The 57,671-nt window shown below is 71.6% G+C and carries 50 protein-coding genes and 1 riboswitch (2 of these 51 running past the window's edge); of the genes, 26 read left to right on the plus strand and 24 right to left on the minus strand.

From position 1 onward, the window contains the following. The 6 genes from BLW14_RS23340 to BLW14_RS23365 all read right to left on the minus strand — a co-directional run. Positions 1-798: the 5' portion of a helix-turn-helix transcriptional regulator gene (locus BLW14_RS23340; RefSeq protein ID WP_093709145.1), read on the minus strand. Its footprint begins 183 nt before the window's first position; the window shows 798 of its 981 coding nt (coding positions 1-798); its start codon is at positions 796-798; its stop codon lies off the left edge, out of view. Positions 799-888: 90 nt separating this feature from the next. Next, on the minus strand, positions 889-3,558 hold the full coding sequence (gene aceE, locus BLW14_RS23345; RefSeq protein WP_093709146.1) for a pyruvate dehydrogenase (acetyl-transferring), homodimeric type: 2,670 nt from the start codon (positions 3,556-3,558) through the stop codon (positions 889-891). 267 nt (positions 3,559-3,825) lie between these two features. Further along, positions 3,826-4,449, minus strand: a complete 624-nt coding sequence (locus BLW14_RS23350) for a GntR family transcriptional regulator (protein WP_093709147.1) — start codon at positions 4,447-4,449, stop codon at positions 3,826-3,828. A gap of 147 nt (positions 4,450-4,596) precedes the next feature. Next, complete coding sequence (sucB, locus tag BLW14_RS23355) at positions 4,597-6,396, minus strand: 2-oxoglutarate dehydrogenase, E2 component, dihydrolipoamide succinyltransferase (protein WP_093709148.1); 1,800 nt, start codon at positions 6,394-6,396, stop codon at positions 4,597-4,599. A 59-nt stretch (positions 6,397-6,455) separates the two neighbouring features. After that, positions 6,456-7,844 carry a dihydrolipoyl dehydrogenase gene (gene lpdA / locus BLW14_RS23360; protein WP_177154075.1) on the minus strand — a complete coding sequence of 463 codons (1,389 nt, stop codon included), beginning with the start codon at positions 7,842-7,844 and terminating at the stop codon, positions 6,456-6,458. Positions 7,845-8,162: 318 nt separating this feature from the next. After that, positions 8,163-9,716, minus strand: coding sequence for a leucyl aminopeptidase (locus tag BLW14_RS23365; RefSeq protein ID WP_093709150.1), 1,554 nt, complete (start codon positions 9,714-9,716; stop codon positions 8,163-8,165). Between the two features lie 220 nt (positions 9,717-9,936). Between BLW14_RS23365 and BLW14_RS23370 the strand changes: the two genes are divergently transcribed. Continuing rightward, the gene (locus tag BLW14_RS23370) at positions 9,937-10,785 is read left to right on the plus strand and encodes an endo alpha-1,4 polygalactosaminidase (RefSeq protein ID WP_093709151.1); all 849 of its coding nucleotides are present in this window, start codon (positions 9,937-9,939) and stop codon (positions 10,783-10,785) included. A gap of 13 nt (positions 10,786-10,798) precedes the next feature. Here BLW14_RS23370 and BLW14_RS23375 read toward each other — a convergent pair whose 3' ends face one another. Then, positions 10,799-11,578, minus strand: coding sequence for an adenosylcobinamide-GDP ribazoletransferase (locus BLW14_RS23375; RefSeq protein WP_093709152.1), 780 nt, complete (start codon positions 11,576-11,578; stop codon positions 10,799-10,801). 87 nt (positions 11,579-11,665) lie between these two features. Between BLW14_RS23375 and BLW14_RS23380 the strand changes: the two genes are divergently transcribed. Further along, positions 11,666-12,427 carry a hypothetical protein gene (locus BLW14_RS23380; RefSeq protein ID WP_093709153.1) on the plus strand — a complete coding sequence of 254 codons (762 nt, stop codon included), beginning with the start codon at positions 11,666-11,668 and terminating at the stop codon, positions 12,425-12,427. Here BLW14_RS23380 and BLW14_RS23385 read toward each other — a convergent pair. The 4 genes from BLW14_RS23385 to BLW14_RS23400 form a co-directional block, all read right to left on the minus strand. Beyond that, entirely contained in the window at positions 12,370-13,080 is a 711-nt protein-coding gene (locus tag BLW14_RS23385) for a hypothetical protein (RefSeq protein ID WP_093710828.1), read from the minus strand. The two genes, BLW14_RS23380 and BLW14_RS23385, sit on opposite strands and share 58 nt — an antisense overlap. Next, positions 13,077-14,903 carry a phosphatidylglycerol lysyltransferase domain-containing protein gene (locus BLW14_RS23390; RefSeq protein WP_177154076.1) on the minus strand — a complete coding sequence of 609 codons (1,827 nt, stop codon included), beginning with the start codon at positions 14,901-14,903 and terminating at the stop codon, positions 13,077-13,079. The genes BLW14_RS23385 and BLW14_RS23390 overlap by 4 nt, the downstream gene beginning before the upstream one ends. Positions 14,904-14,985: 82 nt before the next feature. Further along, complete coding sequence (locus BLW14_RS23395) at positions 14,986-16,098, minus strand: nicotinate-nucleotide--dimethylbenzimidazole phosphoribosyltransferase (RefSeq protein ID WP_093709155.1); 1,113 nt, start codon at positions 16,096-16,098, stop codon at positions 14,986-14,988. Between the two features lie 177 nt (positions 16,099-16,275). Further along, the gene (locus BLW14_RS23400) at positions 16,276-17,478 is read right to left on the minus strand and encodes a bifunctional adenosylcobinamide kinase/adenosylcobinamide-phosphate guanylyltransferase (protein WP_093709156.1); all 1,203 of its coding nucleotides are present in this window, start codon (positions 17,476-17,478) and stop codon (positions 16,276-16,278) included. Between the two features lie 106 nt (positions 17,479-17,584). Here BLW14_RS23400 and BLW14_RS23405 point away from each other — a divergent pair, with 106 nt between their 5' ends. Further along, entirely contained in the window at positions 17,585-17,797 is a 213-nt protein-coding gene (locus BLW14_RS23405; RefSeq protein ID WP_093709157.1) for a hypothetical protein, read from the plus strand. A 111-nt stretch (positions 17,798-17,908) separates the two neighbouring features. Here the strand turns inward: BLW14_RS23405 and BLW14_RS23410 are convergent, their stop codons facing one another. The 3 genes from BLW14_RS23410 to BLW14_RS23420 all read right to left on the minus strand — a co-directional run bounded on the left by BLW14_RS23410 (position 17,909) and on the right by BLW14_RS23420 (position 20,601). Next, positions 17,909-19,000 (minus strand): S1C family serine protease, encoded by a 1,092-nt coding sequence (locus BLW14_RS23410; RefSeq protein ID WP_093709158.1) that lies wholly within the window; start codon positions 18,998-19,000, stop codon positions 17,909-17,911. Positions 19,001-19,162: 162 nt separating this feature from the next. After that, positions 19,163-19,885, minus strand: a complete 723-nt coding sequence (locus BLW14_RS23415) for a class I SAM-dependent methyltransferase (RefSeq protein ID WP_093709159.1) — start codon at positions 19,883-19,885, stop codon at positions 19,163-19,165. A gap of 116 nt (positions 19,886-20,001) precedes the next feature. Then, positions 20,002-20,601, minus strand: coding sequence for a DUF3043 domain-containing protein (locus BLW14_RS23420; protein ID WP_093709160.1), 600 nt, complete (start codon positions 20,599-20,601; stop codon positions 20,002-20,004). 274 nt (positions 20,602-20,875) lie between these two features. Here BLW14_RS23420 and BLW14_RS23425 point away from each other — a divergent pair, with 274 nt between their 5' ends. The 5 genes from BLW14_RS23425 to BLW14_RS23445 all read left to right on the plus strand — a co-directional run bounded on the left by BLW14_RS23425 (position 20,876) and on the right by BLW14_RS23445 (position 27,375). After that, on the plus strand, positions 20,876-21,652 hold the full coding sequence (locus BLW14_RS23425) for a PspA/IM30 family protein (protein ID WP_093709161.1): 777 nt from the start codon (positions 20,876-20,878) through the stop codon (positions 21,650-21,652). A gap of 9 nt (positions 21,653-21,661) precedes the next feature. Further along, the gene (locus BLW14_RS23430) at positions 21,662-21,940 is read left to right on the plus strand and encodes a PspA-associated protein PspAA (RefSeq protein WP_093709162.1); all 279 of its coding nucleotides are present in this window, start codon (positions 21,662-21,664) and stop codon (positions 21,938-21,940) included. A gap of 134 nt (positions 21,941-22,074) precedes the next feature. Further along, complete coding sequence (locus BLW14_RS23435) at positions 22,075-23,346, plus strand: sensor histidine kinase (RefSeq protein WP_093709163.1); 1,272 nt, start codon at positions 22,075-22,077, stop codon at positions 23,344-23,346. After that, positions 23,343-24,038, plus strand: a complete 696-nt coding sequence (locus tag BLW14_RS23440) for a response regulator (RefSeq protein WP_093709164.1) — start codon at positions 23,343-23,345, stop codon at positions 24,036-24,038. The genes BLW14_RS23435 and BLW14_RS23440 overlap by 4 nt, the downstream gene beginning before the upstream one ends. A 175-nt stretch (positions 24,039-24,213) precedes the next feature. Then, on the plus strand, positions 24,214-27,375 hold the full coding sequence (locus tag BLW14_RS23445; RefSeq protein ID WP_093709165.1) for an efflux RND transporter permease subunit: 3,162 nt from the start codon (positions 24,214-24,216) through the stop codon (positions 27,373-27,375). A 79-nt stretch (positions 27,376-27,454) separates the two neighbouring features. On the opposite strand, the gene BLW14_RS35255 is transcribed toward BLW14_RS23445, so the two are convergent. Together BLW14_RS35255 and nadA are read right to left on the minus strand one after the other, a co-directional pair. After that, a complete protein-coding gene (locus BLW14_RS35255; RefSeq protein ID WP_256332868.1) occupies positions 27,455-28,114 on the minus strand; it encodes a hypothetical protein in 660 nt (219 codons plus the stop codon). 156 nt (positions 28,115-28,270) lie between these two features. Next, positions 28,271-29,467 carry a quinolinate synthase NadA gene (nadA, locus tag BLW14_RS23455; RefSeq protein WP_371128089.1) on the minus strand — a complete coding sequence of 399 codons (1,197 nt, stop codon included), beginning with the start codon at positions 29,465-29,467 and terminating at the stop codon, positions 28,271-28,273. Positions 29,468-29,699: 232 nt separating this feature from the next. Between nadA and BLW14_RS23460 the strand changes: the two genes are divergently transcribed. After that, positions 29,700-30,056 (plus strand): iron-sulfur cluster assembly accessory protein, encoded by a 357-nt coding sequence (locus BLW14_RS23460; RefSeq protein ID WP_018103583.1) that lies wholly within the window; start codon positions 29,700-29,702, stop codon positions 30,054-30,056. Between the two features lie 88 nt (positions 30,057-30,144). On the opposite strand, the gene BLW14_RS23465 is transcribed toward BLW14_RS23460, so the two are convergent. After that, positions 30,145-31,578, minus strand: coding sequence for a hypothetical protein (locus BLW14_RS23465; protein ID WP_093709166.1), 1,434 nt, complete (start codon positions 31,576-31,578; stop codon positions 30,145-30,147). 113 nt (positions 31,579-31,691) lie between these two features. After that, positions 31,692-31,889: a hypothetical protein gene (locus BLW14_RS23470; protein ID WP_093709167.1), complete on the minus strand. Its 198-nt coding sequence runs from the start codon at positions 31,887-31,889 to the stop codon at positions 31,692-31,694. A 156-nt stretch (positions 31,890-32,045) separates the two neighbouring features. On the opposite strand from BLW14_RS23470, the gene BLW14_RS23475 reads away from it, so the two are divergent. Then, entirely contained in the window at positions 32,046-33,020 is a 975-nt protein-coding gene (locus BLW14_RS23475; protein ID WP_093709168.1) for a carbohydrate kinase family protein, read from the plus strand. A gap of 16 nt (positions 33,021-33,036) precedes the next feature. Here BLW14_RS23475 and BLW14_RS23480 read toward each other — a convergent pair whose 3' ends face one another. After that, on the minus strand, positions 33,037-34,419 hold the full coding sequence (locus tag BLW14_RS23480) for a cysteine desulfurase/sulfurtransferase TusA family protein (protein WP_093709169.1): 1,383 nt from the start codon (positions 34,417-34,419) through the stop codon (positions 33,037-33,039). A gap of 269 nt (positions 34,420-34,688) precedes the next feature. Between BLW14_RS23480 and coxB the strand changes: the two genes are divergently transcribed. The 4 genes from coxB to BLW14_RS23500 all read left to right on the plus strand — a co-directional run bounded on the left by coxB (position 34,689) and on the right by BLW14_RS23500 (position 39,161). Further along, the gene (gene coxB, locus BLW14_RS23485; RefSeq protein WP_018518617.1) at positions 34,689-35,651 is read left to right on the plus strand and encodes an aa3-type cytochrome oxidase subunit II; all 963 of its coding nucleotides are present in this window, start codon (positions 34,689-34,691) and stop codon (positions 35,649-35,651) included. Then, positions 35,648-37,384, plus strand: coding sequence for an aa3-type cytochrome oxidase subunit I (gene ctaD / locus BLW14_RS23490; protein WP_018518618.1), 1,737 nt, complete (start codon positions 35,648-35,650; stop codon positions 37,382-37,384). The genes coxB and ctaD overlap by 4 nt, the downstream gene beginning before the upstream one ends. Beyond that, positions 37,381-37,779, plus strand: coding sequence for a cytochrome c oxidase subunit 4 (locus BLW14_RS23495; protein ID WP_093709170.1), 399 nt, complete (start codon positions 37,381-37,383; stop codon positions 37,777-37,779). The genes ctaD and BLW14_RS23495 overlap by 4 nt, the downstream gene beginning before the upstream one ends. Positions 37,780-37,904: 125 nt before the next feature. Continuing rightward, positions 37,905-39,161, plus strand: coding sequence for a L,D-transpeptidase (locus tag BLW14_RS23500; protein ID WP_093709171.1), 1,257 nt, complete (start codon positions 37,905-37,907; stop codon positions 39,159-39,161). A 45-nt stretch (positions 39,162-39,206) separates the two neighbouring features. Here the strand turns inward: BLW14_RS23500 and BLW14_RS23505 are convergent, their stop codons facing one another. Then, complete coding sequence (locus tag BLW14_RS23505; protein WP_018518621.1) at positions 39,207-39,608, minus strand: DNA-binding transcriptional response regulator; 402 nt, start codon at positions 39,606-39,608, stop codon at positions 39,207-39,209. Positions 39,609-39,810: 202 nt separating this feature from the next. Here BLW14_RS23505 and BLW14_RS23510 point away from each other — a divergent pair, with 202 nt between their 5' ends. The 6 genes from BLW14_RS23510 to BLW14_RS23535 all read left to right on the plus strand — a co-directional run bounded on the left by BLW14_RS23510 (position 39,811) and on the right by BLW14_RS23535 (position 46,947). Further along, the gene (locus tag BLW14_RS23510) at positions 39,811-40,431 is read left to right on the plus strand and encodes an aa3-type cytochrome oxidase subunit III (RefSeq protein WP_026171689.1); all 621 of its coding nucleotides are present in this window, start codon (positions 39,811-39,813) and stop codon (positions 40,429-40,431) included. A gap of 62 nt (positions 40,432-40,493) precedes the next feature. Further along, positions 40,494-41,303 (plus strand): cytochrome bc1 complex diheme cytochrome c subunit, encoded by an 810-nt coding sequence (locus tag BLW14_RS23515; protein WP_026242726.1) that lies wholly within the window; start codon positions 40,494-40,496, stop codon positions 41,301-41,303. Continuing rightward, positions 41,300-42,355 (plus strand): cytochrome bc1 complex Rieske iron-sulfur subunit, encoded by a 1,056-nt coding sequence (locus tag BLW14_RS23520; protein WP_093709172.1) that lies wholly within the window; start codon positions 41,300-41,302, stop codon positions 42,353-42,355. The genes BLW14_RS23515 and BLW14_RS23520 overlap by 4 nt, the downstream gene beginning before the upstream one ends. Beyond that, entirely contained in the window at positions 42,352-43,998 is a 1,647-nt protein-coding gene (locus BLW14_RS23525; RefSeq protein ID WP_093709173.1) for a cytochrome bc1 complex cytochrome b subunit, read from the plus strand. Before BLW14_RS23520 ends, BLW14_RS23525 begins: the two co-directional genes overlap by 4 nt. Before the next feature lie 122 nt (positions 43,999-44,120). Next, the gene (gene trpD, locus BLW14_RS23530; RefSeq protein ID WP_093709174.1) at positions 44,121-45,185 is read left to right on the plus strand and encodes an anthranilate phosphoribosyltransferase; all 1,065 of its coding nucleotides are present in this window, start codon (positions 44,121-44,123) and stop codon (positions 45,183-45,185) included. Between the two features lie 82 nt (positions 45,186-45,267). Beyond that, positions 45,268-45,385, plus strand: a riboswitch (SAM riboswitch). A 182-nt stretch (positions 45,386-45,567) separates the two neighbouring features. Continuing rightward, on the plus strand, positions 45,568-46,947 hold the full coding sequence (locus tag BLW14_RS23535) for an aminotransferase class V-fold PLP-dependent enzyme (RefSeq protein ID WP_093709175.1): 1,380 nt from the start codon (positions 45,568-45,570) through the stop codon (positions 46,945-46,947). Between the two features lie 60 nt (positions 46,948-47,007). On the opposite strand, the gene BLW14_RS23540 is transcribed toward BLW14_RS23535, so the two are convergent. Both BLW14_RS23540 and BLW14_RS23545 read right to left on the minus strand, forming a co-directional pair. Beyond that, positions 47,008-47,289: an Lrp/AsnC family transcriptional regulator gene (locus BLW14_RS23540; protein ID WP_018518627.1), complete on the minus strand. Its 282-nt coding sequence runs from the start codon at positions 47,287-47,289 to the stop codon at positions 47,008-47,010. After that, a complete protein-coding gene (locus BLW14_RS23545) occupies positions 47,286-48,023 on the minus strand; it encodes a rhomboid family intramembrane serine protease (protein WP_177154077.1) in 738 nt (245 codons plus the stop codon). The genes BLW14_RS23540 and BLW14_RS23545 overlap by 4 nt, the downstream gene beginning before the upstream one ends. Positions 48,024-48,183: 160 nt before the next feature. Between BLW14_RS23545 and BLW14_RS23550 the strand changes: the two genes are divergently transcribed. From BLW14_RS23550 to BLW14_RS23570, 5 genes are all read left to right on the plus strand, one after another. Continuing rightward, entirely contained in the window at positions 48,184-48,426 is a 243-nt protein-coding gene (locus tag BLW14_RS23550) for a hypothetical protein (protein ID WP_018104398.1), read from the plus strand. A 37-nt stretch (positions 48,427-48,463) separates the two neighbouring features. Then, entirely contained in the window at positions 48,464-49,825 is a 1,362-nt protein-coding gene (locus tag BLW14_RS23555) for an NYN domain-containing protein (protein ID WP_177154238.1), read from the plus strand. A gap of 287 nt (positions 49,826-50,112) precedes the next feature. Further along, on the plus strand, positions 50,113-51,138 hold the full coding sequence (locus BLW14_RS23560; protein WP_177154078.1) for a C40 family peptidase: 1,026 nt from the start codon (positions 50,113-50,115) through the stop codon (positions 51,136-51,138). Between the two features lie 236 nt (positions 51,139-51,374). After that, positions 51,375-52,406: a C40 family peptidase gene (locus tag BLW14_RS23565; protein WP_093709179.1), complete on the plus strand. Its 1,032-nt coding sequence runs from the start codon at positions 51,375-51,377 to the stop codon at positions 52,404-52,406. Between the two features lie 28 nt (positions 52,407-52,434). Continuing rightward, a complete protein-coding gene (locus BLW14_RS23570) occupies positions 52,435-53,676 on the plus strand; it encodes a hypothetical protein (RefSeq protein WP_093709180.1) in 1,242 nt (413 codons plus the stop codon). On the opposite strand, the gene BLW14_RS23575 is transcribed toward BLW14_RS23570, so the two are convergent. Further along, positions 53,633-54,904 (minus strand): glycosyltransferase family 87 protein, encoded by a 1,272-nt coding sequence (locus BLW14_RS23575; RefSeq protein WP_093709181.1) that lies wholly within the window; start codon positions 54,902-54,904, stop codon positions 53,633-53,635. The genes BLW14_RS23570 and BLW14_RS23575 overlap by 44 nt on opposite strands. A 108-nt stretch (positions 54,905-55,012) precedes the next feature. Here BLW14_RS23575 and BLW14_RS23580 point away from each other — a divergent pair, with 108 nt between their 5' ends. Further along, complete coding sequence (locus BLW14_RS23580) at positions 55,013-56,155, plus strand: glycosyltransferase family 4 protein (protein WP_093709182.1); 1,143 nt, start codon at positions 55,013-55,015, stop codon at positions 56,153-56,155. A gap of 57 nt (positions 56,156-56,212) precedes the next feature. On the opposite strand, the gene BLW14_RS23585 is transcribed toward BLW14_RS23580, so the two are convergent. After that, positions 56,213-57,671 carry the 3' portion of an AMP-dependent synthetase/ligase gene (locus BLW14_RS23585; RefSeq protein ID WP_093709183.1) on the minus strand. 338 nt of this gene lie beyond the right edge of the window, so the window shows 1,459 of its 1,797 coding nt (coding positions 339-1,797); its start codon lies beyond the right edge, outside the window — the gene reads right to left on this strand; its stop codon occupies positions 56,213-56,215.

Below are 57,671 nucleotides of genomic sequence, written 5' to 3' on the forward strand. Positions count from 1 at the left end.
CGCCTCCAGCGCCTCCCGGGCGGCGGCCCGGTCCACGATGTGCGGCAGCCGCCGCACGGCCGCCTCCGAGAGCCGCAGCGTCACCTCCGTACGCAGCAGGGAGCGGGCGAACGCGGCCGAGCGCTCTTCCCAGAAGGCGGGCAGGTCGAAACCCTCGTCCCGGACGAACGGCGTACCCGAGACGGTCACGGCGGTGAACCGGTCGATGCGGTAGACCCGGAACTCGTCGTCCGCACGGGCGCACAGGTACCAGACGCCCGCCTTCAGGACGAGCCCGTACGGGGCCAGCTCCCGTTCGGCGTCGGTGTCCCGGCCGGCCCGGCGGTAGCGGGCGAGCAGCAGCCGGTCGCGCCACACGGCGTCGGCCACGGCGGGCAGCAGGTCGGGGGTGACCGGCTCCTGGTACCAGCCGGGCGCGTCCAGGTGGAAGCGCCGGCCGGCCCCCGCCGGGGCGTCCCGCAGCGCGGGGGTCAGGGCCGCCGACACCTTGAGCCGGGCGGCCGACGCGGCGTCCGCGAGCCCCATCTCGCGCAGGGCGGAGGGCAGGCCGGACAGGAAGAGCGCCTCGGCCTCGTCGCGGGCGAGACCGGTCAGCCCGGTGCGGTAGCCGCCGACGAGCCGGTAGCCGCCGGCCCGGCCCCGCTCCGCGTACACCGGGACACCGGCCTCGGAGAGGGCCTGGGCGTCCCGCGTGACGGTCCGCTCGGACACCTCCAGCTCCCGGGACAGCTCGGCGGCGGTCATGCCGGGGCGGGCCTGGAGGAGCAGCACCATACGGATCAGCCGGGCAGCACGCATGCGGCCATTGTGGCTGGACTGTGGCGCGGCAGAATCAGGCCCGTCCGGCGATTGAGGACAAAGCCTCACCCCGGACGGGCCTGATCACGCTCAGAGACCGTAGCGGTCCCGGGCCTCCTTGACGGCGGTCGCCGGCACCTCGCCGCGCCGGGCCAGCTGGGCCAGCGTGGCGACGACGACGGACTGGGCGTCGACGCCGAAGTGGCGGCGGGCCGCGTCACGGGTGTCGGAGAGACCGAAGCCGTCCGTGCCGAGCGAGGACCAGTCCTGCTCGACCCACTGGCTGATCTGGTCCGGCACCGCGCGCATCCAGTCGCTGACCGCGACGACGGGACCCGGAGCGCCCTCCAGCGCCTGCGTCACGTACGGCACCCGTTCCTCGCCGCGGAGCAGCGCCTCGTCGCACTCCAGCGCCTCGCGGCGCAGCTCGCCCCAGGACGTCGCGGACCAGACGTCGGCCGTGACACCCCAGTCGGCGGCAAGCAGCTCCTGGGCCTCCAGGGCCCAGTGGATCGCCGTACCGGAGGCCAGCAGCTGGGCGCGGGGGGCGTCCGCCGCGCCGGGCGTGCCCTCCTTGAAGCGGTACAGGCCCTTGACGATGCCCTCCTCGACGCCTTCCGGCATCGCGGGCTGCTGCTTCGGCTCGTTGTAGACCGTCAGGTAGTAGAAGACGTCCTCGGCCTCGGGGCCGTACATCCGCCGCAGGCCGTCCTTGACGATGACCGCGATCTCGTACGCGAACGCCGGGTCGTAGTTGAGCGACGCCGGGTTGGTGGCGGCGATCAGGTGCGAGTGGCCGTCCGCGTGCTGGAGGCCCTCGCCCGTCAGGGTCGTACGGCCGGCGGTGGCGCCGACGATGAAGCCCTTGCCGAGCTGGTCGGCGAGCTGCCACATCTGGTCGCCGGTCCGCTGCCAGCCGAACATCGAGTAGAAGATGTAGAACGGGATCATCGTCTCGCCGTGCGTCGCGTACGACGACGCGGCGGCGATGAAGTCGGCCATGGCGCCGGCCTCGGTGATCCCCTCGTTGAGGATCTGGCCGTCCTTGGCCTCCTTGTAGTACATCAGCTGGTCGCGGTCGACCGGCTCGTACGTCTGGCCCAGCGGCGAGTAGATGCCGGCGGAGGGGAACAGCGACTCCATGCCGAAGGTGCGGGCCTCGTCCGGGACGATCGGCACCCAGCGCTTGCCGGTCTGCTTGTCCCGCATCAGGTCCTTGACCAGGCGGACGAAGGCCATGGTGGTGGCCATCTCCTGCTTGCCGGAGCCCTTCTTGAGCGCGGCGAACGCGCGCTCCTCGGGCTCGGGCAGCGCCACCGCGTGCACCCGGCGGGCCGGGGCGGGGCCGCCGAGGGCGGCGCGGCGCTCCTGGAGGTAGCGGACCTCGGGGGAGTCGGCGCCCGGGTGGCCGTAGGGGACCAGGCCGTCGGCGAAGGCGCTGTCCGGGATCGGGAGGCCGAGCAGCTCGCGCATGCCCTTGAACTCGTCGATCGACAGCTTCTTCATCTGGTGGTTGGCGTTCTTGGACTCGAAGCCCTTGCCGAGCGTGTAGCCCTTCACCGTCTGGGCGAGGATCACGGTCGGCGCGCCCTTGTGCTCGACGGCCGCGCGGTAGGCCGCGTACACCTTGCGGGCCTCGTGGCCGCCGCGGGAGGTGTAGAAACACTCGGCGATCTTCGCGTCGGTGAGCAGTTTCGCCAGCTCGGCGAGAGCGGGTTCGGCGCCGAAGAAGTGCTCGCGGATGTACGCGACGTCGCGGGTGGCGTATGTCTGGAACTGCGCGTCCGGTACCTCGCGCAGCCGGCGTACCAGCGCGCCCGTGGTGTCGAGCTGGAACAGCTCGTCCCAGGCGTTGCCCCAGAGCGTCTTGATGACGTTCCAGCCGGCGCCGCGGAAGGCGCCCTCCAGCTCCTGCACGACGCGGAAGTTGGCGCGGACCGGACCGTCGAGGCGCTGCAGGTTGCAGTTGATGACGAAGGTCAGGTTGTCGAGCTTCTCGCGGGCCGCCAGCGCGAGGGCGGCGGTCGACTCGGGCTCGTCCATCTCGCCGTCGCCCAGGAAGGCCCAGACGTGCGAGTTCGACGTGTCCTTGATGTTGCGGTTGGCGAGGTAGCGGTTGAAGCGCGCCTGGTAGATCGCCGAGAGCGGGCCGAGGCCCATGGAGACCGTGGGGAACTCCCACAGCCAGGGCAGCCGCCGCGGGTGCGGGTAGGAGGGCAGACCGTCGCCGCCCGCCTCCTGGCGGAAGTTGTCGAGCTGCTGCTCGCTGAGCCGGCCGTCGAGGAAGGCGCGGGCGTAGATGCCGGGGGAGGCGTGGCCCTGCACGTACAGCTGGTCGCCGGAGCCGTCCCCCTCCTTGCCGCGGAAGAAGTGGTTGAAGCCGGTCTCGTACAGCCAGGCCGCCGAGGCGAAGGTGGCGATGTGGCCGCCGACGCCGAAGCGGGCGCCACGGGTGACCATCGCGGCCGCGTTCCAGCGGTTCCACGCGGTGATCCTCGACTCCATCTCCAGGTCACCGTCGAAGTCGGGCTCCGCGGCGGTCGGGATGGAGTTGACGTAGTCGGTCTCCAGCAGCTTGGGCAGCGCGAGACCGGCGCCCTCGGCGTGCTGGAGCGAGCGCCGCATGAGGTACGCGGCACGGTGCGGGCCCGCGGCCTTGGTGACGGCATCCAGGGAGGCCGCCCATTCAGCGGTCTCCTCGGGGTCGCGGTCCGGGAGCTGGTCGAGCTCGCTCGGAAGCTTTCCTACGGGGTCGGTCATGATCGCCGCCTTCCGGTGAGGAGGGGGGTGGAGAAGTCCCTGACTGGCAGGACAGGGCGATGGGGCCGGTGGGCCCGCGAAGTGAACTGTAAGTCGCCGATCGATGATCGATCAAAGGATGAAAGGGAAAACTTCTCGATATGAAGAAAGTGGCATGCGGTGCCATGAAACGGGGCACCGAGTGACGGGATTTACCCGCCAAAACGGGCGCTCACCTGTACAGGAGAGCGCCCGGGGTGACAGATGCGCAGAGCGCCGGACCGCGCCTCAGGCGCGCGGCGCGCATCCCAGGACGTGGGCCTTCACGAGCGCCCCTATGTCCGGGTCCTTGCGCAGGAACGCGTCGATGAGGGCCTCGTGCTCCTCCGCGTACGACTTCTGCACCGTCCCCAGCCACCGGATCGACAGCGCCGTGAACACCTCGATGCCCAGCCCCTCCCAGGTGTGCAGCAGCACCGCGTTGCCCGCCGCCCGCACCAGCTCCCGGTGGAAGCCGACCGTGTGCCTGACCTGCGCCTCGCCGTCCGCCCGCCGGTCCGCCTCGTACAGCGCCGCCACGTGCGGCGCCAGCAGCGAGCAGTCCTCGCCGAGTCCGGGGGCCGCCAGCTCGGCGGCGATCTGCTCCAGGCCCGCCCGTACGGGGTAGCTCTCCTCCAGGTCCGCGGCGGTGAGGTTGCGGACCCGGACGCCCTTGTTGGGGGCCGACTCGATCAGCCGCAGCGTCTCCAGCTCCCGCAGCGCCTCGCGCACGGGCGTCTGGCTGACCTCCAGCTCGGTGGCGATGCGCCGCTCCACGATCCGCTCGCCCGGCTTCCAGCGCCCGCTGACGATCCCCTCCACGATGTGCTCGCGGATCTGTTCGCGCAGCGAGTGGACGACGGGCGGGGTCATGACGGGCTCCTTCGGACAGACCGGTACGCCTGCACCGGGCACGGTGGCCGGGGCGACCGGTGGTGTCTAGACAATACGGCGGCGCCCCCGCCCGGAAGTGTTCCGGACGGGGGCGCCGATCGTGAGGCTGGTTACAGGCCGAGCCGTTTACAGGCCGAGCTCGACCTCGAACTCGCCGGCCTCCAGGATCGCCTTGACCGCGGTCAGGTAGCGGGCGGCGTCCGCGCCGTCCACCAGACGGTGGTCGTAGGAGAGCGACAGGTACGTCATGTCGCGGACACCGATCACGGTGCCCTCCTCGGTCTCGATGACCGCGGGGCGCTTCACGGTGGCGCCGATGCCCAGGATGGCCGCCTGGTTCGGCGGCACGATGACCGTGTCGAACAGCGCACCGCGCGAGCCGGTGTTGCTGATGGTGAAGGTGGCACCGGACATGTCGTCCGGGGTCAGGCCGCCACCGCGGGCCTTGCCGGCCAGCTCGGCGGTCTTCTTCGAGATGCCGGCGATGTTGAGGTCGCCCGCGCCCTTGATGACCGGGGTCATCAAGCCCTTCTCGGCGTCCACGGCGATGCCGATGTTCTCCGAGTCGAAGTACGTGATCGTGCCTTCGTCCTCGTTGATCCGGGCGTTGACGACCGGGTGGGCCTTCAGCGCCTGGGCGGCGGCCTTGACGTAGAACGGCATCGGGGAGAGCTTGACGCCCTCACGGGCCGCGAAGCCGTCCTTCGCCTTGGCGCGCAGCTTCATCAGCTTCGTGACGTCGACCTCGACGACCGAGGTCAGCTGGGCCTGCGAGTGCAGCGCCTTCATCATGTTGTCGCCGATGACCTTGCGCATGCGGGTCATCTTGACCGTCTGACCGCGCAGCGGGGAGGCCTCCAGCTTCGGCGCCTTGGAGGAGGCGGCCGGAGCAGCGGCAGCGGCGGGCGCCGGGGCAGCGGCGGCGGCCTTGGCGGCCTCCGCGGCGGCGACGACGTCCTGCTTGCGGATACGGCCACCGACGCCGGTGCCCTTCACCGAGCCCAGGTCGACGCCGTTCTCGGCGGCGAGCTTGCGGACCAGCGGCGTGACGTACGCGCCGTCGTCACCGGAGGTCGCGGCCGGGGCGGGTGCCTGGGCCGGGGCGGGCGCCGGGGCCGGGGCGGGAGCCGCCGGAGCCGGAGCCGGGGCGGCCTGGGCGGGGGCGGGCTGAGCCGGGGCCGGGGCGGGCGCGGCGGGGGCCGGAGCCGGTTCCGGCGCGGGGGCCGGGGCGGGCTGGGCCGGAGCCTCCTGGGCGGGGGCGGCCTGAGCCGGGGCCGGGGCCTCGGCCGGGGCGGCGCCGGGCGCACCGATGACGGCGAGCTTGGCGCCGACCTCGGCGGTCTCGTCCTCGCCGACCACGATCTCCAGCAGCACACCGGCGACCGGGGCGGGGATCTCGGTGTCGACCTTGTCCGTGGAGACCTCGAGCAGCGGCTCGTCCTCCGCGACCTCCTCGCCGACCTCCTTCAGCCAGCGGGTGACGGTGCCCTCGGTGACGCTCTCGCCGAGCGCCGGGAGGGTGACGTCGGTGCCGGAGGCGGAGGACGCGCCGGCGGTGTCCTGGGCGCTCGGGGCCTCGGCCGGAGCCTCGGTCTCGGTCGACGGGGCGGCCGGGGCCTCGGAGGCGGCCGGGGCCGGAGCCGCGGCAGGCTCGGCGGCCGGGGCGGACTCGGCGGCCGGGGCGCCCGAGCCGTCGTCGATGACGGCCAGCTCGGCGCCGACCTCGACGGTCTCGTCCTCGGCGACCTTGATGGACGACAGGATGCCCGAGGCGGGGGCCGGGATCTCGGTGTCGACCTTGTCGGTCGAGACCTCGAGCAGCGGCTCGTCGGCCTCGACGCGCTCGCCCTCGGCCTTCAGCCAGCGGGTGACAGTGCCCTCGGTGACGCTCTCGCCGAGCGCCGGAAGGGTTACGGAAACCGACATGGTTTCAGTTGCTCCTAACGAAAATGCGGAAGTGGTCGGTCGTCGCGCCCGTCGACGGGTCAGTCGTGGGAGTGAAGCGGCTTGCCGGCGAGCGCCAGGTGCGCCTCGCCCATCGCCTCGTTCTGCGTCGGGTGGGCGTGGATGAGCTGGGCCACCTCGGCGGGCAGCGCCTCCCAGTTGTAGATCAGCTGGGCTTCGCCGACCTGCTCGCCCATACGGTCACCGACCATGTGGACGCCGACCACGGCACCGTCCTTGACCTGGACGAGCTTGATCTCGCCCGCGGTCTTGAGGATCTTGCTCTTGCCGTTGCCCGCGAGGTTGTACTTCAGCGCGACGACCTTGTCCGCGCCGTAGAGCTCCTTGGCCTTGGCCTCGGTGATGCCGACGGAGGCGACCTCGGGGTGGCAGTACGTGACCCGGGGGACACCGTCGTAGTCGATCGGGACGGTCTTCAGTCCGGCCAGCCGCTCCGCGACGAGGATGCCCTCGGCGAAGCCGACGTGCGCCAGCTGGAGCGTCGGGACCAGGTCGCCCACGGCGGAGATCGTCTCCACGTTGGTCCGCATGTACTCGTCGACCAGGACGTAGCCGCGGTCCATGGCGACCCCGGCCTCCTCGTAGCCCAGGCCCTGCGAGACCGGGCCGCGGCCGATCGCGACCAGCAGCACCTCCGCCTCGAAGGTCTTGCCGTCGGCGAGGGTCACGCGGACGCCGTCCTGCGTGTACTCGGCGCTCTGGAAGAACGTGCCGAGGTTGAACTTGATGCCGCGCTTGCGGAAGGCGCGCTCAAGAAGCTTCGAGCTGTTCTCGTCCTCGACCGGGACGAGGTGCTTCAGGCCCTCGACGATGGTCACGTCGCTGCCGAAGGAGGTCCACGCCGAGGCGAACTCGACGCCGATGACGCCGCCGCCCAGCACGATCGCGGACTTCGGGACGCGGTCCAGCTTCAGCGCGTGGTCCGAGGAGATGATGCGGTTGCCGTCGATCTCGAGACCCGGGAGCGACTTCGGCACGGAGCCGGTCGCCAGGAGCACGTGGCGGCCCTGGATGCGCTGGCCGTTCACGTCCACCGAGGTGGGGGAGGAGAGCCGGCCCTCGCCCTCGATGTAGTGCACCTTGCGGGAGGCGACGAGACCCTGCAGACCCTTGTACAGGCCGGAGATCACGTCGTCCTTGTACTTGTGGACGGCCGCCATGTCGATGCCCTCGAAGGTGGCCTTCACGCCGAACTGCGCGGATTCGCGGGCCTGGTCCGCGATCTCGCCGGCGTGCAGCAGGGCCTTCGTGGGAATGCAGCCGTTGTGCAGGCAGGTGCCGCCGACCTTGCCCTTCTCGATCAGAGCGACGTCCAGGCCCAGCTGCGCTCCGCGCAGGGCCGCGGCGTACCCGCCGCTGCCACCGCCGAGGATCACTAGGTCGAAAACGGTGCTGGCGTCGTTCGCCACGTCACGTCCTCCATGCATGTGCGCCGTACGCCGGGCCCCGTCCTCGGGGTGCTACCGGCCGGTCGGCTGGTGTGCGGCCGCTTTGTCTTCGGCCCTGTGGTGGGGGCCCTGTCCTGCCGAGAACCCATCTTCGCACTTGTTGACGGTGGGCGGGACGCGGGGCCCGTGTCCGGGACGGATGATCGACCGTCCCGGTGGATTACCGCTGCGTAGGGAACAGGGGATTTCGTCGAGAGCGAAACCGCCCCGGTCCCTGTGCCGTGGGGGGAACACGTACGGCCCCGGACGTATGCCCGGGGCCGTGTCGCAGCCGCTGCCTCAGCCGAGGTCGCCGGCCGCGGTGCGCTCCGCCAGCTTCACCAGCGTGCGGACCGCGGAACCGGTGCCGCCCTTCGGGGTGTAGCCGTACGGCGCGCCCTCGTGGAAGGCCGGGCCCGCGATGTCCAGGTGCGCCCAGGCGATGCCCTCGCCCACGAACTCCTTCAGGAACAGACCGGCCACCAGGCCGCCGCCCATCCGCTCGCCCATGTTGGCGATGTCGGCGGTCGGGGAGTCCATGCCCTTGCGCAGGTCGGCCGGGAGCGGCATCGGCCAGGAGGCCTCGCCGACCTCCTCCGCGATCTCGTGGATCGAGGTACGGAAGGCGTCGTCGTTGGACATGATGCCGAAGGTGCGGTTGCCCAGGGCCAGCACCATCGCGCCGGTCAGGGTCGCCACGTCGACGATCGCGTCCGGGGCTTCCTCGGAGGCGCGGGTCAGCGCGTCGGCGAGGACGAGCCGGCCCTCGGCGTCGGTGTTGAGGACCTCGACGGTCTTGCCGCTGTACATGCGCAGGACGTCACCGGGGCGGGTGGCGGTGCCCGACGGCATGTTCTCGGCGAGCGCCAGCCAGCCGGTGACGTTGACGCGCAGGCCGATGCGGGCGGCCGCGACGACGGTCGCGAACACGGCGGCGGCGCCGGCCATGTCGCACTTCATCGTCTCGTTGTGGCCGGCCGGCTTCAGCGAGATGCCGCCCGAGTCGTAGGTGATGCCCTTGCCCACGAGGGCCAGGGTCTTCTCCGCCTTCGGGTGCGTGTACGCGAGCTTCACCAGGCGCGGGCCGCGGGCCGCGCCCTGGCCGACGCCGAGGATGCCGCCGAAGCCGCCCTTGACGAGCGCCTTCTCGTCGAGCACCTGCACCTTGATGCCGTGCTCCTTGCCGGCGGCGGTGGCCACGGCGGCGAAGGACTCGGGGTACAGGTCGTTAGGCGGGGTGTTGACCAGGTCGCGGGCGCGGTTGATCTCCTCGGCGAGGGCGATCGCGCGCTCGGCGGCGGCCTTGAACGCCTTGTCGCGCGGCTTGGCGCCGAGCACGGCGACCTCGGCCAGCGCCTGCTTGGCACCGGCGGCCTTCGCGTCCTTGGGGGCGAGCTTGTTCTCTCCGGCCTGGTAGGCGGTGAAGGCGTACGCGCCGAGCAGGGCGCCCTCCGCGATGGCCTCGGCGTCCTCGACGGAGCCGATGGGCAGCGCGAAGCCGGCCTTCTTGGAGCCGGTCAGCGAGCGGGCGGCCGCGCCGGCGGCCCGGCGCAGCGCCTCCGCGTCGTACGCGCCGTCCTTCTCGGGGGCCTTGCCGAGGCCGGCCGCGATGACGACCGGGACCTTCAGGCCCTCGGGGGCGGGGACCTTCGTCAGCTCGCCCTCGGCACCGGAGGCGCCCAGGGTCGCCAGGACGGCGGCGAGCTTCCCGCCGAACGCCTTGTCCACGGCCTCGGCGCCCGGTGCGAGGACGAGGTCCCCGGACTTGGTTCCAGCGCCCTTGGCGACGCCCACGACGAGGGCGTCGGCGCGCAGCGTCGCCGCACCGGCAGTGCTGAGAGTGAGAGCAGTCACGGTGGTGAAATCTCGCTTCCGTTGAGTTCATTTCCGGTCGATGGGGTGGGCCGACCGTGCCCGGCGCATCGTAGACGCCGCCGCAACGCGCCGGGAATGAGCCTACGCGCGCCTTTGCCGCCCGATCACGGCGGCGGGCCGTAGGCGGTGCGCGCGAGGTGCGCGGCCGTCGTTACGGTGGTGGTCCCGGGAAGATCGTCCCGGCGGACATGGGGGAACGATGCGCGACCGGACGGCCGCACGGGTGGGCGGGGCTCTCGCCGTCACCGCACTGATGGTGCTCACGACGCTCACGGGCTGCTCCTCGGAGCATGAACGGGCCCCGGCGGGGAAGGAACCCGCCTCCGCGCGGCCCTCGTCGGCGCGCTGGCAGCCGGAGCCGGGCACGGACTGGCAGTGGCAGCTCTCGGGGAAGCTCGACACGTCGGTGGACGCCCCGGTGTACGACATCGACGGCTTCGACCGTACGGCGGCCCAGGTCGCCGAGCTCCACCGTGAGGGGCGCAAGGTCATCTGCTACCTGTCCACCGGCGCCTGGGAGGACTTCCGCCCGGACGCGGCCCGTTTCCCCACCGCCGTGCTCGGGAAGGGCAACGGCTGGAAGGGCGAGCGCTGGCTCGACATCCGGCGCACCGAGGTCCTGGAGCCGCTGATGGAGACCCGGATCGCCATGTGCGCGAAGAAGGGTTTCGACGCGGTCGAGCCGGACAACATGGACGGCTACCGCAACAGGAGCGGCTTCCCGCTGACCGCCGCCGACCAGCTGCGCTACAACCGCCTGATCGCCCGCATGGTCCACCGCCACGGCATGGCCGTCGGCCTGAAGAACGACCTGGCGCAGATCCCGGAGCTGGTCGGGGACTTCGACTTCGCGGTCAACGAGCAGTGCGCCCAGTACGAGGAGTGCGAGGAGCTGACCCCGTTCGTGAAGGCCGGCAAGGCGGTCTTCCACGCGGAGTACGAGCTGCCGGCGGCGAAGTTCTGCGCACAGTCCCGGAAGCTGCGGCTCAGCTCGCTGCGCAAGGAGTACGAGCTGGACCCGTGGCGCGAGACGTGCGCCGGGGCCTGACCGGCCCGCCGGCTCAGCCCAGCGCCAGGCAGACCAGCGCCGCCGTCGCGGCCGTCTCCGCCAGGGCCCCGAAGACGTCCCCGGTCACCCCGCCGAACCGCCGCACGCAGTGCCGCAGCAGCAGTTCGGCCACCACCAGGGCCACCAGGACCGCCAGGCCGTGGCGCAGCGCCCCGTACCCGCCGAACAGCGCCCCCGCGCCCGCGCAGGCGGCCACCACCACGAGCGAGACGGCCGCCGCCCCGGCCACCGGGACCGTGGAGGCGACGGCCGCGCCCAGGCCCTCCGGCCGGGCCGCCGGGACGCCGCGCCGGGAGGCCAGGGTCAGCGCGAGCCGGGCGACGACGGCGGAGACGACGGCCGCCGCCGCGCCGTGCGCCCAGTCCTGCGCGTACAGCTGCTGAAGGACCGCCACCTGGGCCAGCAGGACGAACAGCAGGGTGATCACGCCGAAGGGGCCGATGTCCGACTGTTTCATGATGCGCAGCGCTTCGTCGGCCGGTCTGCCGCTGCCCAGGCCGTCGGCGGTGTCCGCGAGACCGTCGAGGTGGAGCCCCCGGGTGAGGACGGCGGGCACCGCGGCGGAGACGACCGCGGCGAGCAGCGGGCCCGCACCGGCCCACAGCAGCAGGCTGCCGGGGAGCGCCGCGAGCACCCCGACGACGAGTCCGGCCAGCGGCGCGCACAGCATCCCGGCGCGGGCGGCCCCCCGGTCCCAGCGGGTGACGCGGACGGGGAGCACGGTCAGGGTGCCGAAGGCGAAACGCAGGCCGTGGCTGTTCAGGGAGGTCACGGCGCGCAGGCTAATCGGTGGGGGCGGCCGCTAGATTGTCCGAATGCCGCATAACGGGGCACAGGCGGACGAGTGGGAGTGCGTGGCATGGGTCACTGGTTCAATCAGAACTTCGTGGAGCCGGGCAAGCTGCCCCTGCTTCTGGCCCTGACCGCCTTCGTGCTGACGTTCGCGATCACCCGGCTCATCACCCGGATGATCCGGGCCGGGAAGGGGCCGTTCCGCAACATCACGCCCGGCGGCGTCCACATCCACCACGTGGTGCCCGGCGTGGTGCTGAGCGTCGTCGGCGGATTCGGAGCGGTGGCGAGCGGGCGGCACGGGGTCACGGCCGGGATCTGCGCGGTCGTCTTCGGCGTCGGCGCGGGCCTCGTGCTCGACGAGTTCGCCCTGATCCTCTACCTGGACGACGTGTACTGGACCGAGGAGGGGCGCCGGAGCGTGGAGGTCGTCGTGCTCACGGCGGCCCTGGTGCTGCTGGTGCTCGGCGGATTCTCCCCGCTGGGCGTGAACGACCTGAGCGACGATCAGGAGCAGGGCCGGCTCGGGGCCGTGCTCACCGTCGTCATCAACTTCTGCTTCGTGCTCATCACCCTGTTCAAGGGCAAGGCGCGGATGGCGGTGGTCGGCACACTGGTCCCGTTCGTGGCGCTGGTCGGGGCGGTACGGCTGGCCCGGCCGACCTCGCTGTGGGCGCGGCGGTTCTACCGCAACCGGCACCGGGCCCGCTCCCGCGCGGTGCTGCGGGCCTACCACCACGACGTCCGCTGGGCCGGCCCGCGCCGCAGGTTTCAGGACCTGATCGGCGGGGCCCCGGACCGGTCCCCCCTCCCGCCCTCCAAGCCCTGACGGCCCCTCAACGCCCGTGAGGTGCACAGAAGAAGTGCCACAGCGACTGCCGCCAGGTGCTCCCGGCCCGCCAGGTTGTCCTCGAACACGGCCTCGGCCACCATCGCCGCGATCACCAGCGCCCCGGTGAACCTGGCCCCGTACGCGCAGCAGACGCAGACCGCCAGCGCCACCACCGCCGCCGACGGGCCGGTGTCCACGAGCCGCGCGTCCGACGCGGGCAGCCCGAGGAACGCCTCCGGCCCGGCCGCGATACCGATCCGCGCGTACAGCGTCCCGGCCAGCGTCGCCGCGTACGCGATCAGCAGCGTCCGCCACCGGCCGAGGCAGATCTCCGCCGCCCCGAACACCACCAGCATCTGCACCAACGCGCCCCACACCGGCAGGTCCAGCGCGGGTACGAACAGCGACAACGGGGTACGCAGCAGGGCCACCCCGAGCGGATCGTCCGCCCGGACCGCGCCGAGCGTCTGCACCGGCCCGTAGCCCCGGGGCCGGTTCTGCACCACCTGGAGCAGCGCAGTCAGGGCCACCGACGCCAGGGTCAGGGGCACGGCCCGCGGTCCTCGGGCGGCGAGCCGCGCCCGTACGGCCGAGCAGAGCGGGCCCCACTCCCGGCGGGCCGCCCGGCCCGGGGCGCGTACGGCTCTCATCCACGCGGTCCGGGCGGGAGGGCGCGGGTCCGGGCCAGCCGGGAGCGGTGCAGCCACTTGGGCAGGCCCGGGGCCTCCAGAAACCCTTCGGCGCGGCCGGCCGCGACACCGATGCGCAACAGGTCGGCGCTCTTCTCGAAGAGCAGGAACCGGGGCTCCCAGATCGGGCGGTACTTGGCGTTGGCGCGGTACAGCGACTCGATCTGCCACCACCGCGAGAAGAAGCTGAGCAGCGACCGCCACATCCGGAGCACCGGACCGGCGCCCAGCCGCGACCCGCGCTCGAAGACCGAACGGAACATCGCGAAGTTCAGCGACACCTGCTTCACACCCAGCTTCCCGGCCCGCTGGAGGAGTTCGATGACCATGAACTCCATCAGCCCGTTCTCGGCATCCCGGTCACGGCGCATCAGGTCCAGCGAGAGGCCGTTCGGGCCCCACGGCACGAAGCTCAGCAGGGCCCGCAGCTCGCCCGGCGCACCGTCACCGGACGGGGCGTCACGGCACTCCAGCATCAAGCACTGCCCGTCGGCCGGGTCGCCGAGCCGGCCCAGCGCCATCGAGAAGCCGCGTTCGGTCACCCCGTCCCGCCAGTCGTCCGCGCGGCGCACCAGCTCCGCCATCTCGGCCTCCGGGATCTCCGCGTGCCGGCGCACCGTCACCTCGTAACCCGCCCGCCGCACCCGGTTGTACGCCTGGCGCACGGTCCGCATCGCACGGCCCTCCAGGGTGAACTCGGCCGTCTCCACGATGGCCTCGTCGCCCAGTTCCAGGGCGTCCAGGCCGTGCCGGGCGTAGACCGTGCCGGCCTCCTCGCTCGCGCCCATCACCGCCGGGATCCAGCCGTGTTCGCGGGCCTCGGCCAGCCACGGCGCGATCGCGCCCGGCCAGGCCTCCGGGTCCCCGATCGGGTCACCGGACGCCAGCGACACCCCGCCGACGACCCGGTAGGCGACTGCCGCCTTGCGGGTGGGCGACCAGACCGCGCTCTTCTCACGGCGCAGCGCGAAGTAGCCCAGCGAGTCCCGTTCGCCGTGCTTGTCGAGCAGCGCCCGCAACGCCTCCTCGTCCTGCGGGGCGATCGGGTCGACCGCGCGCCGCGAGCGGAAGGCGGCCCAGACGACCGCGACGAGCAGCAGCGTGGACAGGACGTTGATGACGACGTTCACCCAGCCGGGCGCGGTGATCCCGGGGAAGCGGTAGTCGCTCGCCGCGACGGACACCAGCCGCAGCGCGCCGTAGCCCCAGCGGTCCAGGAACGTGGAGCGGTAGTCGTCCTGCGCGGTGTTGGTGACCGTGACCAGGCCCGCCGCGATCAGCGAGGTGACCAGCAGCCCGCCGACGGCCACCAGCGCCGCCAGCCTCGGGTTGGAGCGGTCGCCCTTCGCGTAGAACTCGCGCCGGCCCAGAACCAGCGCGACCACGAAGGCCGCGCTCAGCGCCAGCGAGATCCAGTTCTGCGCGTAGCCGCGGACCTCCGGGAAGCCGAACACGGCGGCGAGCAGCAGCAGCGTCAGCCCGCTGAGGACCATGTTGACGATCCACGCGGCCCGCTTGCGCCGGCGCATCGTCACGGCGAGGAAGAGCGCGACCACCCCGGAGGAGAAGCCCGCCGTCAGCAGATACGGGGTGAAGTAGTCGTCCGTGTTGTGGCGGCGCAGGTCTTGGCCGAAGGTGACCCAGACGGCGCTCAGGAAGTTCAGGAACGACACCACGCGCAGGTACCAGATGGTGAACGCCGCCCCGCGGCGTGAGCTCGGGGTGCCGGTCCGGCGGACGGCGTCCTTTCCGGATTCCTCGGCGGCCATTCGGACCTCTCCCATGAAAAGCGATCATATGGGGCATCGCGCTGCATGAGGGGGCGCTCCGCGGCCGGTGTCGGACGGCCGCGGAGCGGTGCCGCGATCAGTCAGTTTCGTCGTCCGTCGCGTCGTCCGTCGCGTCGTCCTTCTCGTCGTCCGGGCCGACCTCTTCCGCCTCGGGCTCGCGCTCGGGCAGCTCCGCCACGAGCGCGGCGGCGGCCTGGACGAAGGGAAGGGCGAGCAGCGCCCCGCACCCCTCGCCCACGATGACGCCGTGGTCGAGCACGGGGTTGAGCGCCATCCGGTCGAGCGCCTTGGCCTGCGCCGGCTCACCGCTCAGCTGACCCGCCAGCCACCAGTCCGGCGCCCGGAACGCGGCCCGCTGGCCGACCAGCGCCGCCGCCGCGCCCACCACGCCGTCCAGGACCACGGGCAGCCGGCGCACCGCGCACTGGAGCAGGAAGCCCGTCATCGCCGCCAGATCCGCGCCGCCCACCGTCGCCAGCAGCTCCAGCTGGTCGCCCAGCACCGGCCGGGCCCGGCGCAGCGCGTCGCGGATCGCCGCGCACTTGCGCATCCACGCCAGGTCGTCGATCCCCGCACCGCCGCGCCCGGTCACCACCGAGGCGTCCGTGCCGCAGAGCGCCGCGATCAGCGTGGCCGCCGCCGTCGTACCGCCCACGCTCAGGTCGCCGAGTACCACCAGGTCGGTGCCCGAGTCGGCCTCCTCGTCGGCCACCGCGATCCCGAGCCGCACCGCGGCCTCGGCTTCCTCGGCCGTCAGCGCGTCCTCGACGTCGATACGCCCGCTGCCGCGCCGGACCCGAGTCCGCACGACGGCCTCCGGCAGCAACTCCGGGTCGCAGTCGAGGCCGGCGTCGACGATCCGTACCGGCACGGAGAAGCGACGGGCCAGGACCGCCAGCGGGCTCGCCCCCTCCAGCGTGGCCCGGACCAGTTCGTGCGCGGTACCGGGAGTCCGGCCGGACACATCGAGCGCGGCCACCCCGTGGTCGCCCGCGAACAGCACCACGCGCGGCTGCTCGATCGGCCGCACCGGCGACGCCTGCTGAGCGGACGACAGCCACTCGCCCAGCTCGTCCAGGCGCCCGAGAGCACCCGGGGGCACGCGCAGCCGCTCCCGGCGTTCCTCGGCGTCGCGCCGGACACCCCCGTCGGGGCGTTCGATCAGGTCGGAGAAGTCGTCCAGATTCACGGGGGTCTGCCTCGCGGGTCGATACGTGGAGTGGCCGGGGAGCCCGCCGGCGGGCTCACTGCGGAACAGTACCCGCCGCGTTTTCGCGCACCGTCCGAAGCGGTGGCACGCCCCGTCAGCCCCGCAGTGGTGGCGCGCCCCTTCAGCCCCGCACCGTCCGAAGCGGTGGCACGCCCCTCAGCCCCGCAGCGGCAGCACCTGCCCCGCCACCACCAGCAGCACCTGCTCGCACTCCTCGGCCACCGCCGCGTTCAGCCGCCCCAGCTCGTCGCGGAAGCGGCGGCCGGCCGCGGTCGCCGGCACCACCCCGGAACCGGTCTCGTTGGTCACCAGGACGACCGTGCGCCGCGTCCCGCGTACCGCCGCGACCAGCTCCGCGGTCCTCGAGCGCAGGGCCCGCTCGCCACCGTCCGCCCACGTCGCGTCGGACCAGGCGTCCACCCGGTCCATCAGGTCGGTCAGCCACAGGGACAGGCAGTCGATGAGCAGCGGCGGCCCGTCCGCCGACAGCAGCTCCGCCAGCTCGCACGTCTCCTCGGTGCGCCAGGCGGCCGGCCGGCGCTCCCGGTGCAGCCCGACCCGGGCCGCCCACTCCGCGTCCCCGTTCCGGGCGCCGCCGGTCGCCACGTACACGACCTCCGGATACGTCTCCAGCCGGCGTTCCGCCTCGACGGACTTGCCGGAGCGCGCGCCGCCGGTGACCAGGGTGCGCCGGGGGGCCGCGGCCGGGGTGCGGAAGCCGCCGACCGCCAGCGTCGTGCCGTCCGGCACCGCCCGCGCCCCGGCGGCGGCGAGCCGGCGGTCCAGCTCGGGGCCGGGCGGGGCGTCGTGGTCCAGGTGGACGGCGATCAGCTCGGTGGCGGGCCCGACCGCCTCGACGGCCCGCAGCCGCGCCACCGCGTCGGGCCGCCCGACGACGTCCCCGGCGACCAGGTCGTAGGGCTGCGCCACCGGGTCCGTCAGCCCGGCCGGCGCGCCGCCCGGCGGGAGGTAGAGCAGCCGGGCGCCCTCCGGCGAGATCACCTCGTACCCCGTACCCGGCGCGTCCATCGGCACGGCCCGCACCCGGTGCCCGCTGATCAGCGTCAGCACCCGCCCGTCCGGCACCCGGCCCGCCGGAGGCAGCCCGGCGGGCAGCTCGACCGCAGGCCCGTCGTGCGGGTGGGTCAGCAGCACCTGCCGTACGCCGGTGAGCGAGCGGCCCGCGCGGGCGGCGGCGAACACCGCCCCCGGCGTCAGGTCGAGCAGCAGCGCGTCGTCGATCAGGAGGGCGGTCGCGGCCCGGCTGCCGGTACCGCGGGCGAGGGCGCACGCGGCGCAGGGGCAGTCGGGCCGCGGCAGCCCGTCGGGGGCTCCGGTGCCGAGCAGAGTCAGTTCCACGTCCCGATCCTCCCGCGTCGCCGCGCGCGGTGCGCGACGTGGGCTCTCGAAGATCCGCCCCCCAGGCTCTAGGCTGCCGACGGGAACGACTTACCGGGAGGCGCACATGGCGTGGACGTGGCGGTTCGAGAAGTCCGACGGTACGGAGACGGAGCCGGCGCTCCAGCCGGAGGAGTTCACGACCCAGGGCGACGCGGAGTCCTGGATCGGTGAGTACTGGAAGGAACTCCTGGACGGTGGGGCGGACCAGGTAACGCTCTTCGACGACGGCACGAAGATCTACGGCCCGATGAGCCTTCAGGCGGACGCGGCGGGCTGACGGCGTAGGACTGCCGCCGGGTGGGCCCCACGGACCCACCCGGCGGCAGCCGTCCTCGTACGCTCAGCTCTCGGCACGCTCAGCTCTCGGTACGTTCAGCTCTCGGTACGTTCAGATCTCGCCGAGGGTGACCTCGGCCGTTTTCTGCGAGCTTCCGCGTGTGTACGTCACCTTCGCCTTCTGGCCCGGCTTGTGGCCGGCCAGCGCCTCGGAGAGCGAGGTGATCGTGGTGACCTTCGTGTCGTCCACCTTCACGATGATGTCGCCGGCCCGCAGCCCCGCCTTGTCGGCCGCGCCGCCCTTCTGCGCGCTGACGATCGCGACGCCCGCCGGACGGTAGTCGTCGTTGACGACCGTGCGGCCGGTGATGTCGAGCGCCGCCCGGCCCGAGTCGGTGACCTTGCCGTTCCTGATGATCTGGTCCGCGACCGTCCGCACCATCGAGGCGGGGATGGCGAAGCCGATCCCGGGCGCCGCGCTGTCGCCCATCTGGGGGTCGGACGCGGCGAGCGTCGGGATGCCGATGACCTGGCTGTCCAGGTTCACCAGGGCCCCGCCGCTGTTGCCCGGGTTGATCGCCGCCGAGGTCTGCACCATGTTCGCGATGGTCGCCCCGGTGCCGCCGCCCGAGCGGCTCTCGCTCACGGTCCGGCCGAGCGCCGAGACGATGCCCTGGGTGACGCTGCTGGACAGTCCCAGCGGCGAACCCATCGCGAGGACGATCTGCCCCACGGCGACCTTCTCGGAGTCACCGAACTTCGCGGGCCGCAGCCCGTCGGGCACGTCGTCGAGCTTGATGACGGCCAGGTCCTGCTCGGGGTAGGCCGCGACCAGCGAGGCCTTCAGCACCTTCTCGCCGGTGGCCACCGTGACCTTGAAGGACTTCTCGTCGCCGACGACGTGGGCGTTGGTGACGATGTGACCCTTGGCGTCGTAGACGACACCGGACCCCAGGCTCTCGGAGGCGTCGATCTGCACGACCGACGGCAGCACGTCGTTGATGGCGGACTGGTATTCGCTCTGCAGGTCACCGGTGGCCTTCGCGACCGGACCGGGCTGCGCCGAACCGGACGCCGTCGCGTCCGGCCCCGCGGCGGGGGCGTTCGAACCGGAACAACCGCTCACCAGCGCGACCGCGCAGACCCCCGCGGACAGGGGCAGCAACAGCCGGCGCGCACGGCGGTGGGAGTGAATGGCATCCATGTCCGGATTATTGCTTTTGCCCCCACGGGTGGCCCGCTGAGCGCATCCATGGGGGGAGGGGAATCAGGCCCGCCCGGCGTTTGAGGGCAATCCTTCAGCCCGCCCGGCGTTCGAGGACAAGGCGCCCGCCCGCACGCACCCGGCCCCGACACCGCCCCGCCCTCACCCCCGTACGCCACACAGATGCAGCAGCGCCGCGACCCCGCGGTACGGGTCCGTCCGGCCCGCCCGGTCCTCCGCCGCGAGCACTTGCTCCAGCTCCGCGGCCGGCGGCAGCTCGACGTCGTTGCTGACGTTGTCCGTGAAGATCCGCACCCCGTACCAGGCGTGCAGCGGCGCCGCGATCGAGGCGAGCGTCGCCGTCAGCGCCTCCAGCCGGTCCGCGCGCACGGAGAGCCCGAGCCGGTTGGTGTACCGGTCGGTGTCGAACGCCGCGAGCGCCCCGTCCCAGTCCCCGGCCGTGCCCGGCCGCATCGCCAGCGCGTCCGCGTTCCGTACGAGCAGCGAGAGCAGCCCGCCCGGCGCCAGCATCCTGGCCAGACCCGCCACCATGGCGTCCGGCTCCTGAACGTACATCAGCACGCCGTGGCAGAGCACCACGTCGAAGCTGCCGGGCAGGAAGTGGACCCCGGTGTCCTGGCCGTTGCCCTCGATGAGCCGGACCCGCTCCCGGATGCCGGCCGGCTCGCCGCCCAGCGCCTCACGGGCGATGCGCAGCATCTCCGGATCGGACTCCAGGCCCGTCACGGTGTGCCCGGCCCGGGCCAGACGCAGTGCCTGGGTGCCCTGGCCCATGCCGACGTCCAGGATGCGCAGCCGCTGCCCGACCGGGAAGCGCGCCGCGATCTGCTCGTCAAGCTGCCGGGCGACCAGCTCCTGGCGCACGGTGTTGCGCAGGCCCGAGAGCCCCTTGGTCCAGGCCGTGGAGGCCCCGGCGAAACCGGAGACCGCACCCGACCGGTCGACGGAGAGTCCGCCGACCGGGCCGGAAGGCTCCGTACTCAGGGCCGCTCTCCGCGCTTGACCTGCGGCTTCGGCAGGCGAAGCCGGCGCATCTGGAGCGTACGCATCAGGCCGTAGGCGACCGCGCCGCGCTTCGGGGTGTCCGGGAACCGTGTGTTCAGCTGCTTGCGCAGGCGGAACGCGAGCCCGACCGAGTCGATCACGATCAGCACGATCACGATCAGCCACAGCAGCAGCGAGATGTTCTGGATGCCCTGCACCTGGATCACGCTGAGGACCAGGATGACCACGGCGAGCGGCAGGAAGTACTCCGCGATGCAGAAGCGCGAGTCCACGAAGTCGCGGACGAAGCGGCGCACCGGCCCCTTGTCGCGCGCCGGCAGATAACGCTCGTCGCCACTGGCGAGCGCCTCCCGCTGCTTGGCCATGTCCACGCGCCGCGCTTCACGCTGGCGCTTCATGGCCTCCTTGCGGTCGAGCGGCGCACCACTGGAGGCACGACGGCGCTGCGTCTGGGCCTCGCTGCGCTTGGGGGTGGGGCGACCCTTGGGAGCCTGCGGGTCGCGGGGCGTCTTGGAGAGGTCCGCCGTCACCTTGTCGGTGGGGGCCTTCTCTTCCTTGGAACGGCTACGGAACACAAGGCCCAAGGGTACGGGGTCGATCGCCGATACCCGCAGGCCGGCCGGGAACGATCCGGCAACGGCCCGCGTCCTTGCCGGTGTACGAGCGGACGATACGGGCATCACCTACTCCCTGGGCCGGACCGGACCGGGGGCACAGTCGTCCTTGGGGAGGAGCCCATCCACGCTCGAACAGTGCGGTAATAGAGACAGGGCCCGTACTGTGGGTTCTGTTGGAGTGCTGGAGCCCAGTTGAGTCAGAAGGGGGCGCGCGAAGCCCATGAGCGGTGTCATGAAGCGTATGGGGATGATCTTCCGCGCGAAGGCAAACAAGGCCCTTGACCGGGCCGAGGATCCGCGCGAGACCCTCGATTACTCGTACCAGAAGCAGCTGGAGCTGCTTCAGAAGGTACGCCGCGGCGTCGCCGATGTGGCGACCTCGCGCAAGCGGCTGGAGCTGCAGCTGAACCAGCTGCAGGGCCAGTCCTCGAAGCTGGAGGACCAGGGCCGCAAGGCGCTCGCGCTCGGCCGCGAGGACCTGGCACGCGAGGCGCTGTCGCGCCGCGCCGCCCTCCAGCAGCAGGTCACCGACCTGGAGACGCAGCACACCACGCTGCAGGGCGAGGAGGAGAAGCTCACCCTCGCGGCCCAGCGGCTTCAGGCCAAGGTGGACGCCTTCCGTACGAAGAAGGAGACCATCAAGGCCACCTACACGGCGGCCCAGGCCCAGACCCGGATCGGGGAGGCGTTCTCCGGCATCTCCGAGGAGATGGGCGACGTCGGCCTCGCGATCCAGCGGGCCGAGGACAAGACGCAGCAGCTCCAGGCCCGCGCGGGCGCGATCGACGAGCTGCTCGCCTCCGGCGCCCTGGACGACCCGTCCGGCACGGCCAAGGACGACATCGCCGCCGAGCTGGACCGGATCTCCGGTGGTTCGGACGTGGAGCTGGAGCTCCAGCGCATGAAGGCCGAACTGGCCGGGGGCTCCTCCTCGCAGCAGGCGATCGAGGGCGGCCGGCAGGACGCCCAGCAGCAGAACGACCAGTCGCACAAATTCGACAAGAACTGAGGCGGCGTCATGATCGTACGGATCATGGGGGAGGGCCAGGTCAGCCTGGCCGACAGTCATCTCGCCGAGCTCGACAAGCTCGACGACGCCCTGCTGGCCGAGATGGAGCGCGGTGACGGACCGGGCTTCCGCACCACGCTCCACGCACTTCTGGCCCGCGTGCGCGAACTCGGCACACCCTTGCCGGACGACGCCCTGGAACCGTCCGAACTGATCCTGCCGGCGCCGGACGCGACCCTCGAAGAGGTGCGCGCCATGCTCAGCGACGACGGTCTGATCCCCGGCTGACGCCCACCGCACTCCAGCACCCGCACCCTGTGCCCCGCGCCCGCCCGCCGGACGCGGGGCACAGGTGCGTACGGGCCCGCCGCTCCCGGCCGCCCGGACCGCCGCGCGAGCGACACGCCGTAACGTAGCCGGACGTGACCACCCTCGGAACCGGGGTCCTGCGCATCCGCCACTGGCTGCGCGGCCATCCCCTCGCGCTCGACGGCGCGCTCGCCCTGGCCGTGCTCGTGGCCATGATCTTCGCGTCGTTCGTCGACCCGGGCGGGCACGACGGGCCGACCTTCGGCACCCGCACCCCCGCCGCGAGCAGCCTGCTGCTGATGCTGCTCAGCGCGCTGGCCCTGATCAGGCGGCGTCGAGAACCCATGGCGGTACTCGCCGCCACCGGGGCGCTGACCGTCGTCGAGCTGGTCACCGCCGACCCGCCCGCCCCCGTCGTGATGAGCGCCGTCATCGCGCTGTACACCGTCGCCGCCCGTACCGACCGGCCCACCACCTGGCGGGTCGGGCTGCTCATGATGGCCGCGCTCACCGCCGCCGCCATGCTCTTCGGCTCGCCGCCCTGGTACAGCCAGGAGAACCTGGGCGTCTTCGCGTGGACCGGCATGGCCGCTGCCGCGGGCGACGCGGTCCGATCCCGGCGCGCGTTCGTCGACGCCATCAGGGAGCGCGCCGAGCGTGCCGAACGGACCCGCGAGGAGGAGGCCCGCCGCCGGGTCGCCGAGGAACGGCTGCGCATCGCCCGCGACCTGCACGACGTCGTCGCCCACCACATCGCCCTGGTCAACGTGCAGGCCGGGGTCGCCGCCCACGTCATGGACAAGCGCCCCGACCAGGCCAAGCAGGCCCTCGCCCACGTCCGCGAGGCGAGCCGCTCCGCCCTCAACGAGCTACGGGCCACCGTCGGCCTGCTCCGCCAGTCCGGCGACCCGGAGGCCCCCACCGAACCGGCCCCCGGCCTCGCGGTCCTCGGCCAGCTGGTGGAGAGCGTGCGCCAGGCGGGGCTGCCCGTCGAGGTGGCCTGCGCCGCCGAGGGCGAGCCACCGCTGCCCTCGGCCGTCGACCTGGCCGCGTACCGGGTGATCCAGGAGGCCCTGACCAACGTCCGCAAACACGCGGGCCCGGGTGCCAAGGCCGAGGTCAGCGTCGTACGGGTCGGAGCCACCGCCGAGGTGATGATCCTGGACAACGGCCGCGGGAACGGCGCCGGGACCGGACCGGCCGCGCCCGGCGGCGGCCACGGCCTGCTCGGCATGCGCGAACGCGTCACCGCCCTCGGCGGCACCCTCACCGCCGGTCCCCGCTACGGGGGCGGGTTCCGCGTCCATGCGATCCTGCCCGTCGAGGCCCGCGCGCAGGAGCCCGGTCGGCCGGGCGCGGCGGACCGGACGGGGGAGAACGCATGACACCGGCCATCAAGGTCCTGCTCGTCGACGACCAGGCGCTGCTGCGCAGCGCGTTCCGGGTGCTGGTCGACTCGGAGCCCGACATGAAGGTCGTGGGCGAGGCGGCGGACGGGGCACAGGCCGTCGAGGTGGTCCGCGCCGAGCGGCCCGACGTGGTGCTGATGGACATCCGGATGCCCGGCACCGACGGACTCACCGCCACCCGCATGATCAGCTCCGACCCGGATCTCGCGGACGTCCGCGTGGTCATGCTCACCACCTTCGAGGTGGACGAGTACGTGGTCCAGTCGCTGCGCGCCGGGGCCTCGGGCTTCCTGGGCAAGGGTGCCGAGCCGGACGAACTCCTCAACGCGATCCGGATCGCCGCGGGGGGCGAGGCGCTGCTCTCGCCGGCCGCGACCAAGGGCCTGATCGCCACGTTCCTCGCGCAGGGCGGGAGCGGGGCCGGCGACGGGCCGGGCGCGGCCGCGTACTCCGAGCGGCTGGCGGCCCTCACCACCCGGGAGCGCGAGGTGCTGGTCCTGGTCGCGGGCGGGCTGTCCAACGACGAGATCGCGGAGCGCCTGGTCGTCAGCCCACTCACCGTCAAGACCCACGTGAACAGGGCGATGGCGAAACTGGGCGCGCGGGACCGGGCACAACTCGTGGTAATCGCGTACGAATCGGGCCTGGTCCGCCCCAGGGTGGAGTGAGGGTGCAGCCGGGGCGTACTCCAGCTGCGGTATGCGGGGCATAAGAAAGCGACCCTGGGGCCGAGGACTTTCGTCCCTCGGATCGGCGATCGTATAGGTGGGCCGGATCTGTCCCCCGGGCGCCACCCGGCGTCCCGCCCACCTGCCGCGTAAGCCACAGAAGAGAGACCCACCCATGTCCTGGCTGTCCAGATTCAGCCTCGCGCAAAGGGCCCTGATCGGGCTGATCTCGATCGTCGCGCTCGTTTTCGGAGCGATCGCGATCCCGCAGCTCAAGCAGCAGCTGCTGCCCACCATCGAACTCCCGATGGTGTCGGTGCTCGCGCCCTACCAGGGCGCGTCCCCCGATGTGGTCGAGAAGCAGGTCGTCGAACCGCTCGAGAACACCATCAAGGCCGTCGACGGCGTCACCGGCGTGACGTCGACCGCCAGCGAGGGCAACGCCGTCATCATGGCGTCCTTCGACTTCGGTGACGAGGGCACCAAGCAGCTCGTCGCCGACATCCAGCAGGCCGTGAACCGGGCCCGCATCCAGCTCCCCGAGGACGTCGACCCGCAGGTCGTCGCCGGCTCGACGGACGACATCCCGACCGTCGTCCTCGCCGTCACCTCGGACAAGGACCAGCAGGCGCTCGCCGACCAGCTGGACCGCACCGTCGTCCCCGCCCTGGAGGACATCGCCGGCGTCGGCCAGGTCTCCGTGGAGGGCGTCCGGGACCTCCAGGTCTCCGTCACCCCCGACGACAAGAAGCTCGCCGCAGCCGGACTGGACACCACCGCGCTCTCCCAGGCACTCCAGTCGGGCGGCGCGACCGTCCCCGGCGGTGCCTTCTCGGAGTCCGGCAAGAGCCGCACCATCCAGGTCGGCGGCGCCTTCACCTCGCTGAAGCAGATCGAGGACCTGCGGGTCACCGGCCAGAGCCCGGCCGCCGCGAAGCCGGCGAAGCCCGCCAAGCCGGTCCGCCTCGGTGACATCGCGACGGTGAAGCAGGAGGCCGCCACCGCGGACTCCATCACCCGCACCAACGGCCGGCCGAGCCTCGCCGTCATGGCCACGATGGACAAGGACGGCAGCGCCGTCGCCATCTCGGACGCCGTCAAGGACAAGCTTCCCGACCTCCGTCAGGACCTCGGCTCCGGCGCCGAGCTGACCGTCGTCTCCGACCAGGGCCCGGCCGTCTCCAAGGCGATCTCCGGCCTGACGACCGAGGGCGCGCTCGGCCTGCTCTTCGCGGTCATCGTGATCCTGGTCTTCCTGGGCTCGCTGCGCTCCACCCTGGTCACCGCGGTCTCCATCCCGCTCTCCGTGGTCCTCGCGCTGATCGTGCTCTGGACCCGCGACCTGTCGCTCAACATGCTGACCCTGGGCGCGCTCACCATCGCGATCGGCCGGGTCGTCGACGACTCGATCGTCGTCCTGGAGAACATCAAGCGCCACCTCGGCTACGGCGAGGAGCGCCAGTCGGCGATCATCACCGCGGTCAAGGAGGTGGCCGGCGCGGTCACCTCGTCGACCCTCACCACCGTCGCCGTGTTCCTGCCGATCGGCCTCGTCGGCGGCATGGTCGGCGAGCTGTTCGGCTCCTTCTCGCTGACCGTCACCGCGGCCCTGCTGGCCTCGCTGCTCGTCTCGCTGACCGTCGTCCCCGTCCTGTCGTACTGGTTCCTGCGCGCCCCGAAGGGCACCGCCGATGACCCGGACAAGGCGCGGCGCGAGGCCGAGGAGAAGGAGGCCCGCAGCCGGCTCCAGCGGATCTACGTCCCGGTGCTGCGCTTCGCCACCCGGCGCCGCATCACCAGTGTCGTGATCGCCGTCGCCGTCCTGTTCGGCACCTTCGGCATGGCCCCGCTGCTGAAGACCAACTTCTTCGACCAGGGCGAGCAGGAAGTCCTGTCCATCAAGCAGAAGCTCGACCCGGGCACCAGCCTCGCGGCCTCCGACGAGGCGGCGAAGAAGGTCGAGAAGCTCCTCGCCGACGACGAGGGCGTCAAGGACTACCAGGTAACCGTCGGCTCGTCCGGCTTCATGGCCGCCTTCGGCGGCGGCACGGGCTCCAACCAGGCGTCCTACCAGGTCACCCTGAAGGACTCCGCCGGGTTCGAGGCCACTCAGGACCGCATCGAGAAGGGGCTCGCCAAGCTCGACGGCATCGGCGACACCACCATCAGCGCGGGCGACGGCTTCGGCAGCCAGGACCTCAGCGTCGTGGTGAAGTCGGCCGACGCGGACACCCTGAAGAAGGCGTCCGAGCAGGTCCGCGCCGAGGTCGCCAAGCTCAAGGACGTCACCGATGTCCAGAGCGACCTGGCGCAGAGCGTCCCGCGGATCTCGGTCAAGGCCAACGAGAAGGCCGCCGACGCCGGTTACACCCAGGCCACGCTCGGCGCGGCCGTCGCCGGGGCGGTGCGCGGCACCCCGTCCGGCAAGGCGATCATGGACGACGCCGAGCGGGACGTCGTCGTGAGGTCGGCCCACCCGGCCACCACCATGCAGGAGCTGAAGGACCTTCCGCTCGGCAAGGTGAAGCTCGGCACCATCGCGGACGTGAAGCTGGTCCCCGGACCGGTCTCGATGACCCGGATCGACGGCCAGCGCGCCGCGACCATCACCGCCCGGCCCACCGGTGACAACACCGGCGCGGTCAGCACCACGCTCCAGTCGAAGATCAAGGCCCTGGACCTGCCGGAGGGCGCCACCGCCACCATCGGCGGTGTCTCCTCGGACCAGGACGACGCCTTCAAGAACCTGGGCCTGGCCATGCTGGCGGCCATCGCGATCGTCTTCATGCTGCTGGTGGCCACCTTCCGGTCGCTGATCCAGCCGCTGATCCTGCTGGTCTCCATCCCGTTCGCCGCCACCGGCGCGATCGGCCTGCTCGTCGCCACCGGCACCCCGATGGGCGTCCCGGCGATGATCGGCATGCTGATGCTGATCGGCATCGTCGTGACCAACGCGATCGTGCTGATCGACCTCATCAACCAGTACCGGACCCAGGGGCTGGGCGTCGTCGAAGCGGTCGTCGAGGGCGGCCGCCACCGTCTGCGCCCGATCCTCATGACGGCCCTGGCGACGATCTTCGCCCTGCTCCCGATGGCGCTCGGCGTCACCGGCGAGGGCGGCTTCATCTCGCAGCCGCTGGCCGTGGTCGTCATCGGCGGTCTGATCACCTCGACGCTGCTGACGCTGCTCCTGGTGCCCACGCTGTACGCGATGGTGGAGCTCCGCAAGGAGCGCCGCCGCAAGAAGAAGGAAGCGAAGCGCGCCGCGAAGGGCCTCCCGGCCCCGGCAGGTTCGCAGGACTCCTCCTCCGACGAGCCGGAGCCGGCGAAGGCCTGACCCCACCCGGCAACGGAAAAGGCCCGGTCCGCGCACTCGTGCGGGCCGGGCCCCTTGCGTCCTTCCGGGGAAGCGGCCGTCAGGCGGCCCCGCTCAGCGCCTTGATCATGCGGAGCCACAGCTCCCCGTGCGGATCGGCGTACCGGACACTGAGGCCGGCGATCTCCCGCAGCAGCCGGCCACGGATCTCCTCGGTGGCACGCGGGATCAGGTCGGCCAGCTCCTCCGGTTCGATGCCGTGGGCGGCTCCCGAGAGGATCATGCTCACCTGGGCGTGGGCGAAGGAGGACAACCGGTCCTCGAAGACCTGGCCCTCGATGGCGGCCGCGTGCATCAGCGCGTTGCCGTCACCGGTGTCCAACGCCCTTTCCACGTAAGCCTGGAGGGCATCGTGGTCCTCCACCAGCCGGTACGCGGCGTCCGACCCCGGTGTCCCACAGGGCGACCGCCGGTGCGGGGCGGTCGGCGTCGCTGCGCTCGTCCACGAGCCAGCGCCGGAGGCCGACGCCTTCCAGGGCCGCCGGCGTGGGTCCTTTCCGGCTGCCGGGGCCGGCGAGGTTCTGGGCCGGGGCGCGAGCGTCCTCGCGAGCGGGGCGCGCGGGACGGGAGCGTCGGCAACGAGTGCACGCAGGAACGCGACGGCCTCCGCCGCGGCCCGCAACTCCTCCCGGGCCGGGGCGAGCGCCCCCTCGCGGTCCCCGGTGACCGAGAGACGGTCGGCCGGATCGTGGAGTGCCACGGCCGGCTACGCCTGCGGAGGCCGGGGAGCCAGGGCTTGCCCGACGTGCCCGGGGGCCTCTGCCGGCGGGGCTTGCACCGCCGTCAGAGGCGGCCCGCTCCGAGGCCGCCGCGCCGGTGTCCCGGGCGCGGCGGCGTCCGGATGGGAGGTCGGCCGCTACGGCAGCGCCAGCATCCGCTCCAGCGCCAGCTTCGCGTACTTCTCCGTCTCCGGGTCCACCACGATCCGGTTCACCTGCTTGCCCTCGGCCAGGGACTCCAGGGTCCACACCAGGTGCGGCAGATCGATGCGGTTCATCGTCGAGCAGAAGCAGACCGTCTTGTCGAGGAAGACGATCTCCTTGCCCTCCGGAGCGAAACGGTTCGCCAGGCGGCGGACGAGGTTCAGCTCGGTACCGATCGCCCACTTCGAGCCGGCCGGGGCCGCTTCCAGGGCCTTGATGATGTACTCGGTCGAGCCGACGTAGTCCGCGGCGGCCACGACCTCGTGCTTGCACTCGGGGTGGACCAGGACGTTGACGCCGGGGATGCGCTCGCGCACGTCGTTGACGGACTCCACCGAGAACCGGCCGTGCACCGAGCAGTGCCCGCGCCACAGGATCATCTTCGCGTTCCGCAACTCCTCGGCGGTCAGGCCGCCGTTCGGCTTGTGCGGGTTGTAGAGGACACAGTCCTCCAGCGACATCCCCATGTCCCGGACGGCGGTGTTGCGGCCGAGGTGCTGGTCGGGCAGGAAGAGGACCTTGTCGCCCTGCTCGAAGGCCCACTCCAGGGCCCGCTTCGCGTTGGACGACGTGCAGATCGTGCCGCCGTGCCGGCCGGTGAAGGCCTTGATGTCGGCGGAGGAGTTCATGTACGAGACGGGCACGACCTGCTCGGCGACACCCGCCTCCGTCAGCACGTCCCAGCACTCCGCGACCTGCTCCGCGGTGGCCATGTCGGCCATCGAACAGCCCGCCGCCAGGTCCGGCAGCACGACCTTCTGGTCGTCGGTGGTCAGGATGTCCGCCGACTCGGCCATGAAGTGCACACCGCAGAAGACGATGTACTCCGCCTCCGGGCGGGCCGCGGCGTCCCGGGCGAGCTTGAAGGAGTCCCCGGTCACATCCGCGAACTGGATGACCTCGTCGCGCTGGTAATGGTGCCCGAGGACGAAGACCTTCTCGCCCAGCTTCTCCTTGGCCGCACGGGCGCGTGCCACCAGGTCCGGGTCGGACGGGGAGGGCAGGTCGCCGGGGCACTCGACGCCGCGCTCGCTCCTGGGATCGGCGTCGCGGCCCAGCAGGAGCAGGGCGAGCGGCGTCGGCTGGACATCGAGATCCTGGACGGGGTGGGCCGTGGTCACGTCACGCACCCTTTCTTCTGCGGACTTCTCAGCGAAAAGCCTTTTCGTCTAATTGACGTTATCTATCATAGCCGCTTCACGTCACTTTGACGATGCCGAAAGTGTCAATGTGACGCATCCGCCCGCAGGACGGGTGTGCGAGCATGAAGAGAACAGGCAAGCGCTCGGCCCGGAATGAATCCGCGGTCCCGACGGTTGCAACGTCGGCAAGCAGTCTCCGTACAACCCGGGAGAGAAGCAGATGTCCGTATCGGACGAGACCACCACCGTGAGCGACGGCATCCTCCTGTCCGACGCCGCCGCAGCCAAGGTCAAGGCCCTGCTGGAGCAGGAAGGCCGTGACGACCTGGCGCTCCGCGTCGCCGTTCAGCCCGGCGGCTGCTCCGGCCTGCGCTACCAGCTCTTCTTCGACGAGCGCTCGCTCGACGGTGACGTCGTCAAGGACTTCGACGGTGTCAAGGTCGTCACCGACCGCATGAGCGCCCCGTACCTGGGCGGCGCCTCGGTCGACTTCGTCGACACCATCGAGAAGCAGGGCTTCACCATCGACAACCCGAACGCCACGGGTTCCTGCGCCTGCGGCGACTCCTTCAGCTGAGCCGCCCCACAGCGTCACGGCGGCGGCCCCGGGATTCCTGTCCCGGGGCCGCCGCCGTTTTCGTGTCCTTCACGCGTACGGGGAGGGGTCAGCCGCGCGGCACCAGCGAGCCCGAGGCCGCGTCGACCACCTCGCGCCCGTCCAGCGGACGCTCCAGCGTGACCGTACGGGTCAGCTCCTTCGCGACCATCACGCAGACCTTGCCCGGTTCCTTCTTCTCGGACACGGTCACCCGGACCGTGTCGCCGTCCTCACGCGCGCTCACGCTGTACGTACCGCACGCGCCGCCCCAGAACGTCACCGACAGGGCCCGCCCGCTCGCGCTGTACGACTGGACCGCGCGGGCCTTCGTCGTACCGTCGCCGTCCGGGGACGTGCCCGGCGACGGCTCCCGCGTCAGGTACTCCGGGTCCACCGCCACCTGCGTGACCGTGTCACCCATGCCGCCGGCCGGCCGCACCGAGAAGATCCAGGACGGTACGAGCAGCTGCTTGCCCCCCGCGGTGTGCACCGCCAGGCCGAAGACCGCCTTCTTCACGTCCACGGTCGTCGCCGGCCGCTGCGAGCCGCTGCTGGAGCCGCAGTCGGCCCCGGACGGTTTCGTGTCCTTCTCCAGCGGGGCCGGGGAGGCGCAGTCGCCGGTCTTCCCGCCCGCCGGGGGCTGCGCCGCGTTGAGCTGCTTCAGCGCCTCGGCCGCCCCGATCACCGGATAGGCGTCGCCCTTCTGCAGCCCCTTCAGCATCCCGGCGCCGCCGACCACGTGCCCGTCCGGGCCCACCTGGATGCCGGTCGCCCATCCGTACGTGGGCAGCCCGTCCACCACCGGATCGGCGTTCACCACCCGGGCCGAGCCCATGAGCTGGCGGGCGTCGAGCGCCGCGTCGTCCTGGCCGGCCGCCTTGAGCACCGGCGCGGCGGCGGCCTTCGCGGCCTTCTCGTCCACCGGCTGACCGGAGCCGTCCGGCGCCGACGAGCAGACGGCCCCCTTCTTGCAGTTGTCCGTGCCACCGGTGCCGTACCGGGTGAAGGTCCAGCTCCCGGGCGCCTGCTTGTTCACGCGCAGCACCGGGCCCGAGCCGTCCCCGTCGGAGCCCACCTTCCAGGAGGTCGCCTCGGACTGCGGGGTGCCCGTCAGCCCCAGCGCCTTCGCCAGCCGGGTCACCTCGGCGGCCGTGACGGACCCCTCGGCGCGCTGGACGGCGGCCCTGGCCGGGCCGTCCGGGAGCTTGCCGGAGGCGCGGTAGACCAGCCGGCCGCCGTGCGGGTCGGGCTCGCCGGGCGCGATGCCCTCGCGTGAGGGGGCGGCCGGCGTTCCGGCGTGGTCCAGCCCGAGGGGTGGCGGAGTGCGGTCACCGTCGGACGCCGCGCTCCGCGTGTCCTCGCCGCCGCCGTCCGCCGCGGTCGCCGCCCAGTAGGCTCCGCCGCCACCGGCCAGCAGTACGGCCGCCGCCACCGAGGCCGCGACCAGCGGAGAACGCCGCCGGGTGGTCGTCACGTCGTTGTCGGGTCGCTCGGTGCTCACCGGATCGCTCCTCGCCTGCATCGCCGTCGTGCACCTGGCCGGCACACGGTCCGCCGCATCGGGCGGACAGGGCTCTGACGGAGCGGCGGGGCGCCTGGTTCCCCCGGGACCCCTCAGTCCCCGTACTCCGGCATGGAATCGATCATCCGCGCGGACGCGGGCGGCACGGTGACGCCGTTGATCCGGGCGGGCGTGACGCGGGTGGGAGTGATCCTCGCGGGTACCACCCAGTGCGGAGCCATCCGTGCGCAGTCTCCGCGCAGCTCGGCCAGACCGGTCTCGGACTCGCGCGGGGCGATGTGGTTCGACATAACGGCACCGTAGGCACCATCCCGCTCGGGAAGAAAGCCCTACTATCGGGTAGTTTTTCCGCTTCGGGGAGAGCGGGAGCGGGTAGCGTGAACTGTCACGTCACCCCTGGGACGCGGACATCCGTTCCCCTCGACCTCCGCAGGAGACGTCTCCCCGTGCGTATCGCAGTCACCGGCTCCATCGCCACCGACCACCTCATGACCTTCCCCGGCCGCTTCGCCGACCAGCTGGTCGCCGACCAGCTGCACACGGTCTCGCTCTCCTTCCTGGTCGACAACCTGGACGTACGCAGGGGAGGGGTCGCCGCCAACATCTGCTTCGGCATGGGCCTGCTCGGCACCCGGCCTATCCTGGTCGGAGCGGCCGGCTCGGACTTCGACGAGTACCGCGCCTGGCTCGACCGGCACGGTGTCGACACCAGCGGGGTGCGGATCTCCGAGGTCCTGCACACCGCCCGCTTCGTCTGCACGACGGACGCCGACCACAACCAGATCGGCTCCTTCTACACCGGCGCCATGAGCGAGGCCCGGCTCATCGAGCTCAAGGCCGTCGCCGACCGGGTGGGCGGCCTCGACCTGGTCTCCATCGGCGCCGACGATCCGGAGGGCATGCTCCGCCACACCGAGGAGTGCCGTACGCGCGGCATCCCGTTCGCCGCGGACTTCTCGCAGCAGATCGCCCGCATGGACGGCGACGAGATCCGCATCCTCCTCGACGGAGCCACGTACCTCTTCTCCAACGAGTACGAGAAGGGGCTCATCGAGTCCAAGACCGGCTGGACCGACGAGGAGATCCTGGGCAAGGTCGGCCACCGGGTCACCACGCTCGGCGCCCAGGGCGTGCGCATCGAGCGGGCCGGCGAGGAGCCGATCGAGGTCGGCTGCCCCGAGGAGAACGTCAAGGCCGACCCGACCGGCGTCGGCGACGCCTTCCGGGCCGGATTCCTCTCCGGTCTCGCCTGGGGCGTCGGCCTGGAGCGCGCCGCCCAGGTCGGCTGCATGCTCGCCACGCTCGTCATCGAGACCGTGGGCACCCAGGAGTACACCCTGCACCGCACCCACTTCATGGACCGCTTCACCAAGGCGTACGGCCACGAGGCCGCCGCCGAGGTCCACACGCACCTCGCCTGACGCGTCGCTCAGTCGCTCAGGAGAGCCGGCGGACCACATAGGCCGCGCCCCGGTCCGCCGGCTCCTCGCCCACGTACTCCTGCTCCCGCATCGCGCACCACGCAGGGATGTCGAGCCGGGCCGCCTCGTCGTCGGAGAGCACGGTCACCGTCCCGCCCACGGGCACCCCTCCGATCACCTTTGCGAGTTCGATCACCGGGATCGGGCACCGCTTGCCCAGCGCGTCGACCACCAGGTAGTCGTCCGGGGCGGCGGAGGGCGCCGGGGCCGCCGGCGCGTCCAGCTGCTCGCGTACGCCGGCGACCAGGCCGGGCAGCACCTCCAGGAAGCGGTCGACCTCCTCGTCCGTGGTGCCCCGCGGCAGCGAGACGCGGACGTTGCCCTCCGAGAGCACCCCCATCGCCTTGAGCACATGGCTCGGCGTCAGCGTGCTGCTCGTGCAGGACGAGCCGGATGAAACGGAGAAACCGGCCCGGTCCAGCTCCTGGAGCAGAGTCTCTCCGTCGACATAGAGACAGGAGAAGGTCACCAGATGCGGCAGCCGCCGCACCGGGTCGCCGACCACCTCCACATCGGGCACCAGCGCGGGCACCCGGGTCCGGATCCGGTCCACCAGAGCCCTCAGCCGCACCGCCTCGGCGTCCGCCTCCGCCCGCACCGCGCGCAGGGACGCCGCCGCCGCGACGATCGCCGGCAGGTTCTCGAACCCCGGCGACCGCCCCGACTCCCGCTCGTCGGACGGGCCTTGGGGTGCGAACCGGACACCCTTGCGCACCGCGAGCAGCCCGACCCCGGCCGGCCCGCCCCACTTGTGCGCGCTCCCGGCCAGCAGCGACCACCCTTCCGGCACCGGGCCCCAGGCCAGCGACTGGGCCGCGTCCACCAGCAGGGGGACCCCCGCCGCCCGGCACGATGCGGCCACCTCGGCCACCGGCTGCTCGGTGCCGACCTCGTGGCTGGCGGACTGGAGGCAGGCCAGCGCGGTGTCCTCGCGCAATGACCCCCCGAACGTCTGTGCGTCCACCGCGCCGGTCCGCTCCACCGGCACCCGGGTGACCGTCCCGCCCTTGTCCTCGTGGTCCGCCGCCGCGTGCAGCACCGACGAGTGTTCGACCGCCGACACCGTCAGATGGCGGCCGACACGCCGACGCCCCGCGAGCGCGCCGGAAATTCCGGAGTGCACCGCCCGGGTGCCCGACGGGGTGAAGGCGAGCTCGTCGGGGCGGCACCCGACGGCCTCGGCGGCGGCCTCGCGCGCCGCGTCCAGCAGCAGCCGGGCGCGCCGTCCCTCCCGGTACAGCCGGGCCGGATCGGCCCAGCCCTCGTCCAGTGCGGCAAGTAGCGCCTGGCGGGCGACGGGATGCAGGGGGGCGGCCGACGCCGCGTCGAAGTAGGGCACCCGGTCACGCTAGCCGGGCAGGGGCCGCCGGCCCGGACCGGCCGGGGCCGGGGAGGGGAGAGGGGGCGTCAGATGGCGGTCGGAGGCGTGAATTCCACCCCTTCGGGGAGTCGGGCGGCGCGTTGGGCACCCTCCCCGCGCGACCCCAAATAGCGTCCAGTAGGGTTTGGTCCGCATAAACATCCAAACCCCTGCCCGTACAGGGCCGGCGACCGACCAGCGAGACGGCCGCGCCGACCGTGCGGGCGAGACTCTCGGGAAGGCGCTACGTGAGTCCCAACGGCTCCGACCGCTCGTCGCGGCGCCCGATGCGGCGGAAGCTGCCGCAGGTGCTGACTGCGGGCCTGATCCTGGCGACCGCCACCGGTTGCACGTACAAGGACTTCCCCCGCCTTGGTATGCCTACGCCGGTAACGGAAGAGGCCCCACGGATCCTTTCCCTCTGGCAGGGCTCGTGGGCGGCAGCGCTCGCCACGGGCGTGCTGGTCTGGGGCCTGATCCTGTGGAGCGTCATCTTCCACCGGCGCAGCCGCACCAAGGTGGAGGTACCTCCGCAGACCCGGTACAACATGCCCATCGAGGCGCTGTACACCGTGGTCCCCCTGATCATCGTCTCGGTGTTGTTCTACTTCACCGCTCGGGACGAGACGAAGCTCCTCACGCTCTCCGAGAAGCCGGCCCACACCATCAACGTGGTCGGCTACCAGTGGAGCTGGGCCTTCAACTACATCGAGAACGTGGACGGCTCCGCCACCACGGGCAACGAGGTCCCCAAGGAGCTCGACGCCATCCCGAACCGGTTCCGTGACGCCTTCCCCAAGGGTGCCGACGGCGTCTACGACGCCGGCATCCCGGGAGACCGGAACCCGCAGACGGGCAACCCCGGCCCGACCCTGTGGCTGCCCAAGGGTGAGAAGGTCCGCTTCATCCTGACTTCGCGTGACGTCATCCACTCCTTCTGGGTGGTGCCGTTCCTCATGAAGCAGGACGTCATTCCGGGCCACACCAACGCCTTCGAGGTGACTCCCAACCAGGAGGGCACCTTCCTGGGCAAGTGCGCCGAGCTCTGCGGCGTCGACCACTCCCGGATGCTCTTCAACGTCAAGGTCGTCTCCCCGGAGCGCTACCAGGCGCACCTCAAGGAGCTGGCGAAGAAGGGGCAGAAGGGCTACGTGCCGGCCGGCATCGAGCAGACTGACCCGGCCAGGAATGCGGAGACGAACAAACTGTGAGCATCCTCAACGAACCTCAGGGTGCCGCGGCAGCAGACGACTCGTACGAGGACGAGCTGCCGGTCCGGCGCAAGCAGCCGGGAAACGTCGTCATCAAGTGGCTGACCACCACTGACCACAAGACGATCGGCACGATGTACCTGGTCACATCGTTCGCCTTCTTCTGCATCGGCGGTCTGATGGCGCTCTTCATGCGCGCCGAGCTGGCCCGACCGGGCACGCAGATCATGTCGAACGAGCAGTTCAACCAGGCGTTCACGATGCACGGCACGATCATGCTGCTGATGTTCGCGACGCCGCTGTTCGCCGGGTTCGCGAACTGGATCATGCCGCTGCAGATCGGCGCGCCCGACGTGGCGTTCCCGCGGCTGAACATGTTCGCGTACTGGCTGTACCTCTTCGGCTCGATCATCGCGGTGGCCGGCTTCCTCACCCCGCAGGGTGCCGCCGACTTCGGATGGTTCGCCTACTCCCCGCTCTCGGACGCCGTCCGTTCGCCGGGTGTCGGCGCCGACATGTGGATCATGGGTCTGGCCTTCTCCGGCTTCGGCACGATCCTCGGTTCGGTCAACTTCATCACCACGATCATCTGCATGCGCGCGCCCGGCATGACGATGTTCCGCATGCCGATCTTCGTCTGGAACGTCCTGCTGACCGGTGTGCTGGTCCTGCTGGCCTTCCCGGTCCTGGCGGCCGCGCTGTTCGCCCTGGAGGCGGACCGCAAGTTCGGTGCCCATGTGTTCGACGCGGCCAACGGCGGCGCGTTGCTCTGGCAACACCTCTTCTGGTTCTTCGGGCATCCAGAGGTGTACATCATCGCCTTGCCGTTCTTCGGGATCATTTCCGAAGTGATCCCGGTGTTCAGCCGCAAGCCGATGTTCGGTTACATCGGCCTGGTGGCCGCGACGATTTCCATCGCCGGCCTCTCGGTGACCGTGTGGGCCCACCACATGTACGTCACCGGTGGTGTGCTCCTGCCGTTCTTCTCCTTCATGACGTTCCTCATCGCGGTGCCCACCGGGGTGAAGTTCTTCAACTGGATCGGCACGATGTGGAAGGGCTCGTTGTCCTTCGAGACACCGATGCTCTGGGCGATCGGCTTCCTGATCACCTTCACCTTCGGTGGTCTGACCGGCGTCATCCTGGCCTCGCCGCCGATGGACTTCCACGTCTCGGACTCGTACTTCGTGGTCGCGCACTTCCACTACGTCGTCTTCGGCACCGTGGTGTTCGCGATGTTCTCCGGCTTCCACTTCTGGTGGCCGAAGTTCACCGGCAAGATGCTGGACGAGCGGCTCGGCAAGATCACCTTCTGGACGCTGTTCGTGGGCTTCCACGGCACGTTCCTGGTGCAGCACTGGCTGGGTGCCGAGGGCATGCCGCGGCGTTACGCGGACTACCTCGCCGCCGACGGCTTCACCGCGCTGAACACCATCTCGACGATCTCCTCGTTCCTGCTCGGCCTGTCGATCCTGCCGTTCTTCTACAACGTGTGGAAGACCGCCAAGTACGGCAAGAAGATCGAGGTCGACGACCCGTGGGGCTACGGCCGTTCGCTGGAGTGGGCGACCTCCTGCCCGCCGCCGCGGCACAACTTCCTCACGCTGCCCCGTATCCGCTCCGAATCCCCGGCGTTCGACCTGCACCACCCGGAGATCACGGCGCTGGAGCAGCTGGATCACGTCTCCGAGGGTGACAAGGCCCTCGCCGGTGGCAAGGAGGCGGGCAAGTGAAGATCCAGGGCAAGATGTTCCTCGGCCTGGCGCTGTTCATCCTCGTCATGGCCGTCACGTACGGCGTGTGGTCGAAGGAGCCCGTCGGCACCACCGCGCTGGTCCTGGCCTTCGGCCTGAGCCTGATGATCGGCTTCTACCTGGCCTTCACGGCCCGGCGGGTCGACGCGATGGCGCAGGACAACAAGGAAGCCGACGTGGCGGACGAGGCCGGCGAGGTGGGGTTCTTCTCCCCGCACAGCTGGCAGCCGCTCTCGCTGGCGATCGGCGGTGCCTTCGGCTTCATGGGCGTCGTCTTCGGCTGGTGGCTGCTGTTCTTCTCGGCGCCGCTGCTCCTGGTCGGCCTGTTCGGCTGGGTCTTCGAGTACTACCGGGGTGAGAACCGCACCCAGTGAGACCGGTCCGCCGGTAGCACACCGCTTCACCTGACGGGGGGCCGACACTTCCATCGCGAAGTGACGGCCCCCCGTTTGCAGTCGTCCGACGCGCTGAAACGGACGAATGTTCTTACGTTGAGTCCATGAACCACACGCTGCGCATCCGTCCCGTAGTGAGCTGCACTCTGCTGGCCGCGACCCTGGTCGCCGGGGCGGCAGCCTGCGGCGATTCCGATGGTCACCCCCTCTCGGGCCAGCCCTTCGACGCGGCCGACGAGATCTCGTTCAACACGCCCGACGGCGGCAAGAAGGTCGACCCCGACAAGCCCCTGGAGATCCGGGTCGACGCCGACGACGGCCGGATCACCGACGTGACGGCCGTGGACGCCGCAGGACGCCATCTGGCGGGCGAACTCGACGCCGACGGCCACCGCTGGCACTCCACCGCCCCGCTGGCCGCAGGGACCCGTTACACCGTCAAGGTCCGCATGGAGGACGGCGACGGGGCCCCCGGCAGCCGCACGGTGTCCTTCGACACCGCCAAGGCCACCAAGTTCCTCAACGTCACCTTCGGCCCCCGGGCGGGCACCTACGGCGTCGGGCAGCCCCTCACGGCCACGCTCAGCGCCCCCGTCACCGACAACGCCTCACGCGCCAACGTCGAGCGCGGCCTGCGCGTCCGCTCCACGCCCGCGGTCACCGGCTCCTGGTACTGGGTCGACGACAAGACGCTGCACTACCGGCCCGAGGAGTACTGGCCGGCCAAGGCCTCCATCGAGGTCAGCAGCAACCTGACCGGCATCAAGGTGACCAACTCGCTCTACGGGGCGCCCGTCAAGCCCTTGAAGATCACCACCGGCGACCGAATCGAGGCCATCACCGACGCCTCCGAGCACTCCATGACGGTGCTGCGCAACGGCGATGTGATCAAGACCATCCCGGTCACCACCGGCAAGCCCGGCTTCGACACGCGCAACGGCGTCAAGGTCGTGCTGGGCAAGGAGCAGTACGTACGTATGCGCGGGGAATCCATCGGGATCGCCGCCGGCTCCTCGGACTCGTACGACCTCGACGTCTACTGGGCCACCCGGGTGACATGGAGCGGCGAATACGTGCACGCGGCGCCCTGGTCCACCGGATCACAGGGGTACGCGAACGTCAGCCACGGCTGCACCGGCATGAGCACCAGCGAGGCCGAGTGGTTCTTCAACACCGTGCGCGAGGGCGACATCGTCAGCGTCGTCGGCAGCGACGGCGAGACGATGACGCCCTTCGACAACGGCTACGGCGACTGGAACCTGTCCTGGGCCAAGTGGCAGAAGGGCAGCGCGCTGGTCAACGACACCACCGCACCGAAGACCGACACGGTCCGGGCGGCGCGGCTGCGCCCCCAGGTCTGACGGCCGGGGGTGCGCCGCCCCGCAGGAATGTCACACGAAAGGGGCTCAGGCGCCCACGGAGAGCCTCGTACGCAGCAGGGCGGCCAGGGAGTCGGCGAACTCCACCGGCTCGACCGGCAGCGTCACCGCGGCGTCCGCGCGGCTCCAGGTGGCCAGCCAGGCGTCCTGAGGGCGTCCGATGAGGACCAGCACGGGCGGGCAGCGGAAGATCTCGTCCTTGATCTGCCGGCAGACGCCCATACCGCCCGCCGGGGCCGTCTCGCCGTCCAGCACGCAGACGTCGATTCCCCCGCGCTCCAGGGCCTCCAGGACGGCCGGCAGGGTGGCGCACTCCAGGAACTCCACCGGCGGCACGTCCGCCGCGGGCCTGCGCCCTGCTGCCAGCCTCACCTGCTCACGGGTGTGCGCGTTGTCGCTGTAGACCAGGACCGTGGCGGTCGGCTGCATGGTTCCTCCGTGACATCCGTGTCTTCGGGGCACTCGGGGCCCCCGGGGTACGAGAGCCGTCCGATGCGCGGATCGTACTCCGCCCGACTGCCTGTCAGCACCGGTTCGTGCCGTGCGTCCATGGGCCGTTCGGGCAGGACACACCCCTCTGACACACCGAACGGCACCCCCCGGAGTGAGGGCGGGATAAGCGACCGACATAATGTCGGTCGTGGCGACAGCAACGACAGTAGAAACCGGGCACGCGCACCCGTCGGTCAATCGACCGAACCTCACCAGCGTCGGAACCATCATCTGGTTGAGTTCCGAGCTGATGTTCTTCGCGGCCCTCTTCGCGATGTACTTCACCCTGCGATCGGTGACCGGACCCGAACACTGGAAGGAAATGGCGTCCGCCCTGAACTTCCCGTTCTCGGCGACGAACACCACGATCCTGGTGCTCTCCTCACTCACCTGCCAGCTCGGCGTCTTCGCCGCGGAGCGGGGCGATGTGAAGAAGCTCCGTGCCTGGTTCGTGATCACTTTCGTGATGGGTTCGATCTTCATCGGAGGCCAGGTCTTCGAGTACACCGAGCTGGTGAAGAAGGACGGCCTCTCGCTGTCCTCCGACCCGTACGGCTCGGTGTTCTACCTGACCACCGGCTTCCACGGTCTGCATGTGACAGGCGGTCTCATCGCCTTCCTGCTCGTCCTGGGCAGGACATACGCGGCCAAGAGGTTCACCCATGAACAGGCGACCGCTGCCATCGTCGTGTCCTATTACTGGCACTTCGTCGATGTCGTGTGGATCGGCCTCTTCGCCACGATCTACATGATCAAGTAACCGGGCCCGAGCCCGAACCACATCCAGCATCGACGCAGAAGATCCTGACACCGGGGTAATCCGTGAAAAAGCTCTCCGCACGACGACGCCATCCGTTGGCGGCGGTCGTCGTACTACTCCTCGCGCTGGCGGCCACCGGGGGGCTGTACGCCGCGTTTGCGCCCGCGAGTAAGGCACAGGCCGACGACACCGCCCAGTCCCTCGCCATCGACGAGGGCAAGAAGCTGTACTCCGTCGGTTGCGCCAGCTGCCACGGAACCGGCGGTCAGGGCACCACCGACGGGCCCCAGCTTGTCGGCGTGGGCTCCGCCGCCGTGGACTTCCAGGTCGGTACCGGCCGCATGCCCGCGCAGCAGCCGGGCGCCCAGGTACCGAAGAAGAAGGTCATCTACAGCCAGGCCGAGATCGACCAGCTCGCGGCCTACGTCGCGTCGCTCGGCGCCGGTCCGGTCGTCCCGACCAAGAGCCAGGTCAGCCCCGAGGGTGCGGACATCGCCAAGGGTGGCGACCTGTTCCGTACCAACTGCGCGCAGTGCCACAACTTCACCGGCAAGGGTGGCGCACTGACGAACGGCAAGTACGCGCCCGACCTGGACGGCGTGAGCGAGAAGCACATCTACGAGGCCATGCTGACCGGCCCGCAGAGCATGCCGTCCTTCCCGGACTCGACGATGCCCGAGAAGCAGAAGCGGGACATCATCGCCTACGTCAAGACCGTGAACGGCTCCGAAGCCGAGTCGCCCGGCGGCCTCAGCCTCGGCGGCCTCGGTCCGGTCAGCGAGGGCCTGTTCGGCTGGATCTTCGGCCTGGGCGGTCTGATCGCAGTTGCCATTTGGGTCGCGGCCCACACCGCTAAGGCCAAGAAGTCATGAGTAGCCAAGAGATTCCAGAAGAGAACCTGCCCGAAGAGCAGGGCGCCGCGCACGACGCGGTGGACAAGGCGCACGCCGACCCGTTCGCCGACCCGGGGCTGCCGGCCCACAAGCCGCGCATCCAGGACCTGGACGAGCGGGCCGCGAAGCGCTCCGAGCGCACCGTCGCGACCATGTTCCTGTTGTCCATGCTGGCGACGGTGGGCTTCATCGCCTCCTACGTCATCTTCCCGGTCGACAAGATCGTCTTCATCTTCCCGTTCGGTCATGTGAGTGCGCTCAACTTCTCCCTGGGGCTGACCCTGGGTCTCGCGCTCTTCCTGATCGGCGCGGGCGCCGTCCACTGGGCGCGCACCCTGATGTCCGACGTCGAGGTCGCCGACGAGCGGCACCCGATCGAGGCGACGCCCGAGGTCAAGGCCAAGGTTCTGGCCGACTTCGCGGACGGTGCCCGCGAGTCCGCGCTCGGCCGTCGCAAGCTGATCCGCAACACCATGTTCGGCGCGCTGGCCCTGGTGCCGCTCTCCGGTGTGGTGCTGCTGCGCGACCTGGGTCCGCTGCCGGAGAAGAAGCTCCGCAAGACCCTGTGGGCCAAGGGCAAGCAGCTCGTCAACATGAACACGATGGAGCCGCTGCGTCCCGAGGACGTCGTCGTCGGTTCGCTGACCTTCGCCATGCCCGAGGGCCTGGAGGAGCACGACGAGGACTTCCAGACCCAGATCGCCAAGGCCGCCCTGATGATCATCCGCATCGAGCCGGACGACATCAAGGACAAGCGCGAGCGCGAGTGGGCCCACGAGGGCATCGTGGCCTTCTCGAAGATCTGCACGCACGTCGGCTGCCCGATCAGCCTGTACGAGCAGCAGACGCACCACGTGCTCTGCCCGTGCCACCAGTCCACCTTCGACCTCTCCGACGGCGCCCGCGTCATCTTCGGTCCGGCCGGTCACTCCCTCCCGCAGCTGCGGATCGGCGTGAACAGCGAGGGCAACCTCGAGGCGCTCGGTGACTTCGAAGAGCCCGTCGGTCCTGCATTCTGGGAGCGCGGATGAGTACTGCGACGAACACACCCGGCGCGGCCGCGCCGGGCAACCGCAAGGCGCCCGCCGGTGAGCGGGTGGCCGACTGGGCGGACGGCCGGCTGGGGATCTACTCCCTCGCCAAGTCGAACATGCGCAAGATCTTCCCGGACCACTGGTCCTTCATGCTCGGTGAGATCTGCCTCTACAGCTTCATCATCATCATCCTCACGGGTGTGTACCTGACGCTGTTCTTCCACCCGAGCATGAACGAGGTCGTGTACCACGGCCCGTACGAGCCGATGCAGGGCATCCGGATGTCCGAGGCGTACGCGTCGACGCTGGACATCAGCTTCGACGTCCGCGGTGGTCTGCTGGTCCGGCAGATCCACCACTGGGCCGCGGTCATCTTCCTGGCCGGCATGTTCGTGCACATGTTCCGGGTGTTCTTCACCGGTGCGTACCGCAAGCCGCGCGAGATCAACTGGCTGTTCGGCTTCCTGCTGTTCGTCCTCGGCATGTTCACCGGCTTCACCGGTTACTCGCTGCCGGACGACCTGCTCTCCGGTACGGGTGTCCGCTTCACCCAGGGCGCGATCCTGTCGATGCCCGTCGTCGGTACGTACATCTCGATGTTCCTGTTCGGCGGGGAGTTCCCCGGCGGCGACATCATCGCGAGGTTCTACTCGATCCACATCCTGCTGCTGCCGGGCATCATGCTCGGGCTCGTGGTCGGCCACCTGATCCTGGTCTTCTACCACAAGCACACCCAGTTCGCGGGTCCGGGCAAGACGAACAACAACGTCGTCGGCATGCCGCTGCTGCCGGTGTACATGGCGAAGGCCGGCGGGTTCTTCTTCCTGGTCTTCGGCTTCATCGCCATCATCGCGGCGATCGCCTCGATCAACCCGATCTGGGCGCTCGGCCCGTACCGTCCCGACCAGGTGTCCACGGGCGCCCAGCCGGACTGGTACATGGGCTTCGCCGAAGGCTTCGTCCGTGTGATGCCCGGATGGGAGATCAACCTGTGGGGCCACACGCTGGTCCTCGGTGTGCTCATCCCGCTGGTCCTGTTCGGTGTGATCCTCGGCCTCCTGGCGCTCTGGCCGTTCATCGAGTCGTGGATCACCGGGGACAAGCGCGAGCACCACATCCTGGACAAGCCGCGCAACGCGCCGACCCGGACGGCGCTCGGTGTCGCCTGGGTGACGATCTACTTCGTCATGCTGATCGGTGGCGGCAACGACATCTGGGCGACGCACTTCAGCCTCTCGCTCAACTCGATCAGCTGGTTCGTCCGCGTCGCCTTCTTCGTGGGCCCGGTCGTGGCGTTCGTCGTCACCCGCCGGATCTGCCTCGGCCTCCAGCGCCGCGACAAGGAGAAGGTGCTGCACGGCCGCGAGTCGGGTCTCATCAAGCGCCTGCCGCACGGTGAGTTCGTCGAGGTCCACGAGCCGCTCTCGCCGGAGATGCTGCACACGCTCACCGCGCACGAGCAGTACAAGCCGCTCGAGATCGGCCCGACGGTCGACGAGAACGGCGTGGAGCGCAAGGTCTCCAGGATCACCAAGGTCCGGGCACGGCTCAGCAAGGGTCTGTACGGCGAGAGCAGCCAGATCCCCAAGCCCACCGCCGAGGAGTACAAGGAGATCACCAGCGGCCACGGCCACCACTGATCACCCGTTCTGATCGCCACGGCGAGAGCCCCGTCCATTCGCTGGACGGGGCTCTTTGCCGTTCCGGGGGCTCGATAGGGTGGTGCCGATCCCTTATCGGCTGTGGACCCCAGGAGCGGACCATGAACGTTGTGACCCCGGACGGCGGCGACAGCGTGGCGGCCTTCTCCTGGCCCGGCGTGCTGACCCCCCTGATGCGCGGCGAGGACCTGAGCGCCGACGCCACCGCCTGGGCCATGGACCGCATCATGAGCGGCGAGGCGACCGACGTGCAGATCGCCGGGTTCGCGGTCGCCCTGCGCGCCAAGGGCGAGACGGTCACCGAGGTCTCCGGCCTGGTCCGCGCGATGTACGAGCACGCCACGACCATCGAGGTGCCCGGCCGTACCGTCGACATCGTCGGCACCGGCGGCGACATGGCGAAGACCGTCAACATCTCGACCATGTCCGCGATCGTCGTCGCCGGCACAGGCGCCAAGGTCGTCAAGCACGGCAGCCGCGCCTCCTCGTCGGCGAGCGGCTCCTCCGACGTCCTCGGGAAGCTCGGCGTCAACCTGGAGCTCTCCCCGCAGCGCGTGGTCCAGGTCGCCGAGGAGGCGGGCATCACCTTCTGCTTCGCGGTGAAGTTCCACCCCGCCCTGCGCCACGCGGCCAAGGCGCGCGGTGAGCTGGGCGCACCGACCACGTTCAACATCCTCGGCCCGCTCACCAACCCGGCCAAGGTGCGCTCCCAGGCGATCGGGGTGGCCGACCTGCGGATGGCCCCCATCGTCGCCGGTGTCCTTGCCGAGCGCGGCAACTCCGCCCTCGTCTTCCGCGGCGACGACGGCCTGGACGAGCTGACCACCACGGCGACCTCGCGGGTATGGGTGGCCCGGGACGGCGTGGTGCGCGAGGAGTCCTTCGACCCGCGCGACGTCGGCATCGACCTGGTCCCGGTGGAGGCGCTGCGCGGGGCCGACGCCTCGTACAACGCCGATGTGGCACGTCGGCTGCTGGCGGGGGAGACCGGGCCCGTACGGGACGCGGTGCTGCTCAACTCGGCGGCGGCGCTGGTGGCGCTGGACCCGGGCGAGGGCCCGCTCGCCGAGCAGATCCGGGCCGGTATGGCGAAGGCCGCCGAGTCCATCGACTCCGGGGCGGCCGGGCGCGCGCTGGAGAGATGGGTCGTCGCCAGCAACGCGTGAGCGTACGGAAGTGAGGCGGGGCGCAGTCCGAATCCTGGACTGCGCCTTGCGCGTTCCCGTACGTATGGCAGGATGCTGGGCAGGTCATGAGTGACAGCGACTACGGCCCCGGCCCGCTGTCCGGCAACCCTCCGTCCGTGGCGGGGTGCCCCGGGTGAAGACCAGGCCGCAGGCAGCGAGGTCTGCGGCAAGCGCGGACCCCTCGACGTCGCGTGACGTCCACCCGTGGGGTCCTTGGTCCTCAGGGAGCCTCTTGTGAGCAAGCGAATGCGTTAGGGCCCGAGGCCCTTCTCCGCACACTCCTCTTCTCTTTCACTCCGTGCTGCCGTGTCCGCATCTGTGTCGGCGCGCGGAATTCGCCTGCCTCTCACGGGAGTTCGCCATGTCTGTCTTCACCGCTGCCGCCGACCGGTCCCTTTGTGCCCCTCTGCCGGTTCTGGGGGAGGATGTCCTCGTCCCGCTGGTCACCGGTGGCGAGGTCGGCTACGCGGCGCTGGACTACGCGGCGAGCGCCCCGGCCCTGAAGCGGGTGTGGGACGACGTGGCCGCGTACGCCCCGTACTACGGCAGCGTGCACCGCGGCGCCGGGTACCTCTCGCAGCTGTCCACGGACCTGTTCGAGTCCAGCCGGGCCACGGTGGCGGAGTTCCTGGGGTGCCGCCCCGAGGACCAGGTGGTCTTCACCCGGTCCACCACCGACTCGCTGAACCTGCTGGCCGCCGCACTGCCCGCCGACTGCCAGGTCTTCGTCTTCGAGACCGAGCACCACGCCTCGCTGCTGCCCTGGCGCGACGCCCGGGTGACCTACCTGAACGCCCCGCGCACCCCCGCCCAGGCCGTCGCCACGCTGGAGGCGGCCCTCGCCGGGCGTGAGCCCCACGGCCCCGCCCTGGTCTGCGTCACCGGCGCCTCCAACGTGACCGGCGAGCTGTGGCCGGTCCGGGAGCTGGCCGCCGCCGCGCACGCCCACGGCGCCCGGATCGTCCTGGACGCCGCCCAGCTCGCCCCGCACCACCCCGTCGACATCACCGAGCTGGACGTGGACTGGGTCGCCTTCTCCGGGCACAAGCTGTACGCCCCGTTCGGCTCGGGCGTCCTGGCCGGCCGGGCCGACTGGCTGCGCGAGGCCGAGCCCTACCTGGCCGGCGGCGGCGCGTCGCGCAAGGTGGCCCGGCGCACGGACGGCGGCGTGGACGTCGAGTGGCACACCACCGCCGCCCGCCACGAGGCCGGTTCGCCCAACGTGATCGGCGTCTACTCCATCGCCTCCGCCTGCAAGGCGCTCACCGAGGCCGGCTTCGACCGGCTGGTCGCCCGCGAGCAGCACCTCGTCGCCGAGGTCCTGTCCGGGCTGGCCGAGGTCCCCGAGGTGAAGGTGCTGTCGCTGTTCGGCGACGACGCCCCGAGGGTCGGCGTCATCTCCTTCGTGGTGGAGGGCTGGAACAGCTCCCACTTCGCCGCCGCCCTGTCCGCCGAGTACGGGATCGGGGTCCGCGACGGCCTCTTCTGCGCCCACCCGCTCGTGCGCACCCTGCTCGGCAGCGACCCGGGCGAGGCCGGCGAGTGCGGTGCGCCGGAGGCGGAGCCGGGGGAGCGGTCGCTGAACGCGATCCGCGTCAGCTTCGGCGCCGGGACGCCGGACGAGCATGTCGAGCGCTTCCTGCGTGCGGTCCGCGAGCTGGTGAGCGACGGGGCGCGCTGGAAGTACCGCACCGAGGACGGCCGTTGCGTGCCGGACCGGGGCGCCGCCGCCCAGGCCTGAGAACGGCCGGGGCGGGCCGGCCGGGTACGGGGTCCGTACCCGGCTTCCGGGCGTACGCCGTTACGCGTCCAGGCCGATGGAGAACGCGGCCTCCAGGTCGTGCTGCGAGTACGTACGGAAGGCGACATGGGTGTCGGTTCCCTCGACACCGGGGATCTTGCTGATCCGGCCGGGGATGACCTCGGCGAGATCGTCGTGCCTGGACACCCGGACCATGGCGATCAGGTCGTAGGTACCGGTGACCGAGAAGACCTCGCTGACGCTGTCCAGCGCGGCGATGGCCTCGGCGATCTCGGGAATCCGGTCCACGCTGGTCTTGATGAGCACGATCGCGGTGATCACGGCTGTGTTTCTCCCTCGGTGGCCGTGGCTGGAGACTTCACTCTAGCGTCACGCCTGTAGCGGCCCCAGGCGTAGAGGAAGCCGGTGGCGAAGCCCACCACGTGCGCCAGATAGGCCACCCCCGGGCCGCTCCCGGCGCCCCGGGCGGCCAGCCACTGGAGCACGAACCAGAAGATCAGCACCACCCAGGCGGGGAAGCGCAGCGGCAGGAACAGCAGGAACGGGAAGAGGCTGGTGACCCGGGCCCGGGGGAAGAGGTAGAGGAACGCCCCCAGCACCCCCGAGATCGCCCCCGACGCGCCGACCAGCGTCTGGTCGGACGCGGCGTGCGCGGCCGCGTATCCGAGCAGCGCGAGATAGCCGCAGCCGAGGTAGAAGAGGGCGAACTCCGTGTGCCCCATGCGCTCCTCGGCCATCGCGCCGAAGACGTACAGGAACAGTATGTTGCCCAGCAGATGCAGCCAGCTGCCGTGGACGAAGAGCGCGGTGAGCGGGGTGAGCAGGGCGTGCGCCGAGCCGTCCCACAGTTCGCTCGGGATGACGCCCCACCGCTCGAAGTAGCCGGCCTGGGCGGCGAGCAGGGCGTCCGCCCCGCCGCGCACCGGGACGAAGCCGGAGAGCGGGCTGATTACAAAGACCGCGCAGCACAGCGCGATGAGGGCGTATGTCACCGGCGGCCCGCCCGAAGTGGCCGCGCGCAGGATCCTGCCGGCCGCAGCCCGCCGATCGATCATGAACAGAGCATGACGCAAACGGAGCGAACGGGACAGAGCGCCTCGCCGTGCCGGGGTGACGCGCCGAGGCCGTAGGGTGACGGGTGGACATCCGCAGTTCGACGGCGCACCGCGAGATCCTTGTCCGGCAGCTCACGGCTCGACGAAAGAGGACGCACCGATGACGACGGTTCCCCAGCCGACCGACACGACCCGCTGGCGCTGCACGCTCTGCGGAAACCTCACGCGCTTCGACGTGACGCGCTCCTCCAAGGTCGTCGAGTACGTCCACCTCGACCTGGCCGGTGAGTCGAGCGTCGAGGAACGCGAGGTGGTCAGTGAGACCATCGAGTCGGTCCGTTGTCGTTGGTGCAACGCGGTGGACCAGATCGAACTTGTCGACAGGCCGGGTGCCGACTCCTGACGGGGCCGTGCGGAGACAACACATGAGGTGACGGATGGTGGAGCAGCCCGAGGGCGGCGCCGCGTCGGCCGACGGGGCCGACGACGCCGTGGAGGCGCTCGACCGCCCGCTGCCCGAAGGGGTACGGCGCCGGGTCGTCGCACTGGTCTCCGACGCGTTCGGCGGTCTCACGGTCAGCGAACTGCCCGCCCAGCTGCGGCAGTACGCCCGCTTCACCGCGTCCCGGCGGGCCAAGTTCGCAGGGAACGCCATGGCGGCCGCCCTCGCCAACGACGCGCAGTTCCGCCGCCGCATCGGCGACCGGCTCCGGGAGGCCCAGCCGGAGCTGGCGGCCGCCCTGGAGTCCGGTGCGCCGCCCGCCGCCGCCGATCCGGTGGACGTGGCGGCGGCGGCGTACGTGCTGCGGCCGGACGGCTGGGTGAAGCTGGTCGCCGCCGCCGGCGAGGAGGTCCAGCGGGCCGACGCCGAGCGGGTCGGCGAGGAGAGCCGGCGCGAGCTGGAACGGCTGCGCGAGGAACTCGCCCTGGCCCGCGCCCACACGAAGAGCGAGACCGAACGGCTCCGCGCCGAACTGGACGCCGCCCGCAAGGAGGCCGACTCCCTCCAGCGCAAGCTGCGCAGCGCGCTCAGCGAGGTCAAGCGCGGTGAGGCGGCGCTGCGCAGGGGCAGGGCCGAGACCGAGGCCGTACGCGCCGAGGCGGCCGCCCAGGTGTCCGCGGCGGAGAGCGAGACCCGGCGGCTGCGGGCGCGGCTCGGGGAGGCCGAGGCGTCCGTCGAGGCGAGCCGCAGGGCCTCCCGGGAGGGGCGCTCGGTCGAGGACATGCGGTTGCGGCTGCTGCTGGACACGGTGCTGGAGGCGGCCGGGGGACTGCGGCGCGAACTGGCGCTGCCGCCCTCGTCCATGCGGCCGGCGGACGGGGTGGACGCGGTGGAGCCCGGCAGGATGTCGCCCAAGGACATCGCGGCCAGGGCCCTTTCGGAGACCGATCCGGCGCTCCTCGACCAACTCCTGGCGCTGCCGCAGGCCCATCTGATCGTGGACGGCTACAACGTCACCAAGACCGGTTATCCGCAGATGCCGTTGGAGAAGCAGCGGCTGCGGCTCCTCGGCGGTCTCTCGTCGCTGGCGGCCCGCACGGGCGCCGAGATGACCTGTGTGTTCGACGGGGCGGAGCTGGCCGCGCCGGTGCTGCTCGCGCCGCCGCGCGGGGTACGGGTGCTCTTCAGCAAACCGGGGGTCACCGCCGACGAGCTGATCCGTCAACTGGCGCGCGCGGAACCGCCGGGGCGGCCCGTGGTGGTGGTCTCCACCGACCGCGAGGTGGCCGACGGAGTGGCGAAGGCGGGGGCCAGGCCCGTTGCGTCCGCCTTGCTCCTGAAGCGGCTTTCGCGGGTTTAGCGTCTCTTGTGGCGACTTCGTCCGAGATCATGGAACGGACCGTCAAGCCGCCGCTACACGCCGTGGGGTGAGGGTAAAGAAGTGCCGTGTGTGACGAGATTTTTCGTGTGAGGATTTGAACTGATCACAAGATGGTCACTAGGGTCGGGCCTCGAACCTTCGCGCGGTCGATCACCCATCCGGGGTGGCGGCGAAGGAACCGCCGAGTCCGTCACGTGTACGGAGCCGGGGATTTGTCTCCCCCCACAGATCCGGTAGGCGGCTCGAGGAAGAAGGAGCTCGCCTTCGTGGCGTCCCACCGTCGTCCCAAGCAGCCGAGCCGCACTCGTGTGACCGTGCTCACCGCGACCGCAGCAGCGGCCGTCGCCCTGTCCTCCCAGGCCGCCCACGCCGACCCCAAGCCGACCAAGAACGAGGTCAAGGCGAAGGTCGACAAGCTCTACCACGAGGCGGGAGCGGCCACCGAGCAGTACAACGGGGCCAAGGAGAAGCAGGAGAAGCTCGAGAAGCAGATCGGCGCGATCCAGGACAAGGTGGCCCGTGGTCAGGAGGAGCTCAACCAGCTCCGCTCCGGCCTCGGTTCCCTCGCCGCCGCGCAGTACCGCTCCGGAGGCATCGACCCCTCCGTGCAGCTGTTCCTCTCCTCCGACCCGGACAGCTTCCTCGACCAGGCATCTGCCCTCGATCAGCTGACGGCCAAGCAGGCCGAGGCGCTGTCGAAGGTCCAGGAGAAGCAGCGGGCCCTCGCGCAGCAGCGCAAGGAGGCCCAGGACAAGCTCGGCGACCTCGCCTCCGTCCGCAAGACGCTCGGTGAGAAGAAGAAGAAGCAGCAGGCCAAGCTCGCCGAGGCGCGGCAGCTGCTCAACACCCTCACCGCCGCCGAGCAGGCGAAGATCCGCCAGGACGAGGCCCGCGCCAGCCGCGCCGCGGGCACCCGGGTCGACCTCGGCAACGAGGCCCCCGCCTCCGGCCTCGGCGCCGCCGCTCTCAACGCCGCCGCCACCCGCCTGGGCAAGCCGTACGTCCCCTCGGCCACCGGCCCCAACTCCTTCGACTGCTCGGGCCTGACGATGTGGGCCTACGCACAGGCCGGCGCCAACATCACCCGCACCACGTACACCCAGGTCAACCAGGGCACCCGGATCGGGGTCGGCCAGCTCGCCCCCGGTGACCTGGTCTTCTTCAACGGCAACGAGCACGTGGGCCTCTACGCGGGCAACGGCCAGGTCCTGCACGCCCCGTACCCCGGCGCGTACGTCCGCTACGAGTCGATGAGCACCATCGGCAGCATCTACGCCGCCGTGCGCATCTGAACCGCGCCCGAACGGGCGAATTCCCGCGCCCCGTACTGACGGCCGCCCCGCCGGAGACCACAGGTCACCGGCGGGGCGTCACTGTGTGTGGCCCCCTGCGGTCCGGCGCGTCTTTGTTCCCTCCGTGATCACGCGGTTACTGTCTGCCTGCTGTGCGGCTCACGTACGTCGGTCCGCCCGTCCGGGCGGCAGGGGCCGCGCACGTCTGCGTACAGCGGAAGGGAGTGCGGCGTCCTGTGGGATCCCATCGCCGTTCCACACAGCCCGGAGCCGGTCGCGGTGCCCGGGCCACCGTCCTGACGGCGGCCGCGGCGACCGCGGCCGCGACGCTCGGCGCGGCCACCGCGAACGCCGAGCCGCACGACACCCCGAAGTCCGCCGGGGCCACCGTGGACCGCCTCTACGCCGAGGCGGAGCGCGCCACCGAGCAGTACAACAAGGCCGGTGAGGACGTGACCCGGCTGCGCGGCGAGGTGAGCCGGGCCCAGGACCGGGCCGCCCGGGGCCAGGAGCGCATCAACCGCATGCGCGAGGAGCTGGGGTCGGCGGCCCGGGCCGAGTACCGCGCCGGCGGCATCGACCCCTCGCTCGCCCTGCTGCTCACCTCCGACCCGGACAGCTACCTCGACCGGGCCGCCGCCGTCGGCATGGCCGACACCCACCGGGCCACCGCCCTCGCCCAGCTGCGCGGGGCCCAGCGGGCGCTCGCCCAGACCCGGGCCGAGGCCGCCCGCTCGCTGGCCGGCCTGGAGCACGGCCGGGAGGCCGTCGGCCGCCACAAGCGGACCGTGGAGAGCAAGCTCGCCCGGGCCAGGCAGCTGCTGAAGGCGATGCCCGGCGCCGAGCGGGCCGCGTACGCCCGTGCCTCGCGCGACGGCCGCGACCCCGGTGCGGGGCCTCTGGGCGACCTCCCGGCGGGCTCGTCCCGCGCGGTGGCCGCCGTCCTCGCCGCGCAGCGGGCGCTCGGCCTGCCGTACGTCTGGGGCGCGAACGGGCCCTCCGGGTTCGACTGCTCCGGGCTCATGCAGTGGGCCTGGGCCCAGGCAGGGGTGAGTCTGCCGCGCACCTCGCAGGCGCAGCGGTACGCGGGCCGCATGGTGCCGCTCTCCGAGGCCCGCCCCGGGGACCTCGTCGCCTACCGCGCGGACGCCAGTCACATCGCCATGTACGTGGGCAACGGCCAGGTCATCCACGCTCCGTACCCGGGCGCCCCGGTCCGCTACGACCCCGTGGGCATGATGCCCATCTCGTCGGTCACCCGCGTCTGACCCGGCGAACAGCCCGTACGCTCGTCATGTGGTCGAACGGGTGCGCATACGCGGCGGGCGGCGGCGGGCGGCGGGTGCCGTGCTCGCCGCGCTGCTGTGCGCCGCCGGCTGCTCGGCCCCGGCCGACGAGGCGCCCGACACCACCGCCCGCGACATCCGCGCCGTCCTGGACCGCCGCGCCGCCGCCGTGCTGCACCACGACGCGGCGGCCTACGCCGCCGTCGTCGACCCGGACGCCAAGGGACTGCGCGGCGCGCAGCGCCGGGAGATCGGCCGGCTCGCGGACGTGCCGCTCGGCTCCTGGTCGTACCGGCTGACCGACGTCTCGGCGCGCGGGAGCGATCGTGCGACCGCCGACGTCCGGCTCGGTTACCGGATCCGGGGCTACGACAGCGCCCCCGTCTCCGTCGACCGGGTCGTCGACCTGACCCGCGACCCGGCGGACGGCCGCTGGTACATCACCGCGGACCGGGCGGCTGACGGCAGCTCCCGCCAGCTGTGGGAGCAGGGCGACGTCGAGGTGGTGCGCGGCGAGCACAGCCTGGTCCTGGGCGTCGGCCGCTCGCGCGACGAGCTGGAGGCCGTCGCCGCCACGGCCGACGACGCGGTGCCCGCGGTCACCGCCGCCTGGCCCGAGCGGTGGGCCGGGCGCGTGGTCGTGCTGGTACCGGACAGCGTGAAGGAGATGGGCGAGCTGCTCGGGTCGCCCGCGTCGAACTACAAGGGCATAGCGGCCGTCACCACCGGCGAGACCGGCGGCTCCGGGAAGGCGCCCGCGGACCGGGTGATCGTCAACCCGGAGGCGTACACCCTGCTCGGCGACTTCGGGCAGCACGTCGTCCTCACCCACGAGACCACCCACGTGGCCACCCGCAAGCGCACCTCGTCGGCGACCCCGACCTGGCTCTCCGAGGGGTTCGCCGACTGGGCGGCCTACCGGGACCGGGACCGCACCGCCGACGAGATAGCCCCCGAGCTTGCCGACGCGGTCCGGGCCGGTGACGGGCCCGCCGCGCTGCCCGAGGACGAGGACTTCGCGTTCGCCGGGGAGGCGGGGGGCCTGGCGAAGGCGTACGAGGGCGGCTGGCTGGCCTGCGAGCTGATCGCGGACCACTGGGGCGAGGACAAGCTGTTCGCCTTCTACCGGGCCGTCGGCGGCCACCAGGGGCGCGACGGGGCCGTCGAGGACGCCCTGCACGAGGTGCTCGGCACCACCCCGCAGGACTTCACGGCGCGCTGGCGGGTGTATCTGCGGAACCGGCTCGACTGAGCGCGCGCGGTTCCTCGTCCTGTACGGGGGACGGGGCCGCCGTCTCCGGGGCCCGTACCGTGTCGCGCCACAGCCGGACGGCCGCCAGCACGGACGCGGCGACCAGCAGCCCGTTGCGCAGGAACATCAGCGTCAGCCCCTGCGCGTCGCTCGTCACCACGTGGACGAAGCCGATCGGGAACTCCAGCTGCGTCACACCCGTGGCCGCCACCACCAGCAGGGCCGGCCACATCATCCGGCTCGCGCGCAGCACCAGGCACACAGCGGCGAGCCCGACCAGCCACAGCATGTACTGCGGGCTGATCACCCGGCTCGTCGTGGTGAACAGCAGCACCGCCGTGAACGCCGCGTCCGACGCCGTGCTCGGCCCGAAGGTCCGCGCCCGCAGCCGCCACACCAGCAGCCAGCCGAACGCGATCACGCTCAGCCCCAGCGCCAGCGTGCTCACCAGACCAACCTGCGGGCCCAGGAACTCCAGCGAGCCGTAGTGCAGCTCCACCCGGCCCTCCCAGCCGAACTGCCGCCACACGTGGAAGACCAGCGCGCCCAGCGACTCGACCTCGGTGCCCCGGTCCCGCTGGAAGCCGAGGAACGCCAGCGCGCCCGGCGCCGCCGCCACGCACACCAGCAGCAGCCCGGCCGCCACCGCGGCGGCGGTCGTCCACGCCAGCCGGGTGCGCCGCCCGCGGGCCGTCCCGGCCAGCAGCAGCACCGGCCACACCTTCAGCAGCGCTCCGAACGCGGCCAGCGCCCCTAGCACCCGGGGATGCCGCAGCCCGGCCAGCAGCGCCGCCACCGCCACCGCGGTCACCATCACGTCGTAGCGGGCGTACGCGGTCGTGCCCAGCAGCGGCACGCCCGCCACCCACACCCACACCCCGGCCGTCCGGCGGCCCGGGCCGTCGCTCGCGCGCAGCAGCATCCCCAGCACCAGCGCGTCGCACAGGAACGCCAGGACGAAGAAGGCCGTGGCGTAGTCCAGGAACGGCAGCAGCGCCGGGGAGAGGATCGCGAGGGCCGCCACCGGCGGGTACTGCCAGGTGACGTCGGACTCCGGGTAGGTGCCGGAGCGCAGCACGTCGTACCAGCCGTGGTAGATCACCGACACGTCGCTCGTCACGTCGAGCCCCGGCGGGGTGACCACCTTGGTCACCCAGAGCAGCAGCACCGCCCTGGTGAGCGCCCACACCGCGAAGGCAGCCGGACGTGTGCCGCTGGAACCCGTCATGACCTGCCCTCACCCGTCGTGTACGCCGTACGAAACAGCCATGATGCCCGCCCGCCCTGTGCGCGGGCCATCAGGCACGGCCGCCGGGGCCCGGTACTGTCGGCGGCGATGGACAAGACCTTGATCGTGACCAACGACTTCCCGCCCCGTCCGGGAGGCATCCAGGCGTTCCTGCACAACATGGCGCTGCGGCTCGACCCCGACCGGGTCGTCGTCTACGCCTCCACCTGGAAGCGCGGGGCCGAGGGCGCGGCCGCCACCGCCGCCTTCGACGCCGAGCAGCCCTTCACCGTCGTCCGCGACCGTACGACGATGCTGCTGCCGACCCCGCGCGTGACCCGGCGCGCGGTGGAGCTGCTGCGCACCCACGGCTGCTCGTCCGTCTGGTTCGGCGCCGCCGCCCCGCTCGGCCTGATGGGCCCGGCGCTGCGCGAGGCGGGCGCCCGGCGGCTCGTCGCCACCACGCACGGCCACGAGGCGGGCTGGGCCCAGCTGCCCGCGTCCCGGCAGCTGCTGCGGCGGATCGGCGAGGGCACCGACACGCTGACCTACCTCGGCGAGTACACCCGTTCGCGGATCGCCGCCGCGCTCACCCCGGCCGCCGCCGGCCGCATGGTCCAGCTCCCCCCGGGCGTGGACGAGAAGACGTTCCATCCGGACTCGGGCGGCGACGCGGTCCGGGCCCGGCTCGGGCTCACCGAGCGGCCCGTGGTCGTCTGCGTGTCCCGGCTGGTGCCGCGCAAGGGCCAGGACACCCTGATCCTCGCGATGCCCGCGATCCTGGCCGAGCACCCGGACGCGGTCCTGCTGATCGTGGGCGGCGGGCCCTACGAGGACGACCTGCGCACGCTCGCCGCGCGCACCGGGGTGGCGGACTGCGTGCGGTTCACCGGTGCGGTGCCCTGGTCGGAGCTGCCCGCGCACTACGGGGCCGGCGACGTCTTCGCGATGCCGTGCCGGACCCGGCACGGCGGCCTCGACGTGGAGGGCCTGGGCATCGTCTACCTGGAGGCGTCCGCGACCGGGCTGCCGGTGGTGGCCGGCGACTCGGGCGGCGCCCCGGACGCGGTGCTGGACGGCGAGACCGGCTGGGTCGTGCGCGGCGGCGAGCCCGGGGACGCGGCGGAGCGGATCAACGCGCTGCTCGGCGACGCGGAGCTGCGGCGGCGCATGGGGGAGCGGGGCCGGGCCTGGGTCGAGGAGAAGTGGCGCTGGGACCTGCTCGCGGAGCGACTGCGCGAACTGCTCTGATACGCGTACGAGGGGGCCCGCACCACATCGGTGCGGGCCCCCTCGTACGCGTACGCCTCACGAGCGGTAGATCGACTCCACCTCGTCCGCGAAGTCCTTCGCCACCACGTTCCGCTTCAGCTTCAGCGAGGGCGTGATGTGGCCCGCCTCCTCGGTGAACTGGGCGCCCAGGATGCGGAACTTGCGGACGGACTCGGCCTTGGAGACCGCGGCGTTGCCGTCGTCGACCGCGCGCTGCACCTCGGCCAGCAGCTCCGGGTCCTCGCGCAGCGACAGGGCGGTGGAGCCCGCCGGCTTGCCGTGCTCCTCGGCCCAGCGGCCCAGGAACTCCTCGTCCAGGGTCACCAGCGCGCCCACGAACGGGCGCCCGTCGCCGACCACCATGCACTCGGCGACCAGGGCGTGGCCGCGGATGCGGTCCTCGATGACGGCGGGGGCGACGTTCTTGCCGCCGGCCGTGACGATGATCTCCTTCTTGCGGCCGGTGATCGCGAGGTAGCCGTCCTCGTCCAGGGTGCCGATGTCCCCGGTGTGGAACCAGCCGTCCGCCAGCGCCTCGGCCGTCGCCGCCTCGTTGTTCCAGTAGCCCGAGAACAGGTGCTCGCCGTGGAGCAGCACCTCGCCGTCGTCCGCGATGCGCACCACGGAGCCGGGCAGCGGCTGGCCGACCGTGCCGATCTTCTGCCGGTCCCACGGGTTGAAGGCGGTCGCCGCGCAGGACTCGGTCAGGCCGTAGCCCTCCAGGACGGTGAAGCCGATGCCGCGGTAGAAGTGGCCGAGGCGCTCGCCGAGCGGGGCGCCGCCGGAGATGGCGTGCTCGCCGCGCCCGCCGAGCACGGCGCGCAGCTTGCCGTAGACCAGGCGGTCGAAGACCTTGTGCCGGAACTTCAGGCCCAGCGACGGGCCCTGCGGGGTGCCCAGCGCGCGGCTGTAGGCGATCGCCGTGTTCGCGGCCTTGTCGAAGATCTTGCCCTTGCCGTCGGCCTGCGCCTTGGCGCGCGCCGCGTTGTAGACCTTCTCGAAGACGCGCGGCACGCCGAGGATCAGCGTCGGCCGGAACGAGGCCAGCTCGTCGGTGAGGTTCTTGATGTCCGGGACGCAGCCGAGCTTGATCGGGGCCATCACCGAGGCGACCTCGACCAGGCGCCCGAAGACGTGCGCGGCGGGCAGGAAGAGCAGGACGGAGCACTCGCCGGTGCGGAAGAGGGGCTTGAGGCGCTCCACCACGTTCCCGCACTCCGCGAAGAAGCTGCGGTGGGTCAGCACACAGCCCTTCGGGCGGCCCGTGGTGCCCGAGGTGTAGACGATGGTGGCCGGGTCGTCCGCCCGGGCAGCCGCGCTGCGCAGGTCCACGGTCTCCTCGGAGACCCCTTCGCCCCCGGTACGGAGTTCGTCGACGGCGCCCTTCTCGATCTGCCAGACGTGGCGCAGCTCGGGGAGCCGGTCGCGTACGGAGGCGACGGCGGCGGCGTGGACGTCGCTCTCCACCAGGACCGCGACGGCGCCGGAGTCACCG

This window comes from Streptomyces sp. 2131.1 (genome assembly GCF_900105515.1).
GTDB classification, from domain to species: Bacteria; Actinomycetota; Actinomycetes; order Streptomycetales; family Streptomycetaceae; genus Streptomyces; species Streptomyces drozdowiczii.

Excerpts from the sequence above, each read along its gene's own strand:
- aceE (WP_093709146.1), bottom strand. The coding sequence starts at position 3,558 with ATGACCGACCCCGTAGGAAAGCTTCCGAGCGAGCTCGACCAGCTCCCG.
- BLW14_RS23350 (WP_093709147.1), bottom strand. The coding sequence starts at position 4,449 with ATGACCCCGCCCGTCGTCCACTCGCTGCGCGAACAGATCCGCGAGCAC.
- sucB (WP_093709148.1), bottom strand. The coding sequence starts at position 6,396 with ATGTCGGTTTCCGTAACCCTTCCGGCGCTCGGCGAGAGCGTCACCGAG.
- BLW14_RS23370 (WP_093709151.1), top strand. The coding sequence starts at position 9,937 with ATGCGCGACCGGACGGCCGCACGGGTGGGCGGGGCTCTCGCCGTCACC.
- BLW14_RS23380 (WP_093709153.1), top strand. The coding sequence starts at position 11,666 with ATGGGTCACTGGTTCAATCAGAACTTCGTGGAGCCGGGCAAGCTGCCC.
- BLW14_RS23385 (WP_093710828.1), bottom strand. The coding sequence starts at position 13,080 with ATGAGAGCCGTACGCGCCCCGGGCCGGGCGGCCCGCCGGGAGTGGGGC.
- BLW14_RS23390 (WP_177154076.1), bottom strand. The coding sequence starts at position 14,903 with ATGGGAGAGGTCCGAATGGCCGCCGAGGAATCCGGAAAGGACGCCGTC.
- BLW14_RS23405 (WP_093709157.1), top strand. The coding sequence starts at position 17,585 with ATGGCGTGGACGTGGCGGTTCGAGAAGTCCGACGGTACGGAGACGGAG.
- BLW14_RS23410 (WP_093709158.1), bottom strand. The coding sequence starts at position 19,000 with ATGGATGCCATTCACTCCCACCGCCGTGCGCGCCGGCTGTTGCTGCCC.
- BLW14_RS23425 (WP_093709161.1), top strand. The coding sequence starts at position 20,876 with ATGAAGCGTATGGGGATGATCTTCCGCGCGAAGGCAAACAAGGCCCTT.
- BLW14_RS23430 (WP_093709162.1), top strand. The coding sequence starts at position 21,662 with ATGATCGTACGGATCATGGGGGAGGGCCAGGTCAGCCTGGCCGACAGT.
- BLW14_RS23440 (WP_093709164.1), top strand. The coding sequence starts at position 23,343 with ATGACACCGGCCATCAAGGTCCTGCTCGTCGACGACCAGGCGCTGCTG.
- BLW14_RS23445 (WP_093709165.1), top strand. The coding sequence starts at position 24,214 with ATGTCCTGGCTGTCCAGATTCAGCCTCGCGCAAAGGGCCCTGATCGGG.
- BLW14_RS23460 (WP_018103583.1), top strand. The coding sequence starts at position 29,700 with ATGTCCGTATCGGACGAGACCACCACCGTGAGCGACGGCATCCTCCTG.
- BLW14_RS23470 (WP_093709167.1), bottom strand. The coding sequence starts at position 31,889 with ATGTCGAACCACATCGCCCCGCGCGAGTCCGAGACCGGTCTGGCCGAG.
- BLW14_RS23500 (WP_093709171.1), top strand. The coding sequence starts at position 37,905 with ATGAACCACACGCTGCGCATCCGTCCCGTAGTGAGCTGCACTCTGCTG.
- BLW14_RS23505 (WP_018518621.1), bottom strand. The coding sequence starts at position 39,608 with ATGCAGCCGACCGCCACGGTCCTGGTCTACAGCGACAACGCGCACACC.
- BLW14_RS23510 (WP_026171689.1), top strand. The coding sequence starts at position 39,811 with ATGTCGGTCGTGGCGACAGCAACGACAGTAGAAACCGGGCACGCGCAC.
- BLW14_RS23520 (WP_093709172.1), top strand. The coding sequence starts at position 41,300 with ATGAGTAGCCAAGAGATTCCAGAAGAGAACCTGCCCGAAGAGCAGGGC.
- BLW14_RS23525 (WP_093709173.1), top strand. The coding sequence starts at position 42,352 with ATGAGTACTGCGACGAACACACCCGGCGCGGCCGCGCCGGGCAACCGC.
- trpD (WP_093709174.1), top strand. The coding sequence starts at position 44,121 with ATGAACGTTGTGACCCCGGACGGCGGCGACAGCGTGGCGGCCTTCTCC.
- BLW14_RS23535 (WP_093709175.1), top strand. The coding sequence starts at position 45,568 with ATGTCTGTCTTCACCGCTGCCGCCGACCGGTCCCTTTGTGCCCCTCTG.
- BLW14_RS23545 (WP_177154077.1), bottom strand. The coding sequence starts at position 48,023 with ATGATCGATCGGCGGGCTGCGGCCGGCAGGATCCTGCGCGCGGCCACT.
- BLW14_RS23550 (WP_018104398.1), top strand. The coding sequence starts at position 48,184 with ATGACGACGGTTCCCCAGCCGACCGACACGACCCGCTGGCGCTGCACG.
- BLW14_RS23575 (WP_093709181.1), bottom strand. The coding sequence starts at position 54,904 with ATGACGGGTTCCAGCGGCACACGTCCGGCTGCCTTCGCGGTGTGGGCG.
- BLW14_RS23580 (WP_093709182.1), top strand. The coding sequence starts at position 55,013 with ATGGACAAGACCTTGATCGTGACCAACGACTTCCCGCCCCGTCCGGGA.